Origin of the sequence: Streptomyces sp. NPDC019531 (assembly GCF_044903305.1) — a bacterium.
Taxonomy (GTDB): Bacteria; Actinomycetota; Actinomycetes; order Streptomycetales; family Streptomycetaceae; genus Streptomyces.
The window spans coordinates 22,865-76,803 of record NZ_JBJDQL010000027.1; the positions used below are offsets into that span (position 1 = coordinate 22,865).

At 70.1% G+C, this 53,939-nt stretch carries 58 protein-coding genes and 1 pseudogene; 23 read left to right on the plus strand and 36 right to left on the minus strand.

Annotation, left to right across the window (positions count from 1 at the left end; genetic code table 11):
- Positions 1–356: 356 nt before the first annotated feature.
- From ACI2L1_RS27535 to ACI2L1_RS27550, 4 genes are all read right to left on the minus strand, one after another.
- Positions 357–1,601 (minus strand): amidohydrolase family protein, encoded by a 1,245-nt coding sequence (locus ACI2L1_RS27535; RefSeq protein WP_404742058.1) that lies wholly within the window; start codon positions 1,599–1,601, stop codon positions 357–359.
- A gap of 84 nt (positions 1,602–1,685) precedes the next feature.
- Positions 1,686–2,984: an amidohydrolase family protein gene (locus tag ACI2L1_RS27540; RefSeq protein WP_404742059.1), complete on the minus strand. Its 1,299-nt coding sequence runs from the start codon at positions 2,982–2,984 to the stop codon at positions 1,686–1,688.
- A gap of 114 nt (positions 2,985–3,098) precedes the next feature.
- Positions 3,099–3,839 carry a dienelactone hydrolase family protein gene (locus tag ACI2L1_RS27545; protein WP_404742060.1) on the minus strand — a complete coding sequence of 247 codons (741 nt, stop codon included), beginning with the start codon at positions 3,837–3,839 and terminating at the stop codon, positions 3,099–3,101.
- Positions 3,840–3,853: 14 nt separating this feature from the next.
- Entirely contained in the window at positions 3,854–4,564 is a 711-nt protein-coding gene (locus ACI2L1_RS27550; RefSeq protein ID WP_404742061.1) for an NADPH-dependent F420 reductase, read from the minus strand.
- 108 nt (positions 4,565–4,672) lie between these two features.
- Between ACI2L1_RS27550 and ACI2L1_RS27555 the strand changes: the two genes are divergently transcribed.
- Positions 4,673–5,266, plus strand: a complete 594-nt coding sequence (locus ACI2L1_RS27555) for a TetR family transcriptional regulator (protein WP_404742062.1) — start codon at positions 4,673–4,675, stop codon at positions 5,264–5,266.
- Positions 5,267–5,269: 3 nt separating this feature from the next.
- Here ACI2L1_RS27555 and ACI2L1_RS27560 read toward each other — a convergent pair whose 3' ends face one another.
- Positions 5,270–6,070: a TIGR03943 family putative permease subunit gene (locus ACI2L1_RS27560; RefSeq protein WP_404742063.1), complete on the minus strand. Its 801-nt coding sequence runs from the start codon at positions 6,068–6,070 to the stop codon at positions 5,270–5,272.
- The gene (locus ACI2L1_RS27565; protein ID WP_404742064.1) at positions 6,067–7,092 is read right to left on the minus strand and encodes a permease; all 1,026 of its coding nucleotides are present in this window, start codon (positions 7,090–7,092) and stop codon (positions 6,067–6,069) included. The genes ACI2L1_RS27560 and ACI2L1_RS27565 overlap by 4 nt, the downstream gene beginning before the upstream one ends.
- Before the next feature lie 219 nt (positions 7,093–7,311).
- On the opposite strand from ACI2L1_RS27565, the gene ACI2L1_RS27570 reads away from it, so the two are divergent.
- Positions 7,312–9,180, plus strand: a complete 1,869-nt coding sequence (locus tag ACI2L1_RS27570) for an NAD-binding protein (RefSeq protein WP_404742161.1) — start codon at positions 7,312–7,314, stop codon at positions 9,178–9,180.
- A 167-nt stretch (positions 9,181–9,347) separates the two neighbouring features.
- Here the strand turns inward: ACI2L1_RS27570 and ACI2L1_RS27575 are convergent, their stop codons facing one another.
- The gene (locus ACI2L1_RS27575; protein ID WP_404742065.1) at positions 9,348–11,162 is read right to left on the minus strand and encodes a prolyl oligopeptidase family serine peptidase; all 1,815 of its coding nucleotides are present in this window, start codon (positions 11,160–11,162) and stop codon (positions 9,348–9,350) included.
- A gap of 151 nt (positions 11,163–11,313) precedes the next feature.
- Here ACI2L1_RS27575 and ACI2L1_RS27580 point away from each other — a divergent pair, with 151 nt between their 5' ends.
- Both ACI2L1_RS27580 and ACI2L1_RS27585 read left to right on the plus strand, forming a co-directional pair.
- Positions 11,314–11,688, plus strand: coding sequence for a nuclear transport factor 2 family protein (locus tag ACI2L1_RS27580; protein WP_404742066.1), 375 nt, complete (start codon positions 11,314–11,316; stop codon positions 11,686–11,688).
- A gap of 43 nt (positions 11,689–11,731) precedes the next feature.
- Complete coding sequence (locus ACI2L1_RS27585; protein WP_404742067.1) at positions 11,732–12,538, plus strand: SURF1 family protein; 807 nt, start codon at positions 11,732–11,734, stop codon at positions 12,536–12,538.
- A gap of 46 nt (positions 12,539–12,584) precedes the next feature.
- Here ACI2L1_RS27585 and ACI2L1_RS27590 read toward each other — a convergent pair whose 3' ends face one another.
- From ACI2L1_RS27590 to ACI2L1_RS27605, 4 genes are all read right to left on the minus strand, one after another.
- Positions 12,585–13,610, minus strand: a complete 1,026-nt coding sequence (locus ACI2L1_RS27590) for a hypothetical protein (protein ID WP_404742068.1) — start codon at positions 13,608–13,610, stop codon at positions 12,585–12,587.
- A gap of 140 nt (positions 13,611–13,750) precedes the next feature.
- Complete coding sequence (locus ACI2L1_RS27595; RefSeq protein ID WP_404742069.1) at positions 13,751–14,347, minus strand: SigE family RNA polymerase sigma factor; 597 nt, start codon at positions 14,345–14,347, stop codon at positions 13,751–13,753.
- Positions 14,348–14,724: 377 nt separating this feature from the next.
- A complete protein-coding gene (locus ACI2L1_RS27600) occupies positions 14,725–15,783 on the minus strand; it encodes an aspartate-semialdehyde dehydrogenase (protein WP_404742070.1) in 1,059 nt (352 codons plus the stop codon).
- Positions 15,784–15,812: 29 nt separating this feature from the next.
- Positions 15,813–17,090, minus strand: a complete 1,278-nt coding sequence (locus ACI2L1_RS27605) for an aspartate kinase (RefSeq protein ID WP_404742071.1) — start codon at positions 17,088–17,090, stop codon at positions 15,813–15,815.
- 213 nt (positions 17,091–17,303) lie between these two features.
- Between ACI2L1_RS27605 and ACI2L1_RS27610 the strand changes: the two genes are divergently transcribed.
- Both ACI2L1_RS27610 and ACI2L1_RS27615 read left to right on the plus strand, forming a co-directional pair.
- Positions 17,304–17,987 carry a response regulator transcription factor gene (locus tag ACI2L1_RS27610; protein WP_404742072.1) on the plus strand — a complete coding sequence of 228 codons (684 nt, stop codon included), beginning with the start codon at positions 17,304–17,306 and terminating at the stop codon, positions 17,985–17,987.
- Positions 17,984–19,324, plus strand: a complete 1,341-nt coding sequence (locus tag ACI2L1_RS27615; protein ID WP_404742073.1) for a sensor histidine kinase — start codon at positions 17,984–17,986, stop codon at positions 19,322–19,324. The genes ACI2L1_RS27610 and ACI2L1_RS27615 overlap by 4 nt, the downstream gene beginning before the upstream one ends.
- Here ACI2L1_RS27615 and ACI2L1_RS27620 read toward each other — a convergent pair.
- Both ACI2L1_RS27620 and ACI2L1_RS27625 read right to left on the minus strand, forming a co-directional pair.
- Complete coding sequence (locus tag ACI2L1_RS27620; RefSeq protein WP_404742074.1) at positions 19,290–19,790, minus strand: SgcJ/EcaC family oxidoreductase; 501 nt, start codon at positions 19,788–19,790, stop codon at positions 19,290–19,292. The genes ACI2L1_RS27615 and ACI2L1_RS27620 overlap by 35 nt on opposite strands.
- Positions 19,791–19,901: 111 nt before the next feature.
- Positions 19,902–20,093, minus strand: a complete 192-nt coding sequence (locus ACI2L1_RS27625) for a hypothetical protein (protein ID WP_404742075.1) — start codon at positions 20,091–20,093, stop codon at positions 19,902–19,904.
- A gap of 111 nt (positions 20,094–20,204) precedes the next feature.
- Between ACI2L1_RS27625 and ACI2L1_RS27630 the strand changes: the two genes are divergently transcribed.
- The gene (locus ACI2L1_RS27630) at positions 20,205–20,930 is read left to right on the plus strand and encodes a TSUP family transporter (protein WP_404742076.1); all 726 of its coding nucleotides are present in this window, start codon (positions 20,205–20,207) and stop codon (positions 20,928–20,930) included.
- Here ACI2L1_RS27630 and ACI2L1_RS27635 read toward each other — a convergent pair whose 3' ends face one another.
- The 5 genes from ACI2L1_RS27635 to ACI2L1_RS27655 form a co-directional block, all read right to left on the minus strand.
- A complete protein-coding gene (locus ACI2L1_RS27635; protein ID WP_404742077.1) occupies positions 20,931–21,509 on the minus strand; it encodes a Uma2 family endonuclease in 579 nt (192 codons plus the stop codon). It abuts the gene before it with no gap.
- A 50-nt stretch (positions 21,510–21,559) separates the two neighbouring features.
- On the minus strand, positions 21,560–22,525 hold the full coding sequence (locus ACI2L1_RS27640) for a hypothetical protein (RefSeq protein WP_404742162.1): 966 nt from the start codon (positions 22,523–22,525) through the stop codon (positions 21,560–21,562).
- A gap of 283 nt (positions 22,526–22,808) precedes the next feature.
- Positions 22,809–22,991 (minus strand): DUF397 domain-containing protein, encoded by a 183-nt coding sequence (locus ACI2L1_RS27645; RefSeq protein ID WP_404742078.1) that lies wholly within the window; start codon positions 22,989–22,991, stop codon positions 22,809–22,811.
- Positions 22,988–23,521 carry a DUF5753 domain-containing protein gene (locus ACI2L1_RS27650; RefSeq protein WP_404742079.1) on the minus strand — a complete coding sequence of 178 codons (534 nt, stop codon included), beginning with the start codon at positions 23,519–23,521 and terminating at the stop codon, positions 22,988–22,990. Before ACI2L1_RS27650 ends, ACI2L1_RS27645 begins: the two co-directional genes overlap by 4 nt.
- Positions 23,505–23,780, minus strand: a complete 276-nt coding sequence (locus tag ACI2L1_RS27655) for a helix-turn-helix domain-containing protein (protein ID WP_404742080.1) — start codon at positions 23,778–23,780, stop codon at positions 23,505–23,507. Before ACI2L1_RS27655 ends, ACI2L1_RS27650 begins: the two co-directional genes overlap by 17 nt.
- A 78-nt stretch (positions 23,781–23,858) precedes the next feature.
- Between ACI2L1_RS27655 and ACI2L1_RS27660 the strand changes: the two genes are divergently transcribed.
- On the plus strand, positions 23,859–24,266 hold the full coding sequence (locus ACI2L1_RS27660; protein ID WP_404742081.1) for a hypothetical protein: 408 nt from the start codon (positions 23,859–23,861) through the stop codon (positions 24,264–24,266).
- Here ACI2L1_RS27660 and ACI2L1_RS27665 read toward each other — a convergent pair.
- The 3 genes from ACI2L1_RS27665 to ACI2L1_RS27675 form a co-directional block, all read right to left on the minus strand.
- Positions 24,254–26,332 (minus strand): tetratricopeptide repeat protein, encoded by a 2,079-nt coding sequence (locus tag ACI2L1_RS27665; RefSeq protein WP_404742082.1) that lies wholly within the window; start codon positions 26,330–26,332, stop codon positions 24,254–24,256. The genes ACI2L1_RS27660 and ACI2L1_RS27665 overlap by 13 nt on opposite strands.
- 406 nt (positions 26,333–26,738) lie before the next feature.
- Positions 26,739–27,155, minus strand: a complete 417-nt coding sequence (locus ACI2L1_RS27670) for an SsgA family sporulation/cell division regulator (protein WP_404742083.1) — start codon at positions 27,153–27,155, stop codon at positions 26,739–26,741.
- A 126-nt stretch (positions 27,156–27,281) separates the two neighbouring features.
- Positions 27,282–27,671 carry a hypothetical protein gene (locus ACI2L1_RS27675; protein ID WP_404742084.1) on the minus strand — a complete coding sequence of 130 codons (390 nt, stop codon included), beginning with the start codon at positions 27,669–27,671 and terminating at the stop codon, positions 27,282–27,284.
- Positions 27,672–27,996: 325 nt separating this feature from the next.
- On the opposite strand from ACI2L1_RS27675, the gene ACI2L1_RS27680 reads away from it, so the two are divergent.
- Both ACI2L1_RS27680 and ACI2L1_RS27685 read left to right on the plus strand, forming a co-directional pair.
- Entirely contained in the window at positions 27,997–28,371 is a 375-nt protein-coding gene (locus ACI2L1_RS27680; RefSeq protein WP_404742085.1) for a hypothetical protein, read from the plus strand.
- An 18-nt stretch (positions 28,372–28,389) separates the two neighbouring features.
- Positions 28,390–28,833 carry an ankyrin repeat domain-containing protein gene (locus ACI2L1_RS27685; protein ID WP_404742086.1) on the plus strand — a complete coding sequence of 148 codons (444 nt, stop codon included), beginning with the start codon at positions 28,390–28,392 and terminating at the stop codon, positions 28,831–28,833.
- A 117-nt stretch (positions 28,834–28,950) separates the two neighbouring features.
- On the opposite strand, the gene ACI2L1_RS27690 is transcribed toward ACI2L1_RS27685, so the two are convergent.
- The 3 genes from ACI2L1_RS27690 to ACI2L1_RS27700 all read right to left on the minus strand — a co-directional run bounded on the left by ACI2L1_RS27690 (position 28,951) and on the right by ACI2L1_RS27700 (position 30,642).
- On the minus strand, positions 28,951–29,610 hold the full coding sequence (locus ACI2L1_RS27690) for a DUF5063 domain-containing protein (protein ID WP_404742087.1): 660 nt from the start codon (positions 29,608–29,610) through the stop codon (positions 28,951–28,953).
- Positions 29,603–30,202, minus strand: a complete 600-nt coding sequence (gene recR / locus ACI2L1_RS27695; protein WP_404742088.1) for a recombination mediator RecR — start codon at positions 30,200–30,202, stop codon at positions 29,603–29,605. Before recR ends, ACI2L1_RS27690 begins: the two co-directional genes overlap by 8 nt.
- A 98-nt stretch (positions 30,203–30,300) precedes the next feature.
- Entirely contained in the window at positions 30,301–30,642 is a 342-nt protein-coding gene (locus ACI2L1_RS27700; protein WP_404742089.1) for a YbaB/EbfC family nucleoid-associated protein, read from the minus strand.
- Between the two features lie 240 nt (positions 30,643–30,882).
- On the opposite strand from ACI2L1_RS27700, the gene ACI2L1_RS27705 reads away from it, so the two are divergent.
- The gene (locus ACI2L1_RS27705; RefSeq protein WP_404742090.1) at positions 30,883–31,608 is read left to right on the plus strand and encodes an SLATT domain-containing protein; all 726 of its coding nucleotides are present in this window, start codon (positions 30,883–30,885) and stop codon (positions 31,606–31,608) included.
- 76 nt (positions 31,609–31,684) lie between these two features.
- Here the strand turns inward: ACI2L1_RS27705 and ACI2L1_RS27710 are convergent.
- The 4 genes and pseudogenes from ACI2L1_RS27710 to ACI2L1_RS27725 form a co-directional block, all read right to left on the minus strand.
- A pseudogene (locus tag ACI2L1_RS27710) lies at positions 31,685–33,278 on the minus strand (substrate-binding domain-containing protein).
- A 124-nt stretch (positions 33,279–33,402) separates the two neighbouring features.
- Complete coding sequence (locus tag ACI2L1_RS27715; protein ID WP_404742091.1) at positions 33,403–33,663, minus strand: hypothetical protein; 261 nt, start codon at positions 33,661–33,663, stop codon at positions 33,403–33,405.
- A gap of 46 nt (positions 33,664–33,709) precedes the next feature.
- On the minus strand, positions 33,710–34,168 hold the full coding sequence (locus ACI2L1_RS27720; protein WP_404742092.1) for a MarR family winged helix-turn-helix transcriptional regulator: 459 nt from the start codon (positions 34,166–34,168) through the stop codon (positions 33,710–33,712).
- Positions 34,165–34,770: a type 1 glutamine amidotransferase family protein gene (locus ACI2L1_RS27725; protein ID WP_404742093.1), complete on the minus strand. Its 606-nt coding sequence runs from the start codon at positions 34,768–34,770 to the stop codon at positions 34,165–34,167. Before ACI2L1_RS27725 ends, ACI2L1_RS27720 begins: the two co-directional genes overlap by 4 nt.
- Before the next feature lie 129 nt (positions 34,771–34,899).
- Between ACI2L1_RS27725 and ACI2L1_RS27730 the strand changes: the two genes are divergently transcribed.
- From ACI2L1_RS27730 to ACI2L1_RS27740, 3 genes are all read left to right on the plus strand, one after another.
- The gene (locus tag ACI2L1_RS27730) at positions 34,900–36,255 is read left to right on the plus strand and encodes an aspartate aminotransferase family protein (protein ID WP_404742094.1); all 1,356 of its coding nucleotides are present in this window, start codon (positions 34,900–34,902) and stop codon (positions 36,253–36,255) included.
- Between the two features lie 92 nt (positions 36,256–36,347).
- Positions 36,348–37,049, plus strand: a complete 702-nt coding sequence (locus tag ACI2L1_RS27735; RefSeq protein ID WP_404742095.1) for a GntR family transcriptional regulator — start codon at positions 36,348–36,350, stop codon at positions 37,047–37,049.
- Positions 37,050–37,179: 130 nt separating this feature from the next.
- Complete coding sequence (locus ACI2L1_RS27740; RefSeq protein WP_404742096.1) at positions 37,180–37,830, plus strand: hypothetical protein; 651 nt, start codon at positions 37,180–37,182, stop codon at positions 37,828–37,830.
- A 42-nt stretch (positions 37,831–37,872) separates the two neighbouring features.
- Here the strand turns inward: ACI2L1_RS27740 and ACI2L1_RS27745 are convergent, their stop codons facing one another.
- A complete protein-coding gene (locus tag ACI2L1_RS27745) occupies positions 37,873–38,166 on the minus strand; it encodes a hypothetical protein (RefSeq protein WP_404742097.1) in 294 nt (97 codons plus the stop codon).
- Between the two features lie 171 nt (positions 38,167–38,337).
- Here ACI2L1_RS27745 and ACI2L1_RS27750 point away from each other — a divergent pair, with 171 nt between their 5' ends.
- Positions 38,338–39,192: an NAD(P)H-binding protein gene (locus ACI2L1_RS27750; protein ID WP_404742098.1), complete on the plus strand. Its 855-nt coding sequence runs from the start codon at positions 38,338–38,340 to the stop codon at positions 39,190–39,192.
- 108 nt (positions 39,193–39,300) lie between these two features.
- Entirely contained in the window at positions 39,301–39,588 is a 288-nt protein-coding gene (locus ACI2L1_RS27755) for an SCO4225 family membrane protein (protein WP_404742099.1), read from the plus strand.
- Between the two features lie 268 nt (positions 39,589–39,856).
- Here ACI2L1_RS27755 and ACI2L1_RS27760 read toward each other — a convergent pair whose 3' ends face one another.
- Positions 39,857–41,200: a HupE/UreJ family protein gene (locus ACI2L1_RS27760; protein WP_404742100.1), complete on the minus strand. Its 1,344-nt coding sequence runs from the start codon at positions 41,198–41,200 to the stop codon at positions 39,857–39,859.
- Positions 41,197–42,474 carry a DUF3500 domain-containing protein gene (locus ACI2L1_RS27765; RefSeq protein WP_404742101.1) on the minus strand — a complete coding sequence of 426 codons (1,278 nt, stop codon included), beginning with the start codon at positions 42,472–42,474 and terminating at the stop codon, positions 41,197–41,199. Before ACI2L1_RS27765 ends, ACI2L1_RS27760 begins: the two co-directional genes overlap by 4 nt.
- A 241-nt stretch (positions 42,475–42,715) precedes the next feature.
- Here ACI2L1_RS27765 and ACI2L1_RS27770 point away from each other — a divergent pair, with 241 nt between their 5' ends.
- Positions 42,716–43,531 (plus strand): hypothetical protein, encoded by an 816-nt coding sequence (locus tag ACI2L1_RS27770; RefSeq protein ID WP_404742102.1) that lies wholly within the window; start codon positions 42,716–42,718, stop codon positions 43,529–43,531.
- A gap of 9 nt (positions 43,532–43,540) precedes the next feature.
- Here ACI2L1_RS27770 and ACI2L1_RS27775 read toward each other — a convergent pair whose 3' ends face one another.
- Positions 43,541–44,824, minus strand: coding sequence for an adenylosuccinate synthase (locus ACI2L1_RS27775; RefSeq protein WP_404742103.1), 1,284 nt, complete (start codon positions 44,822–44,824; stop codon positions 43,541–43,543).
- A 188-nt stretch (positions 44,825–45,012) separates the two neighbouring features.
- Between ACI2L1_RS27775 and ACI2L1_RS27780 the strand changes: the two genes are divergently transcribed.
- Together ACI2L1_RS27780 and ACI2L1_RS27785 are read left to right on the plus strand one after the other, a co-directional pair.
- On the plus strand, positions 45,013–45,873 hold the full coding sequence (locus ACI2L1_RS27780) for a diacylglycerol kinase (RefSeq protein ID WP_404742104.1): 861 nt from the start codon (positions 45,013–45,015) through the stop codon (positions 45,871–45,873).
- A 113-nt stretch (positions 45,874–45,986) separates the two neighbouring features.
- Positions 45,987–46,127: a hypothetical protein gene (locus ACI2L1_RS27785; RefSeq protein WP_404742105.1), complete on the plus strand. Its 141-nt coding sequence runs from the start codon at positions 45,987–45,989 to the stop codon at positions 46,125–46,127.
- A 20-nt stretch (positions 46,128–46,147) separates the two neighbouring features.
- Here the strand turns inward: ACI2L1_RS27785 and eutC are convergent, their stop codons facing one another.
- Positions 46,148–46,903, minus strand: coding sequence for an ethanolamine ammonia-lyase subunit EutC (gene eutC / locus ACI2L1_RS27790; RefSeq protein ID WP_404742106.1), 756 nt, complete (start codon positions 46,901–46,903; stop codon positions 46,148–46,150).
- Positions 46,900–48,285, minus strand: coding sequence for an ethanolamine ammonia-lyase subunit EutB (locus tag ACI2L1_RS27795; RefSeq protein WP_404742107.1), 1,386 nt, complete (start codon positions 48,283–48,285; stop codon positions 46,900–46,902). Before ACI2L1_RS27795 ends, eutC begins: the two co-directional genes overlap by 4 nt.
- A gap of 149 nt (positions 48,286–48,434) precedes the next feature.
- Here ACI2L1_RS27795 and ACI2L1_RS27800 point away from each other — a divergent pair, with 149 nt between their 5' ends.
- Positions 48,435–49,943 carry an APC family permease gene (locus ACI2L1_RS27800; RefSeq protein WP_404742108.1) on the plus strand — a complete coding sequence of 503 codons (1,509 nt, stop codon included), beginning with the start codon at positions 48,435–48,437 and terminating at the stop codon, positions 49,941–49,943.
- Between the two features lie 3 nt (positions 49,944–49,946).
- Here the strand turns inward: ACI2L1_RS27800 and ACI2L1_RS27805 are convergent, their stop codons facing one another.
- Positions 49,947–50,435 (minus strand): GbsR/MarR family transcriptional regulator, encoded by a 489-nt coding sequence (locus tag ACI2L1_RS27805; RefSeq protein WP_404742109.1) that lies wholly within the window; start codon positions 50,433–50,435, stop codon positions 49,947–49,949.
- 74 nt (positions 50,436–50,509) lie between these two features.
- On the opposite strand from ACI2L1_RS27805, the gene ACI2L1_RS27810 reads away from it, so the two are divergent.
- The 3 genes from ACI2L1_RS27810 to ACI2L1_RS27820 are packed head-to-tail and all read left to right on the plus strand — an operon-like array spanning position 50,510 to position 53,267.
- Positions 50,510–51,406 carry an ATP-binding cassette domain-containing protein gene (locus tag ACI2L1_RS27810; RefSeq protein ID WP_404742110.1) on the plus strand — a complete coding sequence of 299 codons (897 nt, stop codon included), beginning with the start codon at positions 50,510–50,512 and terminating at the stop codon, positions 51,404–51,406.
- A complete protein-coding gene (locus tag ACI2L1_RS27815) occupies positions 51,403–52,971 on the plus strand; it encodes an ABC transporter permease (protein ID WP_404742111.1) in 1,569 nt (522 codons plus the stop codon). The genes ACI2L1_RS27810 and ACI2L1_RS27815 overlap by 4 nt, the downstream gene beginning before the upstream one ends.
- Before the next feature lie 32 nt (positions 52,972–53,003).
- Positions 53,004–53,267 (plus strand): hypothetical protein, encoded by a 264-nt coding sequence (locus ACI2L1_RS27820; RefSeq protein ID WP_404742112.1) that lies wholly within the window; start codon positions 53,004–53,006, stop codon positions 53,265–53,267.
- Positions 53,268–53,284: 17 nt separating this feature from the next.
- On the opposite strand, the gene ACI2L1_RS27825 is transcribed toward ACI2L1_RS27820, so the two are convergent.
- Entirely contained in the window at positions 53,285–53,887 is a 603-nt protein-coding gene (locus tag ACI2L1_RS27825; RefSeq protein ID WP_404742163.1) for a Uma2 family endonuclease, read from the minus strand.
- Positions 53,888–53,939 lie beyond the last annotated feature (52 nt).

Here is a 53,939-nt window from a genome sequence, read left to right on the forward strand (position 1 = left end):
ACCCAGGCCCCCAGCCACCACCAACTCCCGACACCCGACCCCAGCCACTCCCCCAGACCAACCCACCCGAGACGCCCCGGGCCAGCCGATCCGGACCACCAGTCACAAACCACCCGATCCAGGCCCCCAGCCACCACCAACTCCCGACACCCGACCCCAGCCACTCCCCCAGACCAACCCACCCGAGACGCCCCGGGCCAGCCGATCCGGACCGCCAGCCACAAGCCACCCGATCCAGGCCCCCAGCCGCCACCCGGGTCCAGCCTCGCGGCCGCCACCCGGGTCCAGGCTTGCGGCCGCCACCCGGTCCAGGTCCGGCGGTCTCGGGGCACCGGCAAGGGTTCACCAACCCGTGGCTACCGGTCGAAGCCGAGTTCCAGCATCCGGATCGCGTTCCCCCGTAGCAGCTTGTAGGTGACGTCCTCGGACAGGCCGGCCACGTGCTCCCAGGCGACCTTCTTGGTGTGCGGCCAGGTGGAGTCGACGTGCGGGTAGTCGGTCTCGAACGTCGCGTTGTCGACGCCGACGGTCTCGATGGCCTCGATGCCGTGCTTGTCGCGGAAGAAGCAGCAGAAGATCTGCCGGTAGTAGTACGTCGACGGCGGCTCCGGGATCAGGTCCCTTACCCCGCCCCAGGCCCGGTGCTCCTCCCAGACGTCGTCGGCGCGTTCCAGGGCGTACGGGATCCAGCCCATCTGCCCCTCGCTGTACGCCAGTTTGAGCCGCGGGAACTTCACCAGGACCCCGGAGAAGAGGAAGTCCATCATCGAGGCCATGGCGTTGTTGAAGGACAGCGAGGCCTGGACGGCGGGCGGGGCGTCGGGGGACGCGGCCGGCATCTGGGAGCTGCTGCCGATGTGCATGTTGACGACCGTCCCGGTCTCCTCGCAGGCCGCGAAGAACGGGTCCCAGTAACCGGAGTGGATCGACGGCAGCCCGAGGTAGGTGGGGATCTCGCTGAAGGTGACGGCCCGTACGCCACGGGCCGCGTTGCGCCGGATCTCCGCGACCGCGAGGTCGATGTCCCACAGCGGGATGAGGCACAGCGGGATCAGCCGGCCGGCGCTGTCCCCGCACCACTCCTCGACCATCCAGTCGTTGTAGGCGCGCACACAGGCGAGCCCGACCTCCTTGTCCTTGGCCTCGGCGAAGGTCTGCCCGCAGAAGCGGGGGAAGGTGGGGAAGCAGAGGGAGGCCTCGACATGGTTCATCTCCATGTCCTCCACCCGGGCCTTCGGATCCCAGCAGCCCCGGCGCATCTGCTCGCGGGTGATCCCGTCGAGGGTCATCTCGTCCCGCGAGAAGCCCACGGCCGCGATGATCCGCTTGTACGGGAAGAGGTCGCCCTCGTACTCCCACCAGTCGGTGAGCTGGCCCTCCGGATCGGTGGTGAAGCGGTACTTGCCGCCGATGTACTCCAGCTCCCCGATGCCGGCGGTGAGCGGTTTCGGCCCCCGGTCCCGGTACTTGGCCGGAAGCCAGGTCTCGAAGAGATGCGCGGGCTCGATCACGTGATCGTCCACGCTGATGACCTTGGGGATGTCCCCGGTGCCCGGTCCCGTTCCGGGCCCCGTTCCGGTTCCGCTCTCGGTGACGGCCATTGCCTGCCCCCTAGCCGGTATCTGATGGGTCGTCAGATTGCAGGCTAGGGGGAGGGTCCTACGACGGCAAGGGCTTGAGGAGGTTCAGCGGGACGCGGCGGCCACCGCGGCGCGCGCCCGCTGCCGGAACGCCTCCAGTTTGTCCACCGGCTCCGTCAGCTGGCGGCTGCGGCTGCGGACGCTCACGTCGTGGCCCTCGGCCGCCCTGCGCAGCGCCCCCACCGTGCACTGCTCGCGGGGGAGGTGGGCGAAGGGGTCGAAGGAGTACCAGCGCATGGCGTTCTCGTGGGTCATCTTCGCGATGTCGGCGTCCGGGACCGAGCACTCGGCCAGGGCTTGGTGGAGCTGCTCGGGCGCGTCCGGCCACAGGGAGTCGCTGTGCGGGTAGTCGCCCTCCCAGCAGATGTTGTCGATGCCGATCTCGTGCCGCAGCCTGATGCCGAGCTTGTCGGTGATGAAGCAGGTCAGGAAGTGCTCGCGGAAGACCTCGGAGGGGAGCTTGCCGCCGAAGTCCTGGAGGGTCCAGGTCGCGTGCATCTCGAAGGTGCGGTCGACGCGCTCCAGGAAGTAGGGGATCCAGCCGGTGCCGCCCTCCGACAGGGCGATCCTCAGGTCCGGGAACTCCTTGAGGGCGCGCGACCACAGCAGGTCGGCGGCGGCCTGGACGAGGTTGATCGGCTGGAGCGTGATCATCACGTCCGGCGGGGAGTCCACGGCCGGGATGGCGAGCCGCCCGGACGAACCGATGTGCACCGACAGCACGGTGTTCGTGTCGCAGGCCGCCTGCCACACCGGGTTCCAGTACGGGTCGTGGAAGCTCGGGTAGCCGAGGGCCGCCGGGTTCTCCGGGAAGGTCATCGAGTGACAGCCCTTGGCCGCGACCCGGCGTATCTCGGCCGCGGTCAGCTCGGCGGACCAGATCGCGGGCAGGGCCATCGGGATGAAGCGGCCCGGGTAGGCCCCGCACCACTCGTCGATGTGCCAGTCGTTGTACGCCCGCACCAGCGCCAGGGAGAAGTCACTGTCCTCGGTGGCGAACATCCGCGCCGAGAAGCCGGGGAAGGAGGGGAAGTTCATCTGGGCGAGGACCCCGCCGGCGTTCATGTCCTTGACGCGTTCGTGCACGTCGTAGCAGCCGGGCCGGATCTCGTCCATGCCCTGCGGATCGAGGCCGTACTCCTCCTTGGGCCGCCCGGCGACCGCGTTGAGCGCGGCGTTGCCCACGGTGCTGTCCCGGAACTGCCACACATCGCTGCCGTCCTCGCGGTGGACGAGCTTGGGGGCGTCGTCCAGGTACCGCTTCGGCAGGTGGTTCACGAAGATGTCCGGCGGTTCGATGATGTGGTCGTCCACGCTGATCAGGATCAGGTCGTCCCGTTCCATGACGGTCCCCTTCGTTCCCGCGCCCTGCGACGGAATGCAGATTCCCGCTCTCGATTTTGAAAATTACATTCTCCGAGAGCGGGAATCAAGCACTCGCACCAAAGGATCAGAAGATCAGCCGACGAGCCTCCGGGCGAACAGGTCCAGCAGCGCCGCCCAGTGACGGTCCGTCGCCTCCGCCCCGTACATCGCCGTGTCGGCCTGGGTGAAGCCGTGGTGGGCGCCCTCGTAGACCTCGCTGCGATGCTCGACGCCCGCCTCGGTCAGGGCCTTCTCCAGGCGGGCGATCTGGTCGGCGGGATTGGTCGCGTCGTGGTCCGCGTGGCCGAAGCAGAGCTCGGCGGTGATGTGTCCGGCGAGCAGGTGGGGGCTGTCGGGGGCATCCGTGGCCAGGTACGCCCCGTGGAAACCGGCCGCCGCCGCGACCCGCCCCGGATACGTGCCCGCGGTGCGCAGGGCGAGGCCCGCGCCCATGCAGTAGCCGGTGACACCCAGGGGCCCGCCGGTGGTCAGGGGCGAGTCCTCCAGCCATTCCAGGTAGACGGCGGCGTCCCGCATGGCGCCTTCGGGGGTGAGGGTCCGCGCGGCGGGGCCGATGTTCTGGATGATCTCGGGGCGCTCGGCGGGGTTGATGAACTCGGGCAGTTCCACGACGGGGGCGCGGCCGAAACGGTAGAAGACATTGGGCACCAGGACGGTGTAGCCCGCCGCGGCCAGCCGGTCCGCCATCGACTTCAGGTGCGGGCGCAGTCCGAAGGCGTCCATGTAGAGGAGTACGGCGGGGTGCGGGGCGCCGTCGTCCGGGTGGGCCAGGTAGGCGTCGACGGTGCCGTCAGGGGTGAGGATCTCGATCATCTGGGTTCTCCCGGTCAGCCGGCGGTGTCGATCAGTTCCTTGACGCGGGCGGCGGACACCGGCACGCCGGGCGAGGTGAAGAACCAGCGCTGGGCCTCCTCCTGGCTCAGCCCCTCCGGCCGCTCCCCCATGTACGGCTGGACGTACGCCGGGCTGCCGGGTGCGAGGCGCCCGCTGTCGGCGAGGGTCCCGGCGTCGACAGTGTCGTAGCCGATCAGGTCGAGCAGCCGGATCACCTCCGCCTTGGCGTCCGCGTCGTCGCCCGCGACAGGCAGGGCGCTGCGATCGGCGGCCCCGGCCGGGCGAGCGAGGGTGCCCAGGTGGTGGAAGTCGATGGTGGCGAACGTCTTGACCACCTTCGCGCCCGCCAGATGCCGCTGCACCAGCGCGCTGGAGGTCAGCTCGCCCGAGTCGAGTTCGGCGATACGGCCGTCCCGGGCCGGGTGGTAGACCATCGCGTCGATCACGGTCCGGCCGGCCAGGTCGGCGGCAGGCAGAAGGTCGTAGGCCTTCAGCGGTACGGCCGCCACGACCAGGTCACCGGCTCGCGCGGCCTCTGCCGGAGTGGCCGCGCGAGCGCGCTCGCCGAGCTCCGCGACGAGGTCGGCGAGGGTCTGGGGCCCGCGGGAGTTGCTCACCACCACGTCCAGTCCGGCGGCGACGGCGAGCTTGGCCACCGCCGCGCCGATCATGCCGCTGCCGATGATGCCGAGGGTGCGGGGCATGGACGAGGCCTCTCTGAAGTGGGGTTCTAGATGTGAAACTGAGTGTCACACTAGTAACCGAGATCCACTCCTGCAAGCGAGGTTCGTCCCGAACGGTAGGATCGGCGGGTGACCGGAGCAGCGCGTACGACCACGAGAGACATCGCCCGGGCCGCCGTACGGGCCGAACTCGCCCAGGTGGCCTTCGAGCTGTTCCGACGCGAGGGCTTCGACAAGGTCACGCTGGACGATCTGGCGGCGGCCGCCGGGGTCTCCCGCAGCACCTTCCTGCGGTACTTCGGCACCAAGGAGGACGCCGTGCTCGGCGCCTTCGAGGGCCAGGACCGGCGGGTCGCCGACGCGCTGCGGGCGCGCCCGGCGGACGAGGACTCCTGGACGGCGCTACGGCACGCCCTGGACGCGGTCGTCGGGCGGTATCACGAGGACCCGGCCGGCGCCCTCGCCACCACCCGGCTCGTCTACGACACCCCGTCCCTGTGCGCCCGCCACCTGGAGAAACAGCACAGCTGGCGGCCCGCCCTGGCCGAGGCACTCGCCGACCGCGCGGGCTCCGAGGGGCCTCCGACGCTCGCCCACACCGTCCTGGCCGGGGCCGCGCTGAACTGCCTGAACGTCTCGCTGGCGCACTGGACCGCCTCCGACGGGCGGCTCGACCTGGTCACCCTGCTGGACGAGGCGTTCGCGGCCGTCCGGGGCGCGTGACGGTCACTTGTTCCAGGTCTCGTCGTACGGGTCGTGCGGCGTCGGGACCGGCTCGGCCTCCGTGATCTCCAGGTACGGGATCGGGCCGCCGTTCACCGTGTCCTTGGTCCGCTTGGCGGTGTAGGTGCCGGTGACCTGGAGCCAGCCGTCCGGCTTGAGGACCGGCGGGATGTTGCCGGTGAGGCCGACCTTGACCGGCTGGGCGTCCGCCGCACAGCAGTTGAGGGCCATCCGGACCAGATAAGGCGCCCCGGAGCGGTCCAGGGCGACGAACCCGGTGATGACGATCTGCCGTCCGGCGAGGCCCCGGCCGTGCTCGTAGACCGCGCGACCCGCGTAGTCCGCGAGGGCCAGACGCAGCGGGCCCTCGGCGGGCAGCCGCTCCAAGCCGTACGACTGCTGCAAGGCCGTACCCGTGCGCATCGCGCTGTAGGAGCCGAGGGCGGGCGGGGCGACGAGGATCAGGGCGAAGAGAGGGAGGACGAGGAGCCAGGAGACCCGGGGTTCGGGGTGTTCTGCGTGTTCGGGGTGTTCTGCGTGTTCGGGGTGTTCTGCGTGTTCGGGGTGTTCTGCGTGTTCGGGGTGTTCGGAGTGTTCGGGGTGGGAGTGCTCGTGCTCCTTCTTCCTGGACCGCCACTCGTACCAGGCCGTCGCCAGCGCCGTGACGACCAGGACGACCCCGGCCGCAAGGACCAGCGGGCGCAGGCCGGCCTTGACGTAGCGCAGATAGAGGTCGGTCGAGCCCGCGTGCAGCAGGGCCGAGCCGAGGAGGAACAGGACCGCCGACTGCGCCTGCCGGTTCACAGCATCACCAGCCCGGTCAGGACGGAGACCACGATCGCCAGGGCGAGGGTGGCGGGGGCGAAGCGCAGGGCGAAGGCGCGGCCGAAGGTGCCGGTCTGCATCGCGAACAGCTTCAGGTCGATCATCGGGCCGACGACCAGGAAGGTCAGCCGCGCGGTCAGCGAGAACTGGGTGAGCGAGGCGGCCACGAACGCGTCCGCCTCCGAGCAGATCGACAGCACCACGGCCAGGGCGGCGAGCGCGAGCACGGCGATCACCGGGTTCTCCGCCGCCGTACGCAGCCAGGTCTGCGGGACCACGGCCTTCAGGGTCGCCGCGGCCATCGCGCCGACGACCAGGAAGCCGCCCGCGTGCATCACGTCGTGCCGGACCGAGCCCCAGAAGGCGGCGCCCTTGCCCTGCCCCTCGTACGCGTGACGGGCCGGAGGCTTCAGCAGGTCGGTGCGGCCGAGGCGCAGCCACAGCCAGCCCATCGCGCACGCCACCAGCAGGCTCGCGACCAGCCGGGCCACAACCATCTCGGGGTCGCGGGGGAAGGCCACGGCGGTCGCCGTCAGCACGATCGGGTTGATCGCCGGGGCGGAGAGCAGGAAGGCGAGGGCCGCGGCCGGGGTGACGCCCCGGCGCACCAGCGCCCCCGCCACCGGCACGGACGCACACTCGCAGCCCGGCAGCACCGCGCCCGCCACCCCGGCCACCGGCACCGCGAGAGCGGGGTTCTTCGGCAGCGCGCGGGCGAAGAACGACGGCGGCACGAACACCGCGATCGCCGCCGACAGCAGCACCCCGAGCACCAGGAAGGGCAGGGCCTGGACGAGCACGGCGACGAACACCGTCATCCAGCTCTGCATGACCGGTGCGCCCAGGGCCTCCCGGATCGGGCCCTGCGCCAGCACCACGAGCAGCATCAACAGGGTCAGCAGGAGGGGGGAGTTGAGGCGCCGGTCGGCCGGATCCCGTGGTGCCGGGCGCGGGTCCTCGCCGGTGTCCCGCGTGGGCGGGGGTGCTTTGGTGACGGCCACGGCCGGGATCCCTCCGGTGGTGAGGTGCTGGTTTCCCTGTCCGTGCGTACGGCGGGGATGGTCCGATTGCTCAGTGTGCGCGGCGGTTTGGGGATTTCTTGGAAGAGTGACTCCTCACTGGTAGAACATGGCACCATCCGTCCCGGTGAGGCAGTCTTCTCCCTCGTGGGGAGCGTTCCTAACCAGAGTCCAGGGCTGCCGGGCGACACGGCCGCGCACATGGTGGTGTGCGGGGACGACGGGCTGGCGCACCGGCTGGCCGCCGAGCTCAGACATGTCTACGGCGAGCAGGTCACGTTGGTCGTACCGGCCTCCGAGCGGTCCGTGCGGCCACCGGTCGTCGGGCGGGCCCGGGCCGCGTCCGCGCTGCTGGACCGGATGGTGACCGCGGCTGTGGGCCTGACCGGCAACGGGGGTACCGGGGGTGGTGTCGGCGTTGGTAGCGGTAGCGGTGGCGATGGCGGTGGTGAACCTCCCGGTGGCATAAGGATGCTGGAGGCCGCCGAGCCCAACGAGAGCGCGTTCGCCGTTGCGGGCGTGGAGCGGGCCCACGCGCTCGCGCTCGTGTACGACGACGACGAGACCAACATCCGCGCCGCCCTCACCGCCCGCCGTCTCAACCCCCGGCTGCGGCTCGTCCTGCGGCTCTACAACCGGCGGCTCGGCCAGCACATCGAGGAACTCCTCGACCAGGCCGCCGCGTTGGCCTCCGGCGGCTCGGACGGCGGCTCCGGCTTCGACGCCTCCACGACCGTGCTGTCCGACGCCGACACGGCCGCGCCCGCGCTGGCCGCCACCGCCCTCACCGGCACCAGCAAGGTGCTCCAGACCGGTGGCCTGCTGCTGCGGGCGGTCGAACGGCCAGCGGCGCGAACCGGGGTGAGCGCGGATCCGGGGCTGGCCACACTCGCCCTGCTCTCGCCGACCGACAGTGCCGGCCCCGGCGGGGACCAGGGACCGACACTGCTGCCGGACGCGGCGGCGGTACGGGACGGCGGCGACCGCGGGACCGTGGTGCTGGAGCAGGTCGCGTACACCGGGCCCTCGCTGCCCGACGGGCGGGGCGTGGTGCCGTGGTTCGCCTCGCTGTTCTCGCGGCGGCTGCGGTGGTCGCTGGCCGGAATGGTGGGGTGTGTGGTCGCGCTCGCCGTCGCGCTGTGGCTGGTGACCGGTATTCATCCGCTGCGCGCCTTCTATCTGACCCTGCTCGACCTGTTCGCCATCGACGACCCCGCGATCGGTGAGTCCGTGGGGCGGCAGATCCTCCAACTCCTCTCCGGGCTCGTCGGGTTGCTGATCCTGCCGGTGCTCCTCGCGGCGGTCCTGGAGGTGCTCGGCACCTTCCGCACCGTGTCCTCCCTGCGCAGACCACCCCGCGGGCTGAGCAGACATGTCGTCCTGCTCGGGCTCGGCAAGATCGGCACCCGGGTGCTGACCCGGCTGCGGGAACTGAACATCCCCGTGGTGTGCGTCGAGTCCGACCCCGAGGCCCGCGGACTCGCCACGGCCCGGCGGCTGCGCGTGCCGGTGGTGCTCGGGGACGTCACCCAGGAAGGTGTCCTGGAAGCCGCCAAGATCCACCGCGCGCACGCGCTGCTCGCGGTGACCAGCGCGGACACTACCAACCTGGAGGCCGTGCTGTACGCGCGGGCCGTGCGGCCGGACCTGCGCGTGGTGCTGCGCCTGTACGACGACGACTTCGCGACGGCGGTGTACCGCACCCTGCGCGCGGCACACCCCCTTGCGTCCACGCGCAGCCGAAGCGTCTCCCACCTGGCCGCCCCCGCGTTCGCCGGGGCGATGATGGGGCGGCAGATCCTGGGCGCGTTCCCGGTGGAGCGCCGGGTGCTCCTGTTCGCGGCGGTGGATGTGGGCGGGCATCCCCAGTTGGAGGGGAAGACGGTGGGTGAGGCGTTCCGGGCGGGTTCCTGGCGGGTCCTGGCCCGGGAGGAGTCCGGAGACGCCCCGGGCCTGGCGTGGGACCTGCCGGACACGTATGTGCTTCAGCCCTCGGACCGGGTGGTGTTGGCCGCTACTCGGCGAGGGTTGGCGGAGTTGCTGGGGCGGCGGGGGCGAACGGGGGCGTAGCCGTACGCGAAGGTCGTGCCGGGTCGGGTCGTTGTGCGGCTGCGGGCGGGTGGGGGGGCTGGTCGCGCAGTCCCCGCGCCCCTGAAAGACCTGACCTGATCGCCCCTTCAGGGGCGCGGGGAACTGCGCGGCCCGCCCCACGCGCCCGCGGACGAAACTCCTCCCTGCTACGCCAAATGCCTCTCCGCGAAGTCCAGTTCAAGCCGCACCTGCTTGATCCGCTCGTCCACCACCAGCGACCCGTGCCCGGCGTCGTACCGGTACACCTCGTGCACCGCCCCTCGCCCCTCCAGCCGCTTCACATAGTTGTCGATCTGCCGGATCGGGCACCGGGGATCGTTCACCCCCGCCGAGATGTACACCGGCGCCCGCACCTTGTCGACGTACGTCAGCGGCGACGACGCCTCGAACCGCTCCGGGACCTCCTCCGGCGTGCCGCCCAGCAGCGTGCGGTCCATCGCCTTCAGCGCTTCCATCTCGTCGTGGTACGCCGTGACGTAGTCCGCGACCGGCACCGCCGCGATCCCCAGGGTCCACGAGTCCGGTTGGACGCCCAGGCCGAGGAGCGTGAGGTACCCGCCCCAGGACCCGCCGGTGAGGACGAGCCGCGCGGGATCGGCGAGCCCCGAGCTCACCGCCCATTCCCGCACCGCCGCGATGTCCTCCAGCTCGATCAGACCGACCCGGTGCTTCAGTGCGTCGGTCCAGGCCCGCCCGTACCCCGTGGAACCGCGGTAGTTGACGCGGACGACCGCGTACCCGTGGTCCACCCAGGCCGCGGGACCCGCCGCGAACGCGTCGCTGTCGTGCCAGGTCGGACCGCCGTGGATGTCGAAGACCGTCGGCAAGGGACCCGTGGCGCCCGCCGGCTTCTGCACCAGGGCGTGGATCCGGCCGCCGGGGCCCTCCACCCACACGTCCTCGACCGGCACCGAGCCGGGGGACTTCATGCCCGGCGGGTCGAGCACCACCTCGCCCGTCGTCGAGCGCACCGCCGACGGCTCGGCGGCCGAGGACCACAGGTACTCCACGCTGCCGTCGGGGCGGGCCGTCGCCCCCGAGACCGAACCGGGCGGGGTCGGGACCTTCTCCAGCCCGCCGCTCGCCAGGTCGTACCGGAACAGCTCGCTGCGCGCCTCGAAGCTGTGCGCGATCAGCAGGCCCGTGCCGTCCGGGTACCACTCGGCGCCCACGTCACCGGGCAGGTCCAGGGCGAGGTCGGTCTCCTCGCCCGTGGCCACGTCCCACACCAGCGGCTCCCAACGGCCGCGCCGCTGATGGCCGATGAGCAGCCGGGTGTCGCCCTCGACCGGCGCGAAGCCCAGGACCTCCAGGCCCAGTTCCTCGGTGCCGTTCTTGGTGTCGTCGAGCTCCGCGACCGCGGTGCCGTCGGGGCGTACGACCCGCAGCGCCGAGTGCATGGCGTCGCCGTGCTCGGTGTGCTCGACCGCGATCAGCGACCCGTCGTGGGAGAGGTCGCCGACCCCCGCCGACTCTCGGTGCCGGTAGATCTCCACCGGGTCCTCGCCGGTGCGCACGAGGTGAATGGAGGTGCCCTCGTCGTCGGTCGAACGGCCCACGACCGCCGTACGGCCGTCCCGGCCCAGGGCCACGCCCGCCGGGTAGGAGGCATCGAGGCCCGGCGCGGCGGGCTCGTCCGGTCCGCCTTCGAAGGGCTGGCGGCGCCAGACGCCGAACTCGTCGCCGTCCTTGTCGTCGAACCACCACACCCACGCGCCGTCCGGGGAGAGCACGCCGTCCGTGGTGCCGTTCGGCCGGTCCGTCACCTGGCGCTGTCCGCCCGTCGCCCGGTCCCAGGCGTACAGCTCGTACGTCCCCGTGGCGTTGGACACGAACAGGGAGCGCTCGGGAGCGTCCTCCGCCCAGTCGGGCAGGGACACCCGGGGGGCCCGGAAGCGCTTCTCCCACTCCGGCATCTCGTCGTTCCGCTCGGCCGCGGCGGACCCGTTGCTCTCAGTCATGACCCCATACTGCCCGCCTTCACAGACAATCCGCAGACGAGGCCCCCAGCCTGTGGACAACTTCTACCCCTCGCTTACCAGAACCCCCTCCCACCAGGCCAAAAAGCCCGGTCCGGGCCGATTGTCAGTGGCTGGGTGCAGACTCGTCCGCATGACCGATCTGCGCAAGACCGTCGAGAGTTTCTGGACCGCGGCCGAGGCCCGCGACTGGAGCATGTTCGCGGACACCCTGGCCGAGGACGTCGTCTACACCCTGCCGCAGACCCGCGAGCGCATCAGCGGCCGGCAGCGGTACGTCGAGTTCAACCGGGAGTACCCGGGCGACTGGCACCTGCGCGTCGAGCGGATCGTCGCCGAGCCGGGCCAGGTCGTCACCTGGGCCCACTTCACGGTGGGTCTTGAGGAGATGTACGCCATCTCGTTCTTCACCGGGGACGAGAGCGGCCGGATAGCCACTGTCACCGACTTCTGGCCGGAGCCGTACGAGCCCCCGGCGGGCCGGGACCACCTCACCGAGCGGTACTGACCCCGCACCCCGGCGGCTCCGTGGGGCCCCGTACCGTGGGAGTGTGTACCGGTTTCTGCTGACACCCCGCTGGTTTGGCATCAACGTCTTCGTGCTGCTCGCCATCCCGTTCTGCGTCTTCATGGGGTCGTGGCAGCTGAGCCGGTTCGAGGACCGGATGACGGAGAGCCGGGACGCCGAGCAGTCGGTCGTCACCGACGAGCGAGAGGCCGCGCGGCCGCTGGCCGAGCTGCTGCCGGTGGACAAGGCGACCTCGGGCAAGCAGGTCACCGCGACCGGCCGGTACGACAAGCAGTTGCTGGTCCCCGACCGGCAGCTGGACGACCGCGAGGGCTACTACGTCCTGACGCTGCTGCGCACCGACGGCGGCAAGGCGCTGCCCGTGGTCCGGGGCTGGCTGCCGGGCACCGCCGACCCGGCGAAGGTCCCGGCCGCGCCCAAGGGCGAGGTCACCGTCACCGGCGCGCTCCAGGCGTCCGAGACACCGGGGGACAACGGAGTCAGCGCGCAGGGCGGGCTTCCGGCCGGGCAGACCGCGGCGATCAGCGCCGCCTCACTGATCAACCTGGTGCCGTACGACGTGTACGACGCATGGGTCACCCTCAACACCGGTGACTCCGGGATGAAGGCCGTACCGGCGACCGCGCCCGCCGACAGCGGGCTGGACCTCAAGGCGTTCCAGAACCTCGGCTACACCGGCGAGTGGTTCGTCTTCGCCGGCTTCGTGGTCTTCATGTGGTTCCGTCTGGTGCGCCGCGAGGTGGAGTTCATCCGGGACGCGGAGCTGGGGATCCTCCCTGACGACGAGCAGCGGGAGCGGGAGCAGCCCCAGGAGAAGGCGACCATCTGAGGCCCGCGCGAGCGAAGCCGACATCACGACGCGACCTCGGCCGCCGTCACGACGAGAGCAGCACGCCCGTCCAGTACACCGTCCCCGCGCACGCGTTGGACACCGTCGTCGACACCGACGGGGTGCCGCCCTCCGCGGCATTCGTCACCAGGACGCTCCCGTCGGTGGTGCCGTCCTCCGTGACGAGCTGGGTGGAGGTGCCGGTGTCACCGCCGGTGGAGGAGCCATCGCTGGTGGAGGTGTCCGGGGAGGTCGAGGGGTCGGGGCTGGGGTCGGTCGAGGGGTCCGAGGTGGGGCAGGTCGCCGACGGCACCCAGGCGAACTTCACGTCGTAGGAGGAACCCGGCTGCAGCAACAGCTGGGAGACCTCCGTGGACGGGTCGGGAAGTCCGGCCGCCGTGTCGCCCGAGACATGCCGGGTGGTGAAGATCTTGCTGCTGTCGGCGGCGCCCTGCGCGGCAGAGGTCACGGTGCCGGGACCGGTGACGGTACAGGCGGCGGTGGAGCCGTTGGTGATGTGGAAGGTGCCGTAGACCGTCCCCGCGGAGTCGGCCACGTCGGTGGTGGCCGTGGGCGTGCCGAGCTGCGCGGCCGTACAGACCGGGGCGCTCGCGGCGGACGTGGTGGACGGGTCGGCGCCGCTGCCGGCGCCCGTACTGGCGCCCGCGGTCCTGCCCTTGCCGTTCTCCTTGGACTCGTCCTTGCCCGTTTCCTCCGTCTTGCCCGTGGAGCCGCCGGAGGTGGACTCGCCGCCCTCCGCCTCCTTGCCCTGGCCCGCGCCGCCCTGCATCTGGGAGGCGTGCCCGGCGTTGGAGGTGTTGGCGCTGGTGCCGGTGGCGGAGACGTGCACCACGGCGGGGATCGCGGTGCCGAGGAAGAGCGCCGCGGCAGCCATGCCGACGACGGCCTGTCGCTTGCGCGCGCGTCGGGCGGGGACCGCCTTGCGCAGATGGTCCAGGGTGCCGTCGCGCGGCTCGACGTCCTCGACCGCCTGCCGCAGCATCCGTCGCAGTGCCAGCTCGTCCGAGTCGAACTCCCCCGTGGAGCTCAGATCGTCGGGGCCGTGATTCACAGTTCCGTTCCCAGCGTGCGATTTCTTCGGATCTTGTTTGCCGACCCACGTCGGCTCATGCCTCCCCCAGAGCCCGAAAGGCGGCCTGGGGGGACCCACAGTAGGCTCATGGCGCCGCCCCTCTGAGTCACTCTCGCCACTCACGCCGGCTCCTCCATCGCGACCCGCAGCGCGGCGATCCCGCGGGAGCCGTACGCCTTGACGGAGCCCAGCGAGATGCCGAGCGTATCGGCGACCTGAGCCTCGGTCATGTCCGCGAAGTAGCGCAGGACCAGGACCTCGCGCTGGCGGCGCTGGAGGCCCTTCATCGCCTTGATGAGCGAGTCGCGCTCCAGCTGGTCGTAGGCCCCCTCCTCGGCGCTCGCCATGTCGGGCATCGGCTTGGACAGCAGCTTGAGTCCGAGGATGCGTCGGCGCAGGGCCGAGCGGGAGAGGTTGACGACCGTCTGGCGCAGATACGCGAGGGTCTTCTCCGGGTCGCGGACGCGTTTGCGCGCGGAGTGGACGCGGATGAAGGCCTCCTGGACGACGTCCTCGCAGGAGGCGGTGTCGTCGAGCAGAAGGGCGGCGAGACCGAGGAGCGAGCGGTAGTGCGCCCGGTAGGTCTCGGTGAGGTGGTCGACCGTGGTCCCGGTCGCGGCGGCTTCCTCAGCTCCGTCACGCTGACTGGGTATGCGGGCGGGCCGCGCTGCGGGCATGGGCGCGATCACCGGCATGCCACCGGGCGCCCCGGGCATGCGGGGTCGGAAGTCGAGTACCTGAGCCACGCAAGTTGGACGCCCTCACCCCCGTAAGGGTTGTACGCGGCCGTCCATCTTCTCTCAGGCAGCACAACTGACCGTGCGTCAAACGCGCCCATGCCTACCCGCTCTTCCCCTGTGTCCCGAATGCCCGGAACGTCCCCACGTTCCGCAAATGCGACCCCGCGCCCCCTGAATGGGCGTCCGCAAAGACGCTCCCCGCCCACCGCGCGGTTGCGGAGGACGGGGAGTCAAATTTTCGGACGCCGAAGCGCACGGTTCAAGTGGTCCGGACCATCGGCCCGATCACACTTTTCATCCATAGATCGTACAAACAAATCGGGCCATGGCCAGGAAATTTCCTGTAAGCACAACTACGCACAGAGCTCGGCCGCGACCAGCTCCGCGATCTGCGCGGTGTTGAGCGCCGCGCCCTTGCGCAGATTGTCTCCGCACACAAAGAGTTCGAGCGCCGTGGGGTCGTCGAGCGCCCGCCTGACCCGGCCCACCCAGGTGGGATCGGTGCCCACCACGTCGGCGGGCGTGGGGAACTCCCCCGCCGCCGGATCGTCGAAGAGGACGACCCCGGGTGCGGTGGCGAGGATCTCGCGCGCCTTGCGGACGGTGACCTCACCCTCGAAGCGGGCGTGCACGGTGAGGGAGTGCACGGTGACCACCGGGACCCGCACACAGGTCACGGCGACGGGCAGCGTGGGCAGTCCGAGGATCTTGCGGGACTCGTCCCGCACCTTCATCTCCTCCGAGGACCACCCGTCCTCGCGCAGCGAACCGGCCCACGGTACGACGTTCAGCGCGACCGGCTCCGGGAACGGCCCGGTGTTGTCACCGACGACCCGCCGTACGTCACCGGGATGCGTCCCGAGCTCGGTGCCCGCGACGAGGGACAGCTGCTGGCGCAGGGTCTCGACACCGGCGCGCCCGGCCCCGCTCACGGCCTGGTAGCTCGACACCACCAGCTCCCGCAGCCCGAACTCGGCGTGCAGCGCACCCAGGGCCACGATCATGGAGAGGGTGGTGCAGTTGGGGTTGGCGATGATCCCGCGCGGCCGCATCCGGGCCGCGTGCGCATTGACCTCGGGGACGACGAGGGGCACATCGGGGTCCATCCGGAAGGCACCGGAGTTGTCCACGACGACGGCACCTCGCGCGGCGGCGACCGGCGCCCACTGCGCGGCCACCTCGTCGGGTACGTCGAACATGGCGACGTCGACCCCGTCGAAGGCCTCCTCCGACAGGGCCACCACCTCGACCTGCTCCCCGCGCACGGCCAGCTTGCGGCCGGCCGAGCGCGGGGAGGCGATCAGTCGGATCTCGCCCCAGATGTCCGCGTGCTGGGACAGGATCTGGAGCATGACCGTGCCGACGGCCCCGGTCGCTCCCACGACCGCGAGCGTCGGCCCAGGCTCGGCCATCGCGTTCCCGCCTGTCCGGCGGGGTCCGGTCATCGGCCGGTGCCCCCGTAGACCACGGCCTCGTCGCTGTCGGAGTCGAGCCCGAAGGCGCTGTGCACGGCGCGGACGGCCTCGGTCACGTCGTCGGCGCGGGTGACGACCGAGATGCGGATCTCGGAGGTCGAGATCAGCTCGATGTTCACGCCGGCGTCGGACAGGGCGGTGAAGAAGTCGGCCGTGACACCCGGGTTGGTCTTCATCCCGGCGCCGACGAGCGAGATCTTGCCGATCTGGTCGTCGTAGCGCAGCGACTCGAAGCCGATGCCGGCCTTGTTCTTCTCCAGGGCGTCGATGGCCTTGCGGCCCTCGGACTTGGGGAGCGTGAAGGAGATGTCCGTCAGCCCGGTGGAGGCTGCCGAGACGTTCTGCACGATCATGTCGATGTTGATCTCGGCGTCCGCGATCGTGCGGAAGATCACCGCGGCCTCACCCGGCTTGTCCGGCACGCCGACGACCGTGATCTTGGCCTCGGAGGTGTCGTGCGCGACACCGGAGATGATGGCCTGCTCCACCTGCTTGTCCCCTTGCTCGATCGGCTCACTGCTGACCCAGGTGCCCTGCAGCCCGCTGAAGCTGGACCGGACGTGGATCGGGATGTTGTAGCGACGGGCGTACTCCACACAGCGGTGGAGTAGCACCTTCGAACCGGAGGCGGCAAGCTCCAGCATGTCCTCGAAGGAGATCCAGTCGATCTTCTTCGCCTTCTTCACCACCCGCGGGTCGGCGGTGAACACGCCGTCGACGTCGGTGTAGATCTCGCAGACCTCGGCGTCGAGCGCCGCGGCGAGCGCGACGGCCGTGGTGTCGGAGCCACCGCGTCCGAGCGTGGTGATGTCCTTCTTGTCCTGGCTGACGCCCTGGAATCCGGCGACGATGGCGATGTTGCCCTTGTCCAGGGACTCCCGGATACGGCCCGGTGTGACGTCGATGATCCGGGCTTTGTTGTGGACCGAGTCGGTGATGACGCCGGCCTGGCTGCCGGTGAAGGACTGGGCCTCGTGGCCCAGGTTTTTGATCGCCATGGCCAGCAACGCCATGGAGATACGCTCTCCGGCGGTCAGCAGCATGTCGAACTCACGCCCGGCAGGCATCGGCGATACCTGCTCGGCGAGATCGATCAGCTCGTCCGTCGTGTCGCCCATCGCGGAAACGACGACGACCACCTGGTGGCCGTTCTTCTTCGCTTCGACGATTCGCTTGGCGACGCGCTTGATGCCCTCGGCATCGGCTACGGAGGAGCCTCCGTACTTCTGCACGACAAGGCCCACGTGCGCTCCTCGCTCAGTCCGTGTGTGTCGGCTCAGTTTAACGAGCGCCCGATTTTCACCTCCGCGATATCGCATGGTGAGACATCGCGGGGTTCGGACACCCAGGTCAGCGCATGCCCATCCCGGCCCCTCCGGAAAAGTGCACCGCGTCACACGGACTCGTGGGGCCCAAGTGGCAGCTGTGAATCAAGTTTCAAGGATTAGGGTGCGGCTGTGCGCGTACTTCTGGTGGAAGACGATGAGCCGGTCGCCCAGTCCCTCAGACGAGGTCTCATCCGGTACGGCTTCGAGGTCGAGTGGGTCTCCACCGGCGGGGCCGCGCTGAGCCATGAGGGTTCCTACGACGTCGTGCTCCTCGATCTCGGTCTGCCGGACACCGACGGTCTCGACGTGTGCAAGGCGCTGCGCGGGCGCGGTGACGTGCCGATCATCGTGATCAGCGCGCGCAGCGACGAGACCGACCGGGTGGTCGGCCTGGAACTCGGCGCCGACGACTACGTCTCCAAGCCGTTCGGGGTCCGGGAGGTCATCGCGCGGATACGAGCCGTGATGCGACGCGCGCAGCCCCGTACCGAAGCGTCCGCGGGCCCCGACGTGTACGGCTCCCGGCTCACCGTCGACCGCCGCGCGGCCCGGGTCCGGCTGGACGGCGAGGAGGTGTCCCTCGCGCCCAAGGAGTACGACCTGCTGGCCTTCCTCACCGAGGAGCCGGGCGCGCTGATGTCGCGCGAGCAGATCATGGAGGCGGTCTGGGACGCGAACTGGTTCGGGCCGACCAAGACGCTGGACGTGCATGTGGCGGCACTGCGGCGCAAGCTCGCCGGGGCGGTCGTCATCGAGGCGGTGCGGGGTGTGGGCTTCCGGCTGGAGATCGCCAAGGACGACAGGGCTTCATGAACCGGCAGCTCATCCGGAGCTACATCCTGCTGGTGGCGGTGGCCATCTTCCTGTTCACGGTGCCGGTCGCGTTCACGCTGACCAAGCAGTTGCGGGACGACACCAGGCAGTCCGTCCTGCGTGAGGCCAACACCATGGCGTTCCTGCTGGGCAACGGCACCGGCGCCTCGTGCGAGGCACTCACCGAGGTGGCCACGGCGTACGGCGACGTCCAGGCCACCCCCACCGCCGCATGTGACCCGAAGCTGCCGGTTCCCACCGAGGACGCGGCGCTGAAGCGGGCCATGGAGCAGAACGAGCCCACCACCGACTGGGGCTCCGACTTCGTCTGGGGCAAGCACCTGACGGTCACCGTCCCGGTGGAGGGGCACGCGGCCGTACGGATCGTCTACTCGACCTCCGACATGACCAAGCGGCTCTGGCAGATCTGGGGCTTCCGGACCGGCCTCGCCGTACTGGTCCTCGCGGCGGCCGCCGCGATCGGCGCGTTCGCCGCCCGCCGCATCACCGCCCCGCTCCGCGAACTCAATTCCATGGCCAGCAAGTTCAGCGACGGCGACCTGACCGCGCGCTCCCCGGTGACGGGACCGCCGGAGACGCAGACGCTCGCGCGCACCCTGAACCAGGGCGCGGAACGCCTTGACACACTGGTCGCCTCACAGCGGATCTTCGTGGCGGACGCGTCGCATCAACTCCGTACCCCGCTCACCGCGTTGCGCCTGTCGCTGGACAACATCGCGGACGGCGTGGACGACGAGTTCGTACGGGAGGACGTGGAGCAGGCGACCGCGGAGGTGGTCCGGATGAGCCGTCTGGTGAACGGACTTCTGGTGCTCGCCCGCGCCGAGGCGAAGGTGACGGCCGCGGAGCCGCTCGCCCTGACGGACATCGTGAACGAACGGCTGACGGTGTGGAGGCCGGCCGCCGACGAGCGCGGTGTCACCATCGCGCTCATTGGGGGGAGTATCGACGGCCGGCCGTCTGTGCTGGCCAGCCCCGGTCATCTGGACCAGGTGCTGGACAACGTGCTCTCGAACGCCCTGGAGGTCTCGCCGGACGGCGGGAGGATCACCGTCGAGGTGGAGTCCCGGGCGGACTCGGTGGTGCTGTCGGTGCGGGACGAGGGACCCGGTATGTCGGACGCCGAGAAGTCCCGTGCCTTCGACCGCTTCTGGCGCGGCCAGGGTCTGACCGGGCGCTCCGGCTCGGGCCTCGGCCTCGCCGTCGTCAAGCAGTTGGTGACCGACGACGGCGGAACCGTGACGCTGGTGGACGCGCCGGGAGGCGGGCTGAAGGTGGAGATCAGCCTTCGGGCATCGCCGAGGAGTGGTGGTTGACGATCTTCCACTGGCCGTTCCGCTTCTCGTACTCGTACGTGTAGCGGGCCTCGACGACGCGCTTGGCGCCGGTGTCCGGGTCGGTGAGCTTGAACTCGTAGACGCCGGTGTCGATGGCGGAGTTGGTGTCGAGGACGTTGACGATCGTCTGGACCTTCTTGCCGACCGGCTTGTTCTCCAGGAAGTGCTGGAAGTAGTCGACGATGCCGGCGCGGTCGGTGCGGACCTTGTTGGAGACGGTGGGCAGCAGGACCGCGTCCTTCGCGTACAGGTCCGCGACCTTGCCGGCGTCGCCGGTCCGCAGTGCCGCGTTCCAGGTGTTGAACAGGCCCGCGATCTCCTTCTTGGTGGGCTTCTTCGGGGCGTCCGTCCCGGCGGTGGCGGCGACGGTACCGACGGTTCCCACGGCGACGATCGCGGTCGCGGTGACGATGGCTGCGCGCTTGGTTATGGAACGACGGTTCATCGCTGTCTCCAGTGCGGTGAGAGGTGGTGCCGTGAAGTGACTCCAGCCTCTCTTCGCGCCGGTCAGGGCCCGTGCAGCCGAGATACAGGGCGGAGACAGCGGACGTCCAATTCACGCCACGTGACCACCCGGTCGCTGTCCGCGCAGCAGACCGACCCCGGCCCCCACGGACACCACGCCCATCCCCACGGCGGTCATCACACCCTGTTGCCCGTCCACGACGAACGGCGCGACGGCGGCGACGACGAGGTTGAAGAGGAAGAGGAACCAGAGGACTGGGGTGGAGGAGAGCAGGGCCTTCATGGTCGTGTCCTTCGGTACGGAGTGGTTGACCTGGCGAGATCAACGATCCCGTGTCCGGGGGGCCGTCACGAGGGGGTGCTCTCCCGAACCGGGGGTGTAGTGGGGTACACCATGGCTGTGACAGGAGAGGTGCTTCTCGCGGGGATCGTGCTGCTGGGGTCGTCCGTGCAGTGGCTCACCGGCATGGGCTTCGCCCTGGTCGCCGTACCCGCACTGGTGCTGCTTCTCGGGCCGGCCGAGGGGGTCGTGCTCGCCAACTGCGCCGCCGGGGCGATCTGTTGTGCGGGCCTGGCAGGCAGCTGGCGACGGGTACGGCCCGCATCGATGGTCCCGCTGTGCGCGGCGGCGGCCTGCACGGTGCCGGTGGGGACCTGGCTGACGCGCCAACTCCCGGAATCCTGGCTGATGCTGGTCATGGGCGGCTTGGTGACGGTGGCGGTGCTGCTGGTGCTGCGGGGAGCCCGGGCGACGTCCCTGCACGGGACGAAGGGCGCCGTCGTCGCGGGCGCGGTGGGCGGCTTCATGAACTCGGCGGCCGGGGTGGGCGGCCCTCCCATGTCCCTCTACGCCCTCAACGCGGGCTGGACGGTAGGGGAGTTCGTCCCGAACGCGATGTTCTACGGCGTGGTCGTGAACGCGTTCTCGGTGGCGTCGAACGGGATACCCGGGCTGAACCGGACGCAGTGGGCCCTGGTGATCGCGGCGATGGCGACAGGCGGGGTGATCGGACGGGGGCTCGCCTCCCGGATACCGGAGAATCGGGCCCGCCTGCTGGTGCTGTCGCTCGCCCTGATGGGCGGGGTCACCGCTGTGGGCAAGGGGCTCCGGGGGCTGTGATCAGTCCGCGAACTCCTTCAGCGGCTCGGTGTCGAGGGCGAAGCCGACGGGCTCCGGGAGCTTGACCGTGGCACCGAACGGCAGCTTCTCCTCATGCCGGTACCTACCGTCCTCGGGCTGGTTGAAGACGACGACCGAGCAAGCCTCACGGTCGATGAGGAGGTAGACGGGGATGCCGGCGGCGGCGTAGCCGTCGGGCTTCTCGACTCGGTCACGCCGGTTGGTGTCGGAGTCGTGCGAGGTGATCTCGACAGCCATCAGTACGCCATCGGCCTCCGACCACTCGCCCTGCCCCTTGAGGCTGCCCTTCGGCACCAGCACTCCGTCCGCGCGAGCACGCCCCCTGCGGTAGGCCTCGGTCTTGAGTCCTCGCTCCGGATGAAGCCGCAGGTCCGGGCGCAATTGCATGCACCGTTCCAGAAGCCACATGTAGATCTCGCTGTGGTTGCCGTCCGGCACGGGCTTGACCTGCACCTTCCCATTGATGAACTCCAGCCACACTGTCTCCGGGGCATGGCGTTCCAACTGCTCGAACTCCTCGACGGACATCTGGGGCTGCTGCTCGGTCCTGGGGGTCATGGCGTCGCCTCCTCGGCTCCATGATGCCCAGACCGGCGCCTCCTGCACGCTCACCGCAGCCCCGCCGCGCGGCGGAGGGCGTCGACGCGATCGGTGACGTCGATGACCTCGTCGGCGCCGACCAGGCCGCTGCCACCGGCACGCGGTCCCGGCAGGAACGTGTCCGGGACGGCCCCGTGGACCGGGCCCTCCGCCTCGATCAGCTCGATGCACTCGCGGCACAGTCCGTTCACGATCTCCGTGGTCCGCTCGTCCGCGTCGCACAGGCCACACGCCATGATCACGCGGCTGACGCGGGCGCGCCGGGCGGCCTTCTGCCGGATCTTCGCCTTCTTCGGGGGCATCTTGTTCTCCAGTCGGTTGCGGGCGAGTCCGCCCGGGTTGGCGACCGTGGGCGGGAGCCCGTCGGTCAGGGCCTTGGTGATGTCGTGCGGCGTCGCGCCGAGTGACAACCACTCGGCGGCGAGGGGTTCGAGGGAACGGCAGTCGCCGTCGGACAGCGGCATACGGGGGTCGGCGGCGCGGAGTTCGGCGAGGGTCTGATAGGCCTCGCTGGGTTGCTCGGCGGCCACGGCCTCTTCCCGCTCGGGCTGTTCGGCCTCTACGACGGATTCCTCGACGTCCTCGACCCGCGCCAGCCCCGGCATGTAGTGCTCGGTCACGTCCTTGCCGTGCCGCTCCCGGGCGAAGTCCTCCCACCACTCGGTGGACCTGCGGGTACGCGACCAGTACGTACGCGTGACCCACCGCATCGAGTCGTCCTCGACCGTGATGTGCTCCTTGATCCAGCGCAGGTGGCCGGCGAGGGTGATGCGTCCCAGCGAACTGCGGACGGCCTGCTGGCCGTAGCGGGGGTGCACGGCGGCGATCGCCTTGTAGCCCATCGCGTGACCCTCTTCGAGATGGTCGACGAAGACGGCGATCTCACGGTCACGGGGGCTCAGGTGTGCGAAGTCCGGGTCGGCGTGCGGGTCTTCGTCACCGGCGGGGCGTTTTCCGTAACCCGTTTTGGCCATGGGGTGGGACGGGGACGGCAGGGCGGCACTAGGCTGGGCGTAAGCCACGATCGAGGTCCGTTCGATCCGTAGGTCAGGCCCCGGAGCCGGTGTTGGCGCACCGACCGGGGCCGAACTATTTGCTTGTTTGCCGCGAACCTAGAGCGGTTTCACTTTCCGACGCAAGCCGATCACGGAACGTCACACTTTAGAGTTACGACGCCTCAACTCACGTTCAGACTTGGTTGGTTGGGTTGGATCTCACCCAGCCCAGAACCCCGTGGAAGAGCTCGGAGCCCGAGGCTCAAGCCCCGGGCCGAACTGCGGAAACGAAGGCCTTCCAGGCGGTGGCGGTGACGCGGAGCTCGGGGCCGGAGGGGAGCTTGGAGTCGCGGATGTGGATGTGGGCGTCGAACGCGGCTTCGAGGCAGGCGCCGCCCTCGTTATCGCTGTGGCTGGACTTGAACCACTTCAGCTGGTCATTCACTGCCGATCCACCATCCCCTCGATGAAGCGGGCCGACTCAGTGGGACTGAGGGCCTGCGCGCGGATCATGCTAAGCCGCTGGGTCACCCGGCTGACAACGTCCGGGTCGGACGAGAGTTCGCTGGCGAACGGCCCTTCCGTGAAGGCGAACCGTTCGAGGTCGTGTGTCTCCAGCAGCACCATCGGCCCCATGAGCGCATCGCTGATGGCCCGTTCGAAGGGCAACACCTGCAATGCGACGTTGCGCAGGCGAAACACCCCCAGCAGACTCCGCAGTTGCTCGATGTCCACCTGCGGACTGCGCAGAGCCGCTTCGCAGATCACGAAGTGCAGGGCCACAGGTGGCTTGCGGTCCGTGAGAATCGCCTGCCTTTCCATCCGGGCGGCGATCCTCTGTTCCACCGTCTCCTCGGCCAGGGATGGAAGACGGTTCTCGATCAGGGCCCGCGCATACCCCTTCGTCTGCAACAGGCCCGGGATCAGCGCGACTTCGTACCACCAAAGGCTGGTGGCCTCACGCTCCCGCTCCATGAAGTCCTGCGCCCGCGCCGGAAACTTCTCCCTCTGGAGATACTCCTTGGCCGCGCTGAGCAGGCCCTCCGCCCGGCAACTCGTCGGCGACGTCCAGCACTCGCGGCGTCGGCATCCGTACGCCCTGTTCCATGGACTTGATCGTGTCCGGGGAGTAGTTGGAGGCGGCGCCGAGTTCCTCACGGCTGACGTTGGCCTTGATGCGCCAGCGCTTCATCTGGTTGCCGCTGTAGCGCCAGTTCACCGGCGTCTGGGACACAGAGCGCACCTCCGACCGATACAACCCGGCGTGTATCACCTCAGTCACTACCGAGCGTAGCCTCGTGAACGCCACCGTGTGACCATGACGAACGCAATCGACCCCCTTGAGTGGGTCCCCGCCTCCGGTCACCAGCTCCGTCTCGCCGGCGTGCACTTCGATGCCGTGCGGATCGAGGGGGTGCGCGGCGAGCTGGCCGCAGCCCGGCTCATCGAGGCCGCCGACGGGGACGCGGGGCCCGTCGTGTGCGAGGTGACCGGGTTCCGGTGGATGTACTTCCTGCTGGCGCCGGGCGAAGTACGCAAGCACAACTGGCCACTTGGCGTGCAACGCTTCGGGGAGCGAGGCTCACGTGCCGTGACGTACATCGGGATCCCGGCACTGGACGGGAACACCTGGCCGCTGCGCTGGTACAGCGAGCCTTCGGCCGGGGCGCCGTTTGTGGATGCCAGAGCGCTGCTCGCGGTGGTGGATCAGTCGGGCTGAGAGCCCGGGAGCAGCACGTCGGCAAGGGTCTTGCGCATGAAGCCGACCGCCGGCGTTGTCGCGAAGCCACGTTCCCAGTCTGTGAGCAGAAGCTCAGCCAGGGTTCGGGCGCGATCGGCCTCACCGAACTCGTGCAGTAGCTGAACCTGCAGGGTCCGGTAGAACATCGTGGTCATGCTCAAAGCCCCGTGGGACTGTGTAGCGGACGCGATGCCCTGTTCGACCGCCGCCAACGCATCGTCGGCTTCCCCGAATTCGGCCCTGAGCCGTAGCAGCCCCAGGAAGAGAGCCACCATCTTGTCGCTCATCGGCCCGTGGACACTCGCTGCGATCTGATCTTGGCGTCGCACCAGTTCCCCGACCGCGTCCGGGCCGTACCGAAGGGGATCCGAGCCGGCCAAATGTGCCAGGAGCGCGGCCAGGGTGACACCGGCATCCCGTGCCGCGGGGTGATCGGCTCCCAGCACCCGGTCGGCCCGTCGCGCGTTCTTGCGCGCAAGGCGCAGCACGACCGCGACATCGTCGCATCGCAGCATGTCATAGGAGAGTTGAGCGCGGATCATGAACGTCTGAGGATCTCTCCGACCGAACACCCGGGCCGTTGTGGACCAGTCCTGTCTGAGCAACACCACAGCATCGTCTTCCTCTTCCGCGGCGATCAACGCCTGGGCAAGGCACCTGCGCGCACGGAGGGTGACCACGTGGCGCCGCCCGCAGACCCGCTCCGCGGCCTCCACCGCCCGCCTGGCTCCGTCGGTTGCCTGACCGTCATCGATCCCGATGTGCAAGTTGGCGAAGTGGACGAGCAGCAGTATCGACTCGGGTGTCTGCGGCCTTGGACCGATGTGGCCGCACAGTGATTCCACGTGTCCGAACCAGCCGTTGTGGAGGGTGCTCTCGAAGTCCTCCGCCACCCTGTTCAGGAGGGCGGCAGCGCTCTCTCGTGCGGCCGCCACCAACTCCGGTGTCCGGTACGGGTTCCCTGGATCACCGGTCCGCGCCGCCGCCTGGACCAGGCGGTGTACCGAGACGGTGTCGTCGTGCAGAGTGACCATGCTGTGGGCGGCCAGGAGCCGAAGCGCTTCTGTCAACTCCGGGGGGCTGCCGAGAGGCTCAAGGTACGAGCGGTGAATACCGTCCGGCGCCCACCAGGCGATCACACGCAGAACCTCCGCCGCGAGCGGCTTGCCCGCCAGCCGGTCGAGCGTGACCTGCCAGATGCGTGCGATGGTACGCCCGCCCTCCGGGGCGAACGTGAGCAACTGCTCGGGATGGGCCGTCAGCAGCTCCAGGTAGCGTCGTGGTGCAATCCTCGCCTCCCTGCAGTAGGCGCCTGCCTGCCCCACTGCCAGAGGCAGACACCCCAACTCGCGGCACAACTCCTCGGCCCCGTCGGCAGAACCCCGGTACGTGCGGTCAAACAGTTCGACCGCCTGCGGAAGTTCGAGCACCCCCAGGGGCAGCCCGGTGGCCACACCCTGCCATCCGGTGCCCTTTCGGCTCGTGATGAGGAACCGGCCGCCCCTCGCCCGTTCCAGCAACGGCTTCACGTCCGTCGGATCCGTCACGTTGTCCAGCACCAACAGCCAGCCGTCGTTGGCACACAGCCACCCCACGGCGAGGTCACGCAACGCCCTTCGTGACAGCCCTTCGCCCAGAGCCGGCTGGAGTGCCACCGTGAGTTCGGCGAGCCCCGCGTCCAAGTCGGCCGCCGTCTCCGCCGTGATCCACCAGACGGGGTTGTAAGCGTCTGCCTGCACCGATGCCCAGCGGGCGGCGAGCGTCGACTTTCCGATGCCACCGAGACCGTGCACCGCCTGTACGACGACCCCGCCCGCGTCTTCGAACGCCTCGTCCAGCCGTGCCAGTTCGTGTCCGCGCCCTACGAACAGGCCAGCCCGTTCAGGCAGGTTGCTCATGTTCGGCGGAGCCTGCGGGGGAATGGCAAGCGCCTCCGGCGGAAGGGTCAGGAACTTCGTGTAGTGCACGTCCCCGGTGAACGCACGGCCGATGGATCCACCCGCCGCGATCGACCGCTCCCCCGACGCCTCCGCCGACCCTCTCACGCGTCCCCCGTCGACACCGAGCCGATGCTCCCGACCACAGCCACCGACCTCGCACCACTCGCCGACACAGCGGCAGTCGTCGGTACCAGGAACGCGTACAACGTCGCCGCCAGCCCGATCAACCCCGCCGCAGGTGAGGCACAGAGGCCGACTCCCTTCCACGCCAACGCCTTTGAGCTGCTCGCCATACGACCATCATGGACGAACCCGAACCCAAGGGGTCAGGAAAGCCGTACCCATGCCACCCTCGCCGCCCTCAATCTGCGCGACCCACGTCGGAGAGAGATCCGCCACATCGGCCGCTTCGGGTCAGGCAGCGGCCCTCCCGCACTTCGCGCAGCTGGTGACCCAGCGAGTACGCCTGAAGGGCTGACCGCGGCACCGGTCCGAAAGCCGCCGTGGGGATTCACACCCGCCTCCCGAACAGCGCGACCAGCCCGTGGTCCAGTTCCGCGCCCACGGTCTCCTCGCCCGCGGCGACGACCGTGTAGGTACGGGCCAGGAAGCGGGTCAGGTCGGCGGAGGTGAACCTGAGGACGGCGATGCCCTGCGGGGCGTGAAACTCGACGTGGGTGTGGGCCGAACCAGCCGGGCGGATACGGACGTTGCCAATCCCGGCGGACCCGCGCAGGCCCTCACCGAGCAGCACCCGCGCGAAGGTCCACGTCGTGACCTCGCCCTCGACCGTGACGTGCGGCGGGAAGTCGATATGCACGGCCAGCGGGTCGGCGGAGGTGTAGCGGAGGGTCGCGGGGATCGCGATCTCCTGGTCCGTGGCCGTGATCAGGCGGGAGCCTGTGGGCTGCTGGAGGGTGACATGCATGAGGGGCTCCAAGTCGGCGGGGCACGGGCCGGGTGTGGCCGTTGTGCAGAGAGACCGCGAAAGAAGCCCGTGCATTACGCCATAACGGAGGTCTTCTCATATGACGCCCGTCACACCAGATGCTGTCTAGTTCCCCGTCGACGCGGAGCCGATGTCACCGCCCGCCGCGATCGCTCCCTTGCCCGAGGCGTTGACGCCCCCAGTGGGCAAGGTAGGGGCTGCTGGTGTTGTGGGCGGCACCGGTAGCGGCGTGGTCCCGCCCGTAGACGCCGTACCGATGTTGCCGCCCGCCGCGATCGAACCGTCGCCGGGAGCACTGACCGCGGCCGGTGGTGTGGACGAGCCTCCGAACTGGCCGATCAGCGCGAGTGCCAAGCCGACGAGAGCCACGATCCCGCCCGTCACGCTCGCCACCTGATCGGCCTTGCCCAGATCGACGAAGGCAACCACGACAAGGGTGGCGGCGCCGACCCCGCACAGACCGACTCCCGTCCACATCAAGGGTTTTGACGTCATGCCGGGCATTGTGACGGATACGGGGTGGCGAGCGGGAACAGTCTGCCCAAATCGGTGCGTGAGGAGGAACTCAGTCGCTGGGGTCGGGCTCGATCGCACCCGGGAGGGCGCCCGGCGGCGGGACGAAGGAGGCCAGAGATTCCCGCATGAAACCCAAACCCTGCATCAGTCTGTCAAGGGCCTCGGAGTCTCCAGCAGCCCTACGGATGGCCATCCTGACGAACCAGTCGAGTGTCGCGAGACCTTGCTGTACGTTCTTGCTCGCCATAGCCAGAGCCAGCAGGGTCACACGCGCGAAGAGTGTCGTGGAGTCGTCCTCGCCCAGATGGCGTTCGGCATCCTCCGCGGCCTGTTCGGCGATGGGCAGGGCGTGGTCGAAAGACTCCAAGTGCATGTGTACCTGCGCGAGCTCTACTCGTGCCCTGATGGTTACCTGCGCAGACGCGGGATCAAAGCAACCATTCCGGTCCCGGCGGACCGGGTCCTCAACCGCCACAAGCTCGGTTCCCGGGGCGGCCGGCCTCCGAAGTTCGACAAGACCGACTACCGCGAGCGGCATGCCGTCGAGTGCGGCATAAACCGCCTCAAGCGCCACCGGGCCGTGGTCACGCGATACGACCAGCTCCCCGTCCGCTACGAGGCCACTGTGCTGGTCGCAATGATCAACGAATGGATACGAGTGGTTCTGGCGTACCCATGATCGCTAGCCTCACCGGTTATGAAGCAGCGGCAGCAGAAGAAACTCTCCCACCGCCTTTTCGAGGCAATCCTGGCAGGCGACGCCGGGAGCGCGAAGACCCTGCTGCGCAGTGGAGCCAGCCCAGAGCCAAGGAACACCGACGGCACCACTCCCCTCTACCTGGCATCGGTGCAAGGAGAGGCCGAGCTGGCCCGCTTGCTCATGGAGGCAGGGGCTTCCCCTGACACTGAAAGCAGCGGCCCCGGCTCGGAGGGCACACCGCTGTGCGCAGCTGCTTGCTGGGGACACACTGCAGCGGTCCGGGAACTGTTGGCGCATGGCGCCGATCCCAACCTCCGCGAAGACCACGGCGCAGGCTGGTCCCCGCTGGACTGGGCGGACAATGGCCCCCACCTTGACACTGCCGAAATCCTCAGGGCAGCAGGAGCGCACCCAACAACGAAAGCTCACCCAGCTCCTTAGCCAGCATGATCTCACTGCTCACTTTCGCGACACGCCCTAGCCGACCGCGGGGTGTGCCGCCTCGCGAGCGCGCGTGATGGATGGCCTGGGTACCACCTGGGTCTCGCGAACTCGGCGCTACTTGGACGACCGCAGACCCAGCGGAGCCGCGATCTCCTCCACCATCACCTTGCCCGCCTCGAACTCCAGCGTCTCGTCGCCCATCGCCTGGTCGGTGTCGAGGCCGTCCAGCTCCTCCAGGGGCTGGTTCAGGCGCACATGGGCGACCACCGACTGGAGGGCGCGCAGGGTCGCGGACGCCGTGGAGCCCCAGTTGGAGAAGTAGGAGAACTGCCACCACCACAGGGCCTCCGTGGTGCGCCCGGAGCGGTAGTGGGCCATGCCGTGGCGCAGATCCGCCATGACGTCGGCGAGGTCGTCGGAGATCCGGGCCGGCACGGGTGCCTTGCGGGGCTCGTAGGGGTCGAAGACCTCGGAGTAGACATCGACCGGCTCCAGGATGCGCGCGAGGTTCTCGCGGAGCTCGTCCACGTCGCCCTCCGGACCCAGGTCGGGTTCGTAGCGCTCGTCGGGGACGATGTCCTCGTGGGCGCCCAGGCGTCCGCCGGCCAGCAGGAGCTGGGAGACCTCCAGGAGCAGGAAGGGGACGGCCGAGTCCGGCTCGTCGCCCTTCGCCACCTCCGTGACGGCCACCAGGAAGCTCTCCACCTGGTCGGCGATCTGGACCACGAAGTCGTCGGGGTTCTGGGCGGTCGCGTGCAGTGTGGCGTCAGACATCTAGGAGTCGTCTCCCCTCGAAGGCGCGGCCGAGGGTCACCTCGTCCGCGTATTCCAGGTCGCCACCCACCGGGAGGCCGCTGGCCAGGCGGGTGACCTTGAGGCCCATGGGCTTGATCATGCGGGCGAGGTACGTCGCTGTGGCCTCGCCCTCCAGGTTCGGGTCGGTGGCCAGGATCAGCTCCGTGACCGTCCCGTCGGCCAACCGCGCGAGAAGTTCTCGTATACGCAGGTCGTCCGGACCGACACCCTCGATCGGGCTGATCGCGCCGCCGAGCACGTGGTACTTGCCACGGAACTCCCGGGTGCGCTCGATCGCGACGACGTCCTTCGGCTCCTCCACCACACAGATGACGGAGAGGTCGCGGCGGGTGTCGCGGCAGATGTTGCACAGCTCTTCCTGGGCGACATTGCCGCAGGTCGCGCAGAACCGGACCCTCGCCTTGACCTCCATCAGGCACTGCGCGAGACGCCGTACGTCCGTCGGCTCCGCCTGGAGGATGTGGAAGGCGATCCGCTGGGCGCTCTTGGGACCGACGCCGGGCAGCCGCCCCAGTTCGTCGATGAGGTCCTGGACCACGCCTTCGTACAACGGACTGCCGTCCTTCCTGAGGTTCCTTGCACTACGTACGCTAGTTGGCCGACGCCCGCTTTAGAAAGACACTCCCCGTCCCGGACGACCGGCCCGCCTCAGAAAGGCAGCCCGGGGATACCGCTGCCGCCGAGACCCTGGGCGAGCGGGCCGAGCTTCTGCTGCTGGAGGGCCTGGGCGTTCTCGTTGGCCGCCTGTACGGCCGCCACGACCAGGTCGGCGAGGGTGTCGGTGTCCTCCGGGTCCACCGCCTTCGGGTCGATCTTCAGCGCGCGCAGCTCGCCGGCGCCCGTGACGGTGGCCTTCACGAGACCGCCGCCGGCCTGGCCGTCGACCTCGGTCCTGGCGAGTTCCTCCTGCGCGTTCGCCAGGTCCTGCTGCATCTTCTGGGCCTGCTGGAGCAGCTGCTGCATATTGGGCTGGCCACCACCGGGGATCACGATCAGCTCCTGTGCTTTCCGCCTTGGACTTCCGTCTGTCCTGAGCCTACGTGTTCCAGGCAGCCGTCGCCCCGCCACTCTTTCGAGTGAGTCCGAGTAGAGGCCTATACCTGATCAAGACCTCCTTCCGAGCGGAAAAGAGACCAAAGGACCCCCTTCGCCACCCATTGGGCGGTAGGAAGGGTCCGGCACATCAGCATCAGGCGTCACGCAGGGTGACCGATCAGTAGGGAGCGCCGGGTGGGTCAGCCGGAGATGCAGCCCGAGGGCCCGCCCCAGGACGGGCGGGCCGATCTGGCGGGGCGGACATTTCCGCTCGGGGACTGGGGCGAGCCCGCCGTACGGCTGGACGAGCTGTACCGGTGGGTGGAGCGCGGGGCGCTGGAGACGGTGGCCTGGTATCTCACGGACCGGGTGTGGAAGCGGCGCGGTGCGCGGGCCCTGCGGGGCGGGGCCGCCGCTGGGGCGGTGACCGGGGCCCTGTTGCCGTTGCTGGACCTGACCGGGGTGGCGGATGCCGGCATCGCGCCCTGGGGTTATCTCGCGCTGCTGCTCGCGGCGGCCTGTGTGGCCGTCGACCGGTACTTCGGGGTGACCGCCGGCTGGATGCGGGACGTGGCCACCGCGCAGGCCGTGCAGCGGCGGCTCCAGGCGCTGCAGTTCGACTGGGCCTCGGAGAACGTACGGGAGGTGCTCGGTCCGACGGAGGGGACGGCCGCCGAGGCCACGGAGCGCTGCCTGGGAGTGCTGCGCCGCTTCTCGGAGGACGTGACCGAGCTGATCCGTGTCGAGACCGCCGGCTGGATCGTGGAGTTCCGGAACGGTCCGGCGCCGATGGGGATCCAGGGGGCGGTGACGTCCGGGGGACGGCAGGACGTGGGCGGCGCGCAGGGGCGGTTCCCGCTGCCGCCGGGGCCTCCGTCCCGGCCGAACATGCCCCGGCAGCGGCCGCCGGAGCCCAGGTGACGCTCCCGGCCCGAGCCGGGCGGCCCGGTCCCGGCGTCCACCGGGGTCAGTCGCACAGTCCCGCCGCCCACCGGGGTCAGTCGCACAGTCCCGCCGCCCGCTCGCACGGCAGATGCCCCTGCTCGCGGATCACGTCCTGGCTTGTGCCCTCGTCGAGGTAGGCGAGGAAGCCGGCGGCGAGGGAGCCGGGGGCCGGGGAGCGGTAGGTGTAGGCGTACTCGACGCCTCGGTAGGGGTACTGGTCGAGGTGGTCGGTCGAGGCCGCCTCGCCGTCCAGCGGCACCCGGCGTACGCCCTTGTGGCCGGTGGCCAGGGTGAGTTCGCTGTAGCCGAGGGCGCCGGGCTGGGCGGCGACCTTGTCCAGCACGTCTTCCGTGGAGGCGAGTTCGCAGCGGGTGACGGGGGCGCGAGCGGCGGCGGCCACCGCCTTGTCCGTCAGCGGGTCGCAGTCCAGCGATGTCGTGGGGGTCATCTCCCAGGCGCCCGCCAGGACCCGGTCCTGGAAGATCTGCCGGGTCCCCGAGTAGGCGTCCCGGCTGACCAGGACGACAGGCAGGTCGGGCAGACGCGGGAGGCCGGCGGCGCGGCCGGCGTTCAGCTCGCTCCAGCGTCGGACCTCGCCCCGGTAGAGGCGTTCCACCTCGGCCCGGGTCAGGCCGCGCGAGCCGAGGTCGATGCCGTCGTTGACGACGAGGGTGAAGACCGAGAGGGCGATCTTCTCGCCGTGCAGGCTCAGCCGGTCGCCCATCGCGCCGTCCGAGAAGGCGATCACCGACCGCGCGTCCTTCGCCGACCGGGCGCCGGTGGCGGCGAGCGCGGACACCCCGGCCTCGCTGCCGCGTGCCTCGACGGTGATGTCGGCGCCCTCGCAGTCCTTCTCGTACTCCGTCGCGAGGGTCTCGACGACCGGGGCAAGGGCGTGGAACCGGTCACCGTCAGGCGGCCCGTCTCGCAGCCGAGCGGGGGCGGGGTGTCGTCGCGGGCGACGACGATCGTGGCGAGGACGAGCACGGAGAGGGTGAGCAGCCCCGTGAAGATGCGTGCCGCCGGGCTGAAGACGGGCGGGATCTCGTCCGGGGTGGCGCTGCGGTTGGGGTGCACCTCGCCGTCCCGGATGCCGCCGATCATCCGGATCGGACGGCCGACATCGCCGCCGGACAGCAGCACCAGCAGCTTGTAGTGCTCGCCGCGGTTGAGCGGGACGCGGGGGATGCGCAGCCGGTTGTCCTCGTAGCCGAAGCCGCGGTCCGGGGTGAAGTGGTCCATCAGGTGGTCGGTGTCGATCGGCTGGGTGACCGAGACCCCGCGGACCGTGCGATCGCTGAACACCGCGGTCAGGCCGTGCCGTTCGGGGCCCGTGTAGTCGTCGCGGTCGATGCCCTGCGAGCCGTCGTTCTCGATGCGCAGCAGGACGAGGGTGGCGTCCGACATGTCCGGGGCCTCGTCGAAGAGCCCCAGTCTGACGTTGGCCCGGCCCAGCCGTACGTCGTCACCGATCGGGTTGTCCATCTGCACGCGGTACCCGATCCTCCCCCACTGCCTTAAGGGCGTGGGAGGTGCCCCCAGCGGCGCGGCACCCTGCGCTCGTACCAGACCATGACCCCGGACGCGACGATACCGAGGACGGCGGTGCCCACCGCCACGAAGTTCTCCGCGCTCAACCACTCCACTGTGGGTGCCCCCGCAACTCCCGCAGTTCGCTCGTACGACCACCGTACGGCCGTGCGAGTGAACCTGAAGGGGCGGTGGGACGAAGTTCTCCGGGCGTTCAACCGGCGTACGCGGGAGGGGACTTCAGGGTGAGACCGACACCGGGGGAACCGTCGGCGCCACGCTGGGTCCGTCGTCGTCCAGGACGGCGTGGAGCGTGCCGCCTGCGCCGATCGCCACCACCAGCGCGACGGCGACGAGGGCGGCGGTGACGGGCCGGCTGCGGTGGGCCGGCTCCCCTTCCTGCTCCGGCCCGTACGGCGTCATGTACGCGCCGGGCGAGGGGCGTTCCCGCGAGTGGCCCTGCTCGGGTTCGGCAGCGGCGTGTTCCTCCGGACCCTCCATCACAGGCCCTCCCCCGAGACCCACACCTGCACGACAACTCCAGTGTCTACGTCCGTCCACCACCCGTCGAGAGCTGGCCGAGAACCTTGGACAGCCGCTCCAGCATCCCGACGACCTCGGCGAGTTCGGCCTCCCCGAAGGCCTCCGCGAGCCGGTCGGCGAAGGCCGCGTGACCAGGGTCGATCCGGCGCACGGCGGCCAGTCCCCGCTCCGTCGGCGCGAGGAGCTTGGCACGGCGATGGGCGGGGTTGGGCCGGTACTCGGCCAGTCCCCGCTCCACCAGCAGATCGGCGATCCGCTGCACGCTCTGCCGGGTGATGCCCATCTCCCGAGCGATCCCGGAGACCGGCAACGGCTCCCCGAGCACCGCGCCGAGCACCTGCCACCAGGCGGCGGTGAGCTCGGCGGGCCCGGCCAACTCCTCGGCCACGCCCAGGAACTGCCCGTTGAGCCGGAACACCCCGAGCGCGCTGCGGCTGAGCAGCTCCTGCCGCTCCTGGCTCATTCCGCGGCCGCCTTCTGCAGTACCGCGTACGCCTCCGGGTCGGAGTCGTGGAACAGCCGGTACCAGGCGTCCAGCACCTCGCCGTCGTACACCCCGAGCAGCCGGAAGATCTCCCGGGCGAACGCGACGGGCTCGGTGGGCCCGGCGGTGATCAGCGGGCCGTCGGTCACGGCGTCCGCATCGACGTACCGCTCGCCGCCGCCGTATCCCGTGGCCGCGAGATAGAAGGACACGGCGCTGGTGTGCCGCCGCCCGTCGAGCAGCCCCTCCCGCGCGAGTCCCGCGGTGGCCCCGCAGATCGCGGCGACGGGCACCCCGGCGTCGAGGAACTCGCGCGCCTTGCGGGCGAAGGGGGCGAGGTCGTTCGTGGTGTCCCAGAGGTCGGCGCCCGGGAGGATCAGCAGGCAGCTCTCGGACGGCCGTACGTCGTCCAGGGCGCACGCGGGCTGCACCCGCAATCCCCCGACGGAGGTCACCGGCTCACCGGACGGACCGACCGTCCGGATCTCGTGGCCGGCGCGGGCGAGGTAGGCCGTGGCGTACCCCGTCTCCCAGTCGGCGTAGGTGTCGTAGACGGCGAGATGCACGGGTTTGGCATTCATGACAACACACTGCCATCTCGACAGCATGCTGTCAATTGCTGGGCGCTGGACAACCTGTCGTGGAAAGCCCCCGACCACAGACAGGATGCCGATACCGCTTCCGTATCGCGGACATTTACGTTCACTCGCATGACCCCTCAGCCGAACCCCGAGGCCGGCGCCGCCGTGAAGGCCGCGGACCGTGCTCATGTGTTCCACTCCTGGTCCGCACAGGAGCTCATCGACCCGCTCGCCGTCGCCGGTGCGGAGGGGGCGTACTTCTGGGACTACGACGGGAACCGCTATCTCGACTTCACCAGCGGGCTCGTCTACGCCAACATCGGCTACCAGCACCCGAAGGTCGTCGCCGCGATACAGGAGCAGGCCGCACGCCTGACCACCTTCGCGCCCGCTTTCGTCATCGAGGCGCGGTCCGAGGCGGCGCGGCTGATCGCCGAGCGGACGCCGGGGGATCTGGACAGGATCTTCTTCACCAACGGTGGGGCGGATGCTGTGGAGCATGCGGTGCGCATGGCTCGGCTGCACACCGGGCGGGCCAAGGTGCTGTCGGCGTACAGGTCGTATCACGGGGGTACGCAGCAGGCCGTCAACATCACCGGTGACCCCCGGCGCTGGGCCTCCGACAGCGCCTCCGCCGGGGTCGTGCACTTCTGGGCGCCCTTCCTGTACCGGTCCCGCTTCTACGCCGAGACCGAGGAGCAGGAGACCGCGCGGGCGCTGGAGCACCTGGAGACGACCATCGCCTTCGAGGGGCCCGCCACCGTCGCCGCGATCATCCTGGAGACGATCCCCGGGACCGCCGGGATCATGATCCCGCCGCCCGGCTATCTCGCCGGGGTCCGTGAGATCTGCGACAAATACGGGATCGTCTTCATCCTGGACGAGGTCATGGCCGGGTTCGGGCGGACCGGTGAGTGGTTCGCCGCCGACCTGTTCGACGTCACCCCCGACCTCATGACCTTCGCCAAGGGCGTCAACAGCGGGTACGTGCCGCTCGGCGGTGTCGCCATCTCCGGAGCCGTCGCGGAGACCTTCGGGAAGCGGCCGTACCCCGGCGGGCTCACCTACTCCGGGCATCCCCTCGCCTGCGCCGCCGCCGTCGCGACGATCAACGTCATGGCGGAGGAGGGCGTCGTCGACAACGCGAAGCACCTCGGTACGGCCGTCCTGGAGCCGGTTCTCCGGGAGCTCGCCGAGCGGCACCCCAGTGTCGGCGAGGTACGCGGCGTGGGCATGTTCTGGGCGCTTGAGCTCGTGCGGAACAAGGAGACCCGCGAGCCGCTGGTGCCCTACAACGCCGCCGGTGAGGCGAACACCCCGATGGCCGCGTTCGGGGCAGCCGCGAAGCAGCAGGGCATCTGGCCGTTCGTCAACATGAACCGGACGCACATCGTCCCTCCATGCAACGTCAGCGAGGCCGAACTCAAAGAAGGGCTGGCCGCGCTGGACACTGCGCTCTCCGTGGCGGACGAATACACGGAGTAAACCCCCCATGCCTTCGAACGCGTAAGGTGGCGTGCTCGTAGACATATGTACGAGCACACCATTTGCACACGCGCGAGGGAGGCGCCCCGACGATGCCCGGCAGCAGCGGCAACGGTGCCGTCACCCGCAGCACGCTGCGGCAGCAGATCGCGGACGCACTGCGCGACGAGGTACTGGCCGGGCGGCTGCAGCCGGGGCAGGAATTCACGGTCAAGGAGATCGCCGAGCAGTACGGCGTCTCCGCGACCCCGGTCCGCGAGGCCCTCGTCGACCTGTCCGCGCAGGGTCTCCTGGAGGCCGACCAGCACCGCGGCTTCCATGTGCACGAGTACTCGCTCGACGACTTCCGCGGCATGATCGAGGCCCGCAGCCTGGTCACGGACGGTATGTTCCAGGCGCTCGAAGCCGGCCACGGCGTCCTGCGGGAGCTGGACGAGCCCCGTACCGCCGCGGCCGTGGCGGGAGTACGGCGGCGCGGCGAGGAGGCCCGGCGGGCCGCCGCCGCGGGCGACCTGACCGTACTGATCGGCTACGACCTGCGTTTCTGGCGCGAACTGAGCATCCTGTTCGGCAACCCCTATCTCGCTGACTTCCTGCACCGGCTACGCGTGCAGACCTGGGTGTGCACGGTCCAGCACCTGCGCCGTCTCACCGATCTGCGCGGCAGCCTGTGGTCCGGGCACACCGAGATCGCCGACGCCTTGTACCAGCGCGACACCAAGACCGCCCGCGAGCTCCTCACCGCCTACAACGGCCACTATCTGACCCTCATCGAGGGCGTCACCGCCGACTGAGCGCTTCCGGCACGGGTAAGGGACCAGCACAACCTGTACCAGGGGCCCCGGCCCGGCACTTGAGCGACTACCCTGCCCTGACCACTGTGTGAAGACATCCGCGCACCGCGAGTATCCGAGGAGCTGTCCTTTGGCCTGTGACCTGTGGCTGGTGCCTCTCGTCGACGTGTTGTGCCACACCCCGGACAACCCGTTCGCCGAGGAACTCGCGCAATACAACAAGGTGCTCGCCGAGGCCGGGCTGCCGCCGGTGCCGGTGTACCAGTACATGCCGGGCCTGTCCGGCGAGGTCGCCCCGGTGGCCGGGTTCGACTACGACGCCCTGCACTTCCTGCGCCGCGCCTATCTGCTCCAGGTCTGCGGACTCCCGGTCACCCCGGTCGACGAACTCGGCGGTGACTACGAACAGTTGCTGGAGATGTTCGAGACGACGGCCCAGCAGTCCCACCTGGTCTGGCACTACGACCACGCGGGCGCGTACGTCCCCGTCGACTTCCCGCACCCGCTGGCCAACGACGAACTCCTCGCGGGCGGCGGCCCGTTGGGCTCCTCGCAGACCCTGCTGCGGGAACTGGAGTTCGTGGCCCCGGTGATCGGCATCGATCCGGCCAATCCCCCGGCGCCCCCGGAACCGCCGCGTGCGCCCACGGAACTGGAGGAGCCGGCCGGCCCCGCGCCGTACGACCCCAGCCCCTTCGCCCGCGAGCGCCATGTCTGGCTGGGGCTGCACGCGGCGGCGACCCGGAGCCTCGCCCAGGGCTCGATGATCATCTTCAGCTGAGGACAGCCGAGATCAGGTGACGGCAGCTGAAGGAAACCGGGGTCAACGCCCCAGCTGGGAGAGGCCTTTCTTGAGGTCCTCGCGGTTCATCACCGGGGTGTAGCTGACCTTGGCGCCCAGGTTCGTGAAGAACGGCTCACTGATCACGGGCATCTGTGAGCTGTCCTCCATCTCGAAGAACAGGAAGGCGGTGCGCTGACCGTTCTCGGTGGTGAAGTAGGCCGCTTCGGGCTTGGTCTGTTCCAGGGACGCCTCGATCAGCTTGGGCAGGGTGCCGTTGCCAATGGCCTCGTTCGCCTTCTCGGTGTCCATGGCCACTTTGAGCAGTACGCGCATCGCACTCACCTTCTCCGGATCGACACACACCGATGCACGTTCCCAGACTATTCCCATATGCGCCTTTTCTCCCGTCCTACTCCGGTGGGAGCAGCCGGACCGCCTCCCTGGGTGCGATGCCCGCCCCGGCCCTCGCACGCACCCTGGAGACATTCCCGAAGGGAGACGGCGATGATCCTGGTGACCGGAGCGACGGGCCATGTGGGCGGAGAGCTGGTACGGCGGCTCGCGGCGGCCGGAGAGCCGGTGCGTGCGATGACCCGGCGCCCGGCGGAAGCCCGGCTGCCCGCGGGTGCGCAGGCGGTGTACGGCGACGCGGCGGACCCGGCGAGCCTGGACGCGGCCTTCGCGGGCGCGGACGGGGTCTTCCTGATGTCGGCGCAGGCGGTGGGCACGGCCCCCGAGCCCACGCACGACCTCGCGCTCGCCGCGGCGGCGGCCCGGGCGGGGGTGCGGCGGGTCGTCAAGTTGTCGACCCTGGACGGCGGAACGGGCAGCGACCCGATCGCGCGCTGGCAGACCACGGCGGAGGCGGCGGTGACCGACCCGGCCCGCGGTTTCGTCTGGACCCTGCTGCGCCCGGGCCGTTTCATGTCCAACGCCCTTCGGTGGACGGGTCAGTTGCGGGCCGGCGACGAGGTGGCGATCCCCTTCGCGGACCGCCCGGCGGCGAGCGTCGACCCGGCCGACCTCGCGGAGATCGCGGCACTGGCCCTGCTGTCGACGGAGCAACACGCGGGTGTTGTCCATGAGTTGAGCGGCCCGCAGTCCCTCACGCCCACCCAGGAGCTGGCGGTCCTCGGCGAGATCCTGGGCCGCGACCTGCGGGTCCGCCCGGTGCCGACGGACGCGGCCCGCGCCGGCATGGCAGGCTACGGCTTCCCGTCGGAGGTGGTCGACGCGATCATGCGGCGCACGCTGGACGGCGACCGGGGCGCGGAGGTGCTGCCGACGGTCGAGAAGGTCCTGGGGCGCCCGGCACGGACGTTCACCCAGTGGGCGCGGGCGCACAGGGACGAGTACTGAGGCCGTAGGTACCTGCCGCGAAGAGGATGAGTACGGCTACTCAGGCGGCCGCCGGCGCTCTCACGGCATCGTGGTGACCACAGCCAGACAACCTCCTGGGAGCTCCCGATGAACCGCTCGCGCTACTTCCTCAACCCGCTGTCCCTCGGCTACCTGCTCGTCGTGGCCGCCGTCGTCGGCTGGGTCGGCGTGGACGCCCTGTTCGTCGAGCACGCGGACGCCAGCCTCGCCGGTGTCTGGGCGTTCCTGGTCACGGCCCCGGCGTCGCTGCTGTTCGTGATGCTGCCGGGCGGTCTGGCCTGGGCCGGGATCGTCGCCGGGGCCGCGGTGAACGCGGCGGTGCTCGGGGCGGCGTACCAGAGCGTCACCGGCCGCCGCCTGCGCCCCACGGTCTGAAGTCCCGCGCCCCGGTGGCCGCCCGGCACTCAACTGCCGGGCGGCCACCGGGGTTCTGCGTGCCACTTCCGTTCAGGACGCGCCGACGGTCGGGGCCGTCCGGGGGTGGCGGGCGGGGTCGGCTTGGTGCCGCACTTGAGCGCGGACTCCATCGCCGCGGCCGACACCGGCCCGTACGGCCATCGACCGTGAATACTCCGATGGACGACGGACGACGGACGACGGACGACGGACGATGGACGATGGACGTCCGGTACCGGTACCGCCGTCAGACCGCCAGGGCAGGGTCGGCCGGGGCCCGGCGGCGGGTGAACAGTGTCCAGGCTGTGGCGGTCACCGCGGTCACCGCGAGAGCGATCAGCAGCACCGTCGTGTGGGATCCGGCGCTGTCGGCGGCGCGGGCCACCGGGTTGGGCAGGCCCAGGCGGTCGACGAGCCAGCCGAGAGCGGCCGTGCCGGTAAGCACCGCGCCGGTGAGCCGCAGTACGGGCTGGACGCGCAGGCGGGCGAGGACCAGCAGCGACGGCAGGGCGAGGCAGACCAGCAGCAACTGGACCAGTTCGATGCCGAGGTTGAAGCCGAGGAGGCTGGTCACCAACTGGCCCGTGGTCAGCTGCATCTCGGCGAGCACGAAGGAGAACGCCATGCCGTGGCCGAGCCCGAACACCCCGGCCACCAGCGCCTCCTTGCCCGGGAAGAGGGGCTTGACGGCGTGGATCGCGCCGACCAGGATGCTGGCCGCGATGAACGCCTCGACCGGCCGGCCGGGGATGTCCAGGTGGCCCAGCGCGGTCGCGGCCAGCGCGACGGAGTGCCCGGCGGTGAAGGCCAGCGTGATCCGGCCGATGCGGGCCAGTGCTTTTCTGGGGCCCACCAGACCGTTCCAGCGCCCTCCGCTCGCCGCGAGGGGGGCGGGCAGCAGCAGAATGAGCAGGAACAGCAGATGGTCGGTGCCGGTGAGGATGTGGTCGCCGCCGAGTTTCAGCATGGCGACGAAGCCGCGCCAGGCGCTGCCCGCGCCGAGGTCGACCTTGAGCGCCGGGACCTTCATGGTCCGGGTGTCGATGCGGATCGTGCCGACCTGGGTGGCGCCCTCGCCGCCGACCTGACCGGCCGCCCAGTCCTGACGGACCGTCACCAGAACGGTGTGCGTGACCACTTGGTGGACGATGACGTCGTAGCCGAAGGTGAAGTGCCGTACGTCGGTGCCGGCCGGCGGGGTGAGCACGGCCCGGGCGACCAGCTCGCGGTACTCACCCGTGTCGGTCTGGGTGGCCCGGCTCAGGGTGGGGCGCCCGACGGTGACCTGCCAGGTCTGGCCGTCGGTGGCGGTCGGGAAGATGTGCGCGACCAGGTAGGCGCGGATCGGCCCGGTCCGGTCGCTCAGCGTCTTCTCGGACACGTCGATCCCGCTGGCCCGGGTGAACTCGTCGACGGGGATCTCCAGACGGGCGGAGACCGTGTGCTCGTACACGTCGAGCTGGACCACCGAGTGCGGCATCGGATGCGCGGCGGCCGGCGACGCCCCCAGGAGGAGCGTCGCCGGTATCGCGATCGCGATCCCGGCAACCCAGCGCAGCGCTGTGGTCAGCCAGTTTCGCGGTCCGGTCATGAGAAGGAGAACTCGCTGCCGTAGTCGCGGGTGTGGTCGCGGTACACGCTGTGGTAGTGGATCTTGTCGCGGTACACCACGCCGGTCTGGCAGATGAACTCGACCCACACGCTGGGACCGTCGATCCGGACGTAGTCGCCGTTGGTGTCCAGGCCGGTGCCGCCGGAGTAGCTGATGTAGGTGTTCTTCAGCTCCTTGGCGTACGTCTTCATCAGCTGCTTCGCGGTGGCGTCGTCCACGTCCGCGACCCAGGGGTGGATGGCCGCGAGGACCAGCTTCTGCTGCTTGGGGGAGAGCTCGCTGACCTTCAGGCCCTCCTTGGTCGCCGGGAACTCGCCGTCGGAGCCCGGGCCGAGGAGCACGTCACCGAAGGACTCGGACAGCTTGGCCGCGGCCAGCTGCTCGGTGGTCAGGCTGCCGGTCAGCTTGACCAGGCCGTCGCGGAACTCCGCCATCGGCTCGTACGTCGTGCCGTCGTCCGCGGTCCAGCTGGTGGGCTCGACGCCGGTGAAGAACGGGCTGGCCCCGGCGACCTTGCCGTTCTTGTACGTGATGTTCACGGCGAGGTGGTGGCCGCCGAAGTGCAGCTGCCAGGTGCCGGTGGCCGAGGGGGTGCCGAGGAACGCCATGAAGTAGATGCCGCTGCCGTACCCGCCACCGGCCGGGCCGCCGCCGGTGCCGCCGGAGGGCGGGGCGCCCGTCGGGACGCCGGTCGGGGCGTCGGTGGCCGTCGAGCTCGCGGTCGCGGACGGGTCCGCCGAGGCGGTGGCCGTGGGGGCGTCCGTCGGGGCGGCGGAGGAGGAGCCGGTGCTCTGCGCGGAGGCGAGCACGTCGTCGGCCTTGAGGGTCTGCATGACGTGCTCGTAGCCGGTGTCCTTGCCGGACCCCAGGGCCACCTTCAACACGTTCTCAAGGGCGCTGAGCTGGTCGTCGGACAGCGAGCCGGCCTGGATGCCGGGACGGCAGGAGGAGCCGCACGGCAGGTTCGACCAGGCGGTCGCGTTCGCCTGGGAGAAGTCCAGGACGGTCTCCGCCTGCTGGTCGGCGTCCAGCGTGTTGAGGAACGCGTTGGCGGCGCTGACCACGGCCCCGACGCCGGCCGCCTTCTTGTTGACCGGGTACTGGTGGGCCGAGGCCGACTTCTGCGCGCCCGAGGTCGTCGCGGCGTTCGCCGCCACGAATCCACCGCCGACGAGGACGACACCGGCGGCCACGCCGGCCACGCCTCGCCAGGTCCGCCGCTTACGCGCCTGACTGGTTCTTTCCCTACTCACGAACACTCCCTGAGGACGAAGGCTGGGATGGACGCGCGCGCTGCATGAGGAGGACTATCAGCAAAATCGTTGACAGCTCAATGCGCACGCGTCCGGGCCACGCCCCTTTTGGGAGGTGTGCGACGCATATTCAAGAAATAAGCATGGCTTGTTGACAGGTTTCGCTTATCGCGACTTCAGTTGGCGAAACTTCAACGTCTTCACGAGAAGACCGCTCAATTTCCTGGCATGATCCCTGATCATGAGAGGTTCCCGGGCGGCACGGTGGGCGACGACCGCCACGGTGCCGGTGCTCGCCCTGCTGTGGCTGGCCTTCGGGCCGGGCGTCCTGGAGAAGTCCGGCGTCGGCGTGACCGACGAGGTACCGGGCTCGAAGACCTTCGCCGGCGCGTGGACGAGCGTCCTGGACGAGGACAGCCCGCTGTTCACCGTCCGCCTCGACGTACTGCCCGGCGCCCGGACCGGCGAACGGGGTGCCACGGTCCTCTCGGCCACCCGGGACACGATCTGTTCGGGCAGCGCCACGGTGACATCGCGGTCCGCCGACACCCTGACGCTCGGCGGGTTCGACATGCGGCGCATCGGACCGGGCGTCACGCAGGGGACGTACGACTGCGGGCTGCCCGCCACGATGAAACTGGTGGCGGACGAGTCTAACGGCGGGATCCTGTGGGAGCCGAAGCCCCGCACCTCGGTACAGGTCGACCGCGCGGTGGCCGCCTCCGCCCAGGTGCCCGAGGTCTTCCTGGGCGACTGGTACGACGCCCGCGGCATCCTCCAGCTCACCGTCCGCCCCGGCGGCGCGGGCTCCCTCGCCGTGCACGCCGTCGACGAACGCGAGGGACGTCACTGCGTGTGGGAGGGCGCCCTGCTGGACGTCCTCCCGGCCACGATCGTCACGAGCGGAGCACATGTGGTCCGGGAGGAGTCCGACGAGGAGTGCCGGTCCGCGGGGGTGTCGTACCGCTACGACCTCCGCGGCGCCGGCGACTCGGCACGGCTCATCCAGCGCTCCGACGCGCGGTCCGGCGCGCTGGAGTTGCGGAGGAAGCCGTGAACGGCGGTCCTACAGGAACGAGTTGATCTCGATCGTCTCGTCCCGGCCCGGGCCCACGCCGATCGCGGAGATCGGGGCGCCGGACATCTCCTCCAGCGCCTTGACGTAGTCCTGGGCGTTCTTCGGGAGGTCGGCGAAGGTCTTGGCCTTCGTGATGTCCTCGCTCCAGCCGGGGAGGTTCTCGTAGACCGGCTTCGCGTGGTGGAAGTCGGTCTGGGAGTACGGGAGTTCCTCGACGCGCCTGCCGTCGATCTCGTAGGCCACACAGACCGGGATCTGCTCCCAGCCGGTGAGGACGTCGAGCTTGGTGAGGAAGAAGTCGGTGAGGCCGTTGACACGGGTCGCGTAGCGGGCGATCACCGCGTCGAACCAGCCGCAGCGACGGTCACGGCCGGTCGTCACACCCCGCTCACCACCGATGCGGCGCAGCGCCTCGCCGTCCTCGTCGAACAGCTCGGTCGGGAACGGGCCCGAGCCGACACGGGTGGTGTAGGCCTTGAGGATGCCGATGACCCGGCTGATCTTCGTCGGACCGACACCGGCGCCGGTGCAGGCACCGCCCGCGGTGGGGTTGGACGAGGTGACGAACGGATACGTGCCGTGGTCGATGTCCAGGAGCGTGCCCTGGCCGCCCTCGAACAGCACGACCTTGTCCTGCTCCAGGGCCTGGTTCAGGACCAGGACCGTGTCGGCGACGTACGGCTTCAGCCTGTCGGCGTAGCCCAGCAGTTCCTCGACGACCTGCTCCACCTCGATGGCGCGGCGGTTGAAGACCTTGGTCAGGAGCTGGTTCTTGCCGTCGAGGGCCGCCTCGACCTTCTGGGTCAGGATCGACTCGTCGTACAGGTCCTGGATCCGGATGCCGACGCGGTTGATCTTGTCCGCGTACGTCGGTCCGATGCCGCGCCCGGTTGTGCCGATCTTGCGCTTTCCGAGGAAGCGTTCCGTCACCTTGTCGACGGTGACGTTGTAGGGCGTGATGACGTGGGCGTTACCGCTGATCAGGAGCTTGGAGGTGTCGACGCCGCGGTCGTTCAGTCCGTTCAGCTCGGAGAACAGGACCGACGGATCGACGACGACACCGTTGCCGATGACCGGGGTGCACCCCGGAGACAGGATTCCGGAAGGGAGGAGGTGGAGGGCGTACTTCTGATCGCCCACGACTACCGTGTGGCCGGCGTTGTTGCCGCCCTGGTAGCGCACCACATAGTCCACCGAGCCACCGAGCAGGTCGGTCGCCTTTCCCTTGCCTTCGTCACCCCACTGAGCACCGAGCAGCACAAGTGCGGGCACGCGCGTACACCCCTTCCGGGCGGGGCATGTCCAAGGTCAGGGGTGTACGCGTACGGTATGCCGTCGCGTGCACCAACGGCCGTCGTCGGCCGCTGCCCGTCGGACCCGGATGCCCCGGAATAGACGAAGCCCCTGGCGCAATAGCGCAAGGGGCTCTTGCACAAAGATGCTACCCGAGGAAGCGAGGCATGGCCGAGGTGGCGACTTCCGCGACTTCCGATCAGCTGCTCGTGGTGATCGATCCGGTCGCCCGGCAGACGGACGGCGAGTCCGTACGGATCGTGAAAGACGTGCTCAGCGCGGGTGCGGCGACGAAGGTGTGTCTGCCGGAGGGGCCCGAGGAATTCGCCCGGGCACTGGCCCGGCGGGGCTCGCGGCGGCCGGTGGTGGTCGGTGACGACCGGGCGCTGATGCGGGCGGTGGTGCAGTTGCACCGGCAGCGGGAGCTGGCCGAATGTGTGCTGTCGGTGGTGCCGGTGGGCCCCGTCCTGGGCATCGCCCACGCGCTGGGGGTGCCGACGGGGGCGGTGGCTGCCGCGCGGGCCGTCCTGGACGGGGCCGAGCGGCGCCTCGACATGCTGGTGGACGACAGCGACGGGGTGGTGCTGGGCGCGCTGCGGATTCCGCCGCTCCGCGCGCACCAGGACCCGGTGGAGGCGGGCCGGCCCTGGCTGCGGACCTGCCAGTCCTTGGTACGGACCCTGGTGCCGGCCCGTCCCGCCCGGGACACCTCGCCTCCGGTCCCCCGCCCCTCCCGCCTGCGCATCGAGGTCGACGGCGTCACGCTGGTGGACCTGGACCAGCCCCTGGAGGCGGTCTCGGTGACCCCGGGCTCCGGCGCGGGCCTGGCCTCGGTGGAGATACGCCCGCTGTCGGTGGGCGCGGAGGCGTCCCCCCTGCTGGCCTCCGGCAGGACGGTGACCGTCACCGGCGCGGACTTCCGGTACCGCGCGGACACGGGGGTGGCGGGGCCGGTACGGAGGCGGACGTGGACGGTGCGGGAGGGGGCACTGCGACTCACGTTGCCGAGGGGTGGCCCCCGAGCGTGACCAGGGGAAGTGACCGGGCGCGGGAGCGGGCGGCGGCATGGGGAGGTGAACGGCCGGGTAGATCCTCGTCCCGACCGCACAGGCCGCACAGGCCGAACACCCGGGAGCCGTCGTTGAGCGAGAGAACCAAGAACATTCTCATCTTCATGACCATCGCCGTCGTGAGCATCACGCTCATGGCGATCGCCGTGCACTACCTCGGCGACAGCACCGGCCCCGTCTGCGGCACCGGCCAGGACAAAGGGCCCTGCTGATCCGTCCCGGCCCCACGCGCTCACCCTTCCAGCGACGAAGGCCCGTCCGACTCGTCCTTGAGCGCCACGCCGGTCAGCCCCAGGGAGGCGGCCCTCCCCATCAGCTCCGCCAACTTCCCCGCCGCCGCCTCGTACGACAGACCCAGCGGCGGCCGGATGTTGGACAGGCAGTTCCGGTCGGCGTCCGTCGTCCCGCCCGGCCTGGGCCCGTACGTCAGGTACGCGCCCAGTGAGTCCGCCGCCGACATCCCGGGCCGCTCCCCGATGAGTACGACGACCATCGCCGCCCCCATCGCCGTCGCCACCTCGTCTCCCAACGCCACCCGGGCCTGCTCGGCCAGCACCACCGGGGCCACCCGCCGGCCGCCCGGCAGTCGCGCGGCCGTCTCCCTCACCACGGCCGCCGCGTGCTCGTGCACGGCCCGGCTGGAGAGCCCGTCCGCGACGACGAACACCACGTCCCACTCCCCCACGGGCAGATGAGCCCGGTCCGTGGGGTCGAGGCGACGGCCGAGGTCGGGCCGCTGGAGGTACGTGAGGCGGTCGGGCGCGGCACTGCGGACCCGTACCGTTGGCATCCCGGTCAGCCCGGCGGCGACCAGGTCCGGGGCGAAGGGCGAGTGCACGGCGTCCCGGGCGGCCGCGTGGGCGGCCTGGAGTTCGAGACGGTGCCGGGTGGGGAGGGCGGAGCCGGCCCGGCCCAGGCCGATGCGGGCCTGAGTGCGATGCCGGAGCGCCGACCACAACTCACTTGTCTGTACGGCCACTTCACTCATGCCGCGAGCTCCTTTCCGATCGCCGTCAGCGGATGCGAGGCCACTTCGCGGATCCCGCCCTGTTCGTCCAGCAGGCCGATGGAGTCCAGCCACGCCTCGAATTCCGGCGCCGGGCGCAGCCCGAGCACCTCGCGCAGGTACAACGCGTCGTGGTACGAGGCGGACTGGTAGTTGAGCATGATGTCGTCGCCGCCCGGCGTGCAGATCACGAAGGACGCGCCGGCCACGCCGAGCATGGTCAGCATGGTGGCGATGTCGTCGTCATCGGCGTCCGCGTGGTTGGTGTAGCAGATGTCCAACCCCATGGGCAGGCCGAGGAGTTTGCCGCAGAAGTGGTCCTCCAGGGCGGCCCGCAGGATCTGCCGGCCGTCGTAGAGGTACTCCGGGCCGATGAAGCCGACGACCGTGTTGACCAGCAGCGGGTCGTAGCGCCGGGCCACCGCGTACGCCCGTGCCTCCACCGTCTGCTGGTCGACACCGTGGTGCGCGTCCGCCGAGAGCGCGCTGCCCTGCCCGGTCTCGAAGTACATGACGTTCCGTCCGACCGTGCCCCGGTCGAGCTCGAGTGCCGCCTCGTAGGCCTCGTCGAGCAGCCCGAGCGTCACCCCGAAGGACGCGTTCGCGGCCTGGGTCCCCGCGATCGACTGGAAGACCAGGTCCACCGGGGCGCCCCGGGACATCAGGTCCACGCTGGTCGTGACATGGCACAGCACGCAGGACTGCGTGGGGATCGCGTACCGCCGGATCACTCCGTCGAGCAGTTCCAGCAGGTCCCGTACGGCCCTGGGGCTGTCCGTGGCCGGGTTGATGCCGATCACCGCGTCGCCGGAGCCCAGCAGCAGTCCGTCGAGCAGGGCCGCGGCCACGCCCGCCGGGTCGTCGGTCGGGTGGTTGGGCTGGAGCCGGGTCGCCAGCCGACCGGGCAGCCCGATCGTTGAGCGGAACGCGGTGACCACGCGCACCTTGCGGGCCACGGCGACCAGATCCGCGTTGCCCATCAGTTTGGAGACCGCGGCGACCATCTCGGGCGTGAGGCCGGGCGACACGGCGGCCAGCTGTTCCGGGGAAGCCGCCTGCGACAGCAGCCACTCCCGGAACCCGCCGACCGTCATCGAAGCCACCGGCGCGAACGCCGCCGCGTCGTGGGTGTCGAGGATCAGCCGGGTCACGTCGTCGGTCTCGTACGGGATCAGCGGCTCGGCGAGGAAGTCCGCGAGCGGCACCTCCGCCAGCGCCCAGCGCGCGGCCACCCGCTCCCGTTCGGAGCCGGCCGCGAGTCCCGCCAGCCGGTCTCCGGAGCGCTCGGGGCTCGCGGCGGCGAGCAGTCGGGCGAGGGTGTCGAAGCGGTAGCGGTGACCGCCGAGAACGGACGTGTAGCTCATGCCGACGACGCTACGAGCCCCATATTGCCGCCAGATTTCTAAAGGTCTGGTTGACAAACATTTAACGCCCCGAGACCCTTGCTCGACTCATTCGAGCTACAGAGTTCCGATTCGGCACGCAGTGGACGGGCAAGGAGAGGGGCCACCCGATGGCAGTGGACGAGTCAGCCGCCCCGGCGGCGAAGACGGATGGAGACGGCCCGGTTCACCGGCTGAAACCCAACGCCGTGGGCCTGTTGGGCGTGGTCTTCATGGCCGTGGCGACCGCCGCTCCGATCACCGCGATGACGGGCAACGTGCCCTTCATGGTGTCCGCGGGCAACGGCATCGGCGCCCCGGCGAGCTATCTCGTCGCAATGGTCGTCCTGGCAATCTTTTCCGTCGGCTTCACCTCGATGGCGAAGCACATCACCTCGACGGGCGCCTTCTACGGCTTCATCTCCTACGGCCTCGGCCGCACCGCGGGCCTCGCGTCGGGCCTGCTCGCCACCTTCGCGTACGTCGTCTTCGAGCCGGCGCTCATCGGCATCTTCTCGACGTTCGCGACGGAGACGCTGAAGGACCAGACCGGCCTCGACATCCCGTGGTGGGCGTTCGCGGTGCTGATGCTCGCCGTCAACGCGATGGGCACCTGGTTCGGCATCTCGGTCGCCGAGAAGCTCCTCGTCGTCCTCCTCGCGACCGAGGTGACGATCCTCGCGGCCATGGCGGTCTCGGTCGCCTTCCACGGGGGCGGCCCGAACGGCTTCAGCCTCGACCCGGTCAACCCGGTCAACGCCTTCAAGGGCACGTCCGCCGGTCTCGGCCTCTTCTTCGCCTTCTGGTCGTGGGTCGGCTTCGAGTCCACGGCGATGTACGGCGAGGAGTCCCGCAACCCGAAGAAGATCATCCCCAAGGCGACGATGATCTCCGTCCTGGGCGTCGGCGTCTTCTACGTCTTCGTCTCCTGGATGGCCATCTCGGGCACCGGCGAGTCGAACGCCGTCAAGGTCGCCACCGACAACCCCCTCCAGCTCTTCTTCGGGCCCACCGAGCAGTACGTCGGCCACTGGGCCGTCGACGTCATGCAGTGGCTGATGATCACCGGCTCGCTGGCCTGCGGCATGGCCTTCCACAACTGCGCCGCCCGCTATATGTACGCGCTGGGCCGCGAGGGCGTCCTGCCGGTGCTGAAGAACACGGTCGGCCGCACCCACGCCCGGCACGGCTCCCCGCACATCGCGGGCCTGGTGCAGACGGTCGTGACGGCCGTACTCCTGCTGGCGTTCTGGGCCGCCGGCAAGGACCCGTACTCCGGCACCTACGTCCTGCTCGCCATCCTCGGCACCATGGCGATCCTGATCGTCCAGGCCGTGTGCTCCTTCGCGGTACTGGTCTACTTCCGCACGCACCACCCCGAGAGCCGCCACTGGTTCCGCACCCTCACGGCGCCGCTGGTCGGCGGTGTCGCGATGCTCGCGGTGGTCGTCCTCCTTGTCTCCAACATGGGCGCGGCGGCCGGCACCGAGTCCGGCTCCCTGGTCCTGAAGGCCACGCCGTGGCTGGTGGCGGCGGTCGCGGCACTGGGCATCGGGTACGCGCAGTACCTGAAGCGGCGCTCGCCGGAGCGGTATCTGCTGCTGGGGCGGACGGTGCTGGAGGAGACGAAGGAGCGGTAGGTCCTAGTCGCCGAACAGCTGTTGGCGGTGCGCCCGCCACCGCTCCATCATGGCCGCGACCTCGCCTTCGACGAACTCGAAGAAGGCGAGCGTCTCGGCCATACGGCGTCCCGCCGGGGTGTCGGCTCCGAGACTGCTGACACCCTCGCGCAGGGCGCCCTCCCACCGCTTGATGAGGGCCTCGCGGTTGGTCAGGGCCTCGTACCACTGGTCGCCGTGCACCCGGTAGCGCTCCCGGCGTGAACCGGGCTCCCGCTCGCGCGAGACCATGTGCGTCTGGGCGAGGTAACGCACCGCCCCGGAGACCGCGGCCGGACTGATCCGGAGCTGCTCCCCCAGTTCGGCGGAGCTCATCGTGCCCTCGTCTGAGGACAGGAGCGCGGCGAAGACCCGGGCCGGCATGCGTTGCATCCCGGCCTCGACGAGTTGGGCCGCGAAGCTCTCCACGAACTTCGAGACCGCCTCCTGGTCACGCCCCACCGCATCCGTCATGGTCACCACCCTAACGGGGCTTTATACGCTTCCTTAACTTCACAAATTTCTGAAAGAAGCGTACGTTCTGAACCATGACGAAGGCAATCACGGTCTCCGGCCTCCACAAGGCGTTCGGCGCCACCCACGCCCTCGACGGCCTCGACCTGGAGGTGACCACCGGCGAGGTGCACGGCTTCCTCGGCCCCAACGGCGCCGGCAAGTCCACCACCATCCGCGTCCTGCTCGGCCTGCTCCGCGCCGACTCCGGCGCCGCACAGGTACTCGGCCGCGACCCGTGGGCGGACGCGGTCGAGGTGCACCGCCGGATCGCCTATGTCCCGGGGGACGTGACGCTGTGGCGGAACCTGTCGGGAGGCGAGGTCATCGACCTGTACGGCCGTCTCCGCGGCGGCCTCGACCGGGCGCGCCGCGCCTCCCTGATCGAACGCTTCGAGCTCGACCCCACCAAAAAGGGCCGCACCTACTCGAAGGGCAACCGCCAGAAGGTCGCCCTGGTCGCCGCGTTCGCCTCGGACGTGGACCTGCTGATCCTGGACGAGCCGACGTCGGGCCTCGACCCGCTGATGGAGGAGGTCTTCCAGCGCTGTGTCGAGGAGGAGAAGGAGCGCGGCCGAACGGTCCTGCTCTCCTCCCACATCCTCAGCGAGGTCGAGGAGTTGTGCGACCGGGTGAGCATCATCCGCAGGGGCCGTACGGTCGAGACCGGCTCACTCGCCGACCTGCGCCACCTCACCCGCACCAGCGTCACGGCCGAACTCGCGGGCGCCCCCAACGGGTTGGCGCGTCTGCCCGGTGTGCACGACCTCGACGTACAGGGCCGCCGGGTCCGGCTCCAGGTCGACACCGACAAACTCGACGCCGTACTGCGGTCGTTGACCGAATCGGGCGTGCGCTCGCTGACCTCGACACCGCCGACGCTGGAGGAACTGTTCCTGCGCCACTACCAGGACGAGGCGGCGGCGTCATGACCTCCCTGGCGGGCACCGGTGTGCTGCTGCGCTTCAACCTGCGCCGCGACCGGCTGATGATCCCGGTGTGGGTGGCGGTGAACGCCCTGATGGTCCTGTCCATGCCGAACACCCTCAAAGGCCTGTACGGCACCGAGGCCGAGCGCACCGACCTGTTGCACCAGGTCGCCACCAACGCCTCCTTCCGCGCGCTGATCGGACCCGTCTTCGGTGACTCCCTCGGCGCCCTCACCGCCTGGCGCGTCGGCGTCTACGCGGGGGCGCTCGCCGCGGTGACGAGTCTGCTGGTCGTCGTGCGGCACACCCGTGACGAGGAGGAGAGCGGCCGGCACGAGCTGATCGCCTCCGGCGCGGTGGGCCGCCGCGCCTCGCTGACGGCGGCGCTGCTGGCGGCGGGCGTCGCGAACAGTGTGCTGGCGTTGCTGGTGACGGCGGGGCTGGCGGGCCAGGGAGTCGCGGGCGCGCTGGCGTTCGGCCTGGGGCTCGGCGCCGTAGGGATGCTCTTCGCCACGATGGCGGCGATCGTCGCGCAGCTCACGGAGAGCGCGCGGCTGACGCGGGGGCTGACGGCGGGGGTGCTGGGCGCGGCCTTCGTACTCCGCGCGGCGGGCGACTCGGTGACGGCTGATGGTTCGTCGGTCCTGACGTGGCTGTCGCCGCTGGGCTGGCTGTCGCAGCTGCGTCCCTTCGCGGGCGAACGCTGGTGGGTGCTGCTGCTGTTCGCCGCGGCGATCGCGGGCCAGGGTGTGCTGGCGTACGTGCTCGCGGGCCGCCGGGACGTGGGCATGAGCTTCGTGCCGACCCGCCCGGGACCTTCTTTCGGCCGCCTGGGCACGGCGGGCGCGCTGGCCTGGCGGCTCCAGCGGGGCAGTGTGCTCGGCTGGTCGGTCGCCTTCTTCGTCGTGGGGGTGGTGTACGGCGGGCTGACGGACGGCGTGGCCGACCTGGTCGGCGACAACGAGAACACCCGGGAGATCTTCGAGCGGATGGGCGGCCAGAGCGGTCTGACGGACGCGTTCCTGGCTTCGATGATCGCCATGATGGGCCTGATCGCGGCGCTGTACGTGGTCGGTTCGGTGCTCCGGCTGCACGGCGAGGAGACCTCGGGCCGCGCGGAACCCCTGCTCGCGAACGCGGTGAGCCGTCCGGCCTGGGCCGTCGGCCACCTGCTCATCGCCTTCGGCGGCGCGGCAGTCATCATGCTGCTCACCGGGCTGGGCTTCGCCGTCGGCTACGGCAGACAGGCCGCCCCGATCCTGGGCGCGTGCCTGGTACAGCTCCCGGCGGTGTGGGTGATCGGCGGTCTCGCGGTCCTGCTGTACGGGGTGGTGCCGCGGGCGGCTCCGGCGGCGTGGGGTGTCGCGTGCGCGGTGCTCCTGATCGGCTGGGTCGGCCCGGCGCTGGACGCTCCGCGGGCGGTACTGGATGTGTCGCCGTTCGGGCATCTGCCGAATTTGCCTGGTGGGGAGATGAGTTGGGGGCCGGTACTGCTCCTGACCGGACTGGCGGCGGCCCTCGTCGCCGTAGGCCTGGCGGGTCTGCGGCGCCGCGACCTGACGACGTGAACCACTGACGGCCGGAGTTCGTCCCTCCAGGTATGGGACGACGGAGCGTGGACGGAGTGACCTGCGGGGGCTGCGCGCTGTCGGCGGTGGGGGCGACCGCGGCCCCCCTGCTGTGGCTGTCCACGACCCGCACCCAGCGCCACCTGGGCGGCGGCTTCGAGAACGAGGGCATGGACTTCAGCGTCCTGCTCACGGAACTGCCGTTCGTGGTGCTGGGGGGAGCCTTTCTGCCGCTCCTCGTCTTCACCCTGTTGGTGCGGTGGGCGGACCGGCGGCGGGGGTGCGACGGCGCCTGACGACGCGAGGCCGGGCGTCAGCCGACGTACTGTTTGAGCTTCTCCGTGTCGAGTTCGATACCGAGGGGGGCGGGGAGCAGCAGCTGCACGCCGAAAGGCACAGTGCGGCTGTCGCGGTATCCGACACCCGGATCCGGGTCGCTGTACAGCTTTACCGTGCAGGCATCGCGGTCGATCAACAGGTAGAACGGGATGCCTGCGGCGCCGTACGCGACCGGCTTCTCCCGCCGGTCACGCCGGTCGGTGTCGGAGTCGTACGACGTGACCTCGACGACCATGAGCGCGCCGCTCGGATCGGCCCATTCACCGTGCCCCGCGAAGTGCTCCTCCGGTACGAGCACGGCGTCGGGGCGTGCCCTGCCGTCACGGTATTTCTCCACTCGCAGCCCCCGGCCCTGGTAGAGATCGAGATCGGGCCGGACCTGCATACAGCGCTTGCTCAGCCACACGACAATCGTGTTCTGGTCCCCGTCGGCCACCTTCTTGACCCCGATCCGTCCGTTGATGAACTCGAACCTGACGGCGTCATCGGTCTCCCTGGCCGCGAAGGCGGCGATCCTCTCGAACTCCTCCACCGACATCTGCGACGTCTGCACTGTGCGCTCTGCCATCACGGTCAGGGTGCACCCCCTCTCAGGCTGCGGCCAGTGTGGCGAGCCCCGGACGAAACGC

Coding starts and splice junctions, on each gene's coding strand:
- ACI2L1_RS27535 (WP_404742058.1), bottom strand. CDS start 1,601: ATGGCCGTCACCGAGAGCGGAACCGGAACGGGGCCCGGAACGGGACCG.
- ACI2L1_RS27540 (WP_404742059.1), bottom strand. CDS start 2,984: ATGGAACGGGACGACCTGATCCTGATCAGCGTGGACGACCACATCATC.
- ACI2L1_RS27545 (WP_404742060.1), bottom strand. CDS start 3,839: ATGATCGAGATCCTCACCCCTGACGGCACCGTCGACGCCTACCTGGCC.
- ACI2L1_RS27550 (WP_404742061.1), bottom strand. CDS start 4,564: ATGCCCCGCACCCTCGGCATCATCGGCAGCGGCATGATCGGCGCGGCG.
- ACI2L1_RS27570 (WP_404742161.1), top strand. CDS start 7,312: ATGGTGGTGTGCGGGGACGACGGGCTGGCGCACCGGCTGGCCGCCGAG.
- ACI2L1_RS27575 (WP_404742065.1), bottom strand. CDS start 11,162: ATGACTGAGAGCAACGGGTCCGCCGCGGCCGAGCGGAACGACGAGATG.
- ACI2L1_RS27580 (WP_404742066.1), top strand. CDS start 11,314: ATGACCGATCTGCGCAAGACCGTCGAGAGTTTCTGGACCGCGGCCGAG.
- ACI2L1_RS27595 (WP_404742069.1), bottom strand. CDS start 14,347: ATGCCCGGGGCGCCCGGTGGCATGCCGGTGATCGCGCCCATGCCCGCA.
- ACI2L1_RS27600 (WP_404742070.1), bottom strand. CDS start 15,783: ATGGCCGAGCCTGGGCCGACGCTCGCGGTCGTGGGAGCGACCGGGGCC.
- ACI2L1_RS27615 (WP_404742073.1), top strand. CDS start 17,984: ATGAACCGGCAGCTCATCCGGAGCTACATCCTGCTGGTGGCGGTGGCC.
- ACI2L1_RS27620 (WP_404742074.1), bottom strand. CDS start 19,790: ATGAACCGTCGTTCCATAACCAAGCGCGCAGCCATCGTCACCGCGACC.
- ACI2L1_RS27625 (WP_404742075.1), bottom strand. CDS start 20,093: ATGAAGGCCCTGCTCTCCTCCACCCCAGTCCTCTGGTTCCTCTTCCTC.
- ACI2L1_RS27630 (WP_404742076.1), top strand. CDS start 20,205: ATGGCTGTGACAGGAGAGGTGCTTCTCGCGGGGATCGTGCTGCTGGGG.
- ACI2L1_RS27635 (WP_404742077.1), bottom strand. CDS start 21,509: ATGACCCCCAGGACCGAGCAGCAGCCCCAGATGTCCGTCGAGGAGTTC.
- ACI2L1_RS27640 (WP_404742162.1), bottom strand. CDS start 22,525: ATGGCCAAAACGGGTTACGGAAAACGCCCCGCCGGTGACGAAGACCCG.
- ACI2L1_RS27650 (WP_404742079.1), bottom strand. CDS start 23,521: ATGGAGCGGGAGCGTGAGGCCACCAGCCTTTGGTGGTACGAAGTCGCG.
- ACI2L1_RS27670 (WP_404742083.1), bottom strand. CDS start 27,155: ATGCATGTCACCCTCCAGCAGCCCACAGGCTCCCGCCTGATCACGGCC.
- ACI2L1_RS27675 (WP_404742084.1), bottom strand. CDS start 27,671: ATGACGTCAAAACCCTTGATGTGGACGGGAGTCGGTCTGTGCGGGGTC.
- ACI2L1_RS27680 (WP_404742085.1), top strand. CDS start 27,997: ATGGCGTTCGGCATCCTCCGCGGCCTGTTCGGCGATGGGCAGGGCGTG.
- ACI2L1_RS27685 (WP_404742086.1), top strand. CDS start 28,390: ATGAAGCAGCGGCAGCAGAAGAAACTCTCCCACCGCCTTTTCGAGGCA.
- ACI2L1_RS27690 (WP_404742087.1), bottom strand. CDS start 29,610: ATGTCTGACGCCACACTGCACGCGACCGCCCAGAACCCCGACGACTTC.
- ACI2L1_RS27715 (WP_404742091.1), bottom strand. CDS start 33,663: ATGGAGGGTCCGGAGGAACACGCCGCTGCCGAACCCGAGCAGGGCCAC.
- ACI2L1_RS27720 (WP_404742092.1), bottom strand. CDS start 34,168: ATGAGCCAGGAGCGGCAGGAGCTGCTCAGCCGCAGCGCGCTCGGGGTG.
- ACI2L1_RS27725 (WP_404742093.1), bottom strand. CDS start 34,770: ATGAATGCCAAACCCGTGCATCTCGCCGTCTACGACACCTACGCCGAC.
- ACI2L1_RS27730 (WP_404742094.1), top strand. CDS start 34,900: ATGACCCCTCAGCCGAACCCCGAGGCCGGCGCCGCCGTGAAGGCCGCG.
- ACI2L1_RS27735 (WP_404742095.1), top strand. CDS start 36,348: ATGCCCGGCAGCAGCGGCAACGGTGCCGTCACCCGCAGCACGCTGCGG.
- ACI2L1_RS27745 (WP_404742097.1), bottom strand. CDS start 38,166: ATGCGCGTACTGCTCAAAGTGGCCATGGACACCGAGAAGGCGAACGAG.
- ACI2L1_RS27750 (WP_404742098.1), top strand. CDS start 38,338: ATGATCCTGGTGACCGGAGCGACGGGCCATGTGGGCGGAGAGCTGGTA.
- ACI2L1_RS27755 (WP_404742099.1), top strand. CDS start 39,301: ATGAACCGCTCGCGCTACTTCCTCAACCCGCTGTCCCTCGGCTACCTG.
- ACI2L1_RS27760 (WP_404742100.1), bottom strand. CDS start 41,200: ATGACCGGACCGCGAAACTGGCTGACCACAGCGCTGCGCTGGGTTGCC.
- ACI2L1_RS27770 (WP_404742102.1), top strand. CDS start 42,716: ATGAGAGGTTCCCGGGCGGCACGGTGGGCGACGACCGCCACGGTGCCG.
- ACI2L1_RS27780 (WP_404742104.1), top strand. CDS start 45,013: ATGGCCGAGGTGGCGACTTCCGCGACTTCCGATCAGCTGCTCGTGGTG.
- eutC (WP_404742106.1), bottom strand. CDS start 46,903: ATGAGTGAAGTGGCCGTACAGACAAGTGAGTTGTGGTCGGCGCTCCGG.
- ACI2L1_RS27795 (WP_404742107.1), bottom strand. CDS start 48,285: ATGAGCTACACGTCCGTTCTCGGCGGTCACCGCTACCGCTTCGACACC.
- ACI2L1_RS27800 (WP_404742108.1), top strand. CDS start 48,435: ATGGCAGTGGACGAGTCAGCCGCCCCGGCGGCGAAGACGGATGGAGAC.
- ACI2L1_RS27805 (WP_404742109.1), bottom strand. CDS start 50,435: ATGACGGATGCGGTGGGGCGTGACCAGGAGGCGGTCTCGAAGTTCGTG.
- ACI2L1_RS27810 (WP_404742110.1), top strand. CDS start 50,510: ATGACGAAGGCAATCACGGTCTCCGGCCTCCACAAGGCGTTCGGCGCC.
- ACI2L1_RS27815 (WP_404742111.1), top strand. CDS start 51,403: ATGACCTCCCTGGCGGGCACCGGTGTGCTGCTGCGCTTCAACCTGCGC.
- ACI2L1_RS27820 (WP_404742112.1), top strand. CDS start 53,004: ATGGGACGACGGAGCGTGGACGGAGTGACCTGCGGGGGCTGCGCGCTG.